A 57,671-nucleotide genomic window follows, 5' to 3' on the forward strand; every position below is an offset into this window, starting at 1 on the left:
TAATGGCTTTACGGTAGGTAATTACAAGCCGCTATTGTCGGAGCTTGCCACAGATTTTGATATCAGCGCGCTTGCTATGCGCGGCTATTGGTATGATAAACCTAAAGCAAAAGTGTTAACCCGTGAGCAAGATGCTGATTTATTGATCAAATTTTTGGAGCAGACTCAAGACGGTCCTGTCATCGGTATTGGTCATTCGCAAGGTGCTACCGCTACCGCTATGGCCGCCGCCAAACGCCCTGATTTGTTCTCTGAGCTGTACCTTATCGAGCCTGTCACTTTTACCAAATCACAAGCGCTGCTTTATAAGCTGATACCTCGCAGTATCAAACTAAAGCGCCAGCCCTTCAAAAGCGCATTAACCAAAAAGGCAACTTGGGTCAGTATCGATGAGTACTACGATAGTCTACGTGAAAAAAACGCTTATCGGCGTATCGCTGATAATGACCTGTATTTATTTGCCAAAGAAAGCTTAATTCAGCAAGCAGATAATCGTTATACTTTTATCTTTAGTCCTAAGCAAGAGATTGCCAACTATTTTGGTATTCCTTATATTGATGGTGCGCTGAAAAAACTGGCTAAAACAGCTGTCCCCTACCAGCTTATTATTGGTAAGCCGACTATTTTTATCAATGATAAAGTGCGCCGTAATTGGAAAAAGTTCGTTCCTGCCAATCAGCTGCATATCATGCCAGAGAACGGCCATCTATTGCCTGTAGAAGCTCCAAAGCAGTGCGCTGAGGTTATTGTGCAACAGTTTAATCGTGGAATTAATCGTTAAAATTTTAGCTTATGATGGATCTATTCACGCCACATCCCACTGATAATCTCTTGCCTTATGACGGTAAGGTTAATGATTTCGGTGTGGTAATCAAAGATAGCGACACCCTCTATCAGACCTTATTGCATGAGCTGCCTTGGCAGGCCGATATCGTCACTTTATTTGGTAAAACACATATCACCAAGCGGCAAATCGTTTCGATGGGAGATAAGGGCTTGAGCTATCAGTATTCGGGTCACACAAGGCAAGCTGTACCTTGGACAAAGTCTGTGTTTCACGTGAAACAGCTTGTTGAGCAGCAATTAGCTAGCATTGGTATCTTTGTGACTTTTAACTCCTGCTTGCTCAACTACTATCCGAGCGGTAGTGAAGGTATGGGCTACCATGCCGATGACGAAAAGGAGCTAGGGAGTCAGCCTATCATCGCGGCATTGTCACTAGGCGCTACCCGTAAGTTTGTTTTTAAACATAAAAAGAATAGGCATGAAAATAAGCCCGTCAAAGTCGAGCTTTATCTTAAGTCCGGGCAGTTGATTGTCATGCATGGCGAAACCCAAAGCCACTGGAAGCACACTATTACTAAGACTAAAACGGTCAGCGAAGGCCGAATTAGTCTGACATTTCGACGTATGATCCTTGATGATAAAAACTAACGGGCTAAAACAGCTACTACTGTTTAGTTAGAAACACGACTTCGATAGCGATAATTTTAGCTTTGCTGACGATCTAAAAAAGCTAGATAAAGGCTCTCTTTATCTAGCTTTGCTGTACTTATACTGATTATGGTTGCTTTAAACTTAGACCTCTAAGACGATCTTGCCAAAGGTATCGCCCTTTTGCAGCTCAGTATGAGCCGCTACCGTCTCTGATAAAGGATAGCTGTTTTGAATATGCAGCTTAAGAGTACCATCAGCAACTTGCTGCAAGACGCTTGCCATATCTTCGCCATTAGGCTTAACCGCATAACCTTCGATAGTGAGTGCCTCACTGCCAGCGGCTTTGAGTTTATCCACCCAGATAGTAGGCAATACATAAACTCGGCCATCAGATTTCAGGGTACTTAGTGCTTTTACCCCAGCATCATCACCGACTAAATCGAGTAATACATCGGCTTGTAGATCTGGAAAAGCCTTATCTTCGGTGTAGTCAATCCAGCCGGCAAGCTTGCTTTTATCAATCAAACGATCAAGCTTGTCATACTTCTCAGGCGAGCAAATCACGGTAAGCTTGATATTGTCTTGCGCCGCTTTTTTCATCAATAACTGCACGACTAGCTGCCCCACACCGCCTGCTGGCGCATTCATTACTACATGCTCGCCTGCCTTTATATCAGCAAACTGCACAAACTGTAGCGCCGTCTGTCCGGCACAAGGCGAAGCGCCTGCTTGCTCCAAGCTGACGTTGTCCGGAACTTTAGCCAGTAGTTTGCTATCAACGGCAACGTACTGGGCATAACAACTGCCATCAAAGCTTAGCGCAGCTACTTTATCACCTACCGCAAAATCAGCGCTATTACTTTTGACCACCTCTCCTGCTACATCAAAACCTAGGATAGCCGGCTGATTATGATCGAATTGATTTTTTTGAATGTTGTCAGCGCCCCAGCCTTTACCTTGACGAGTCTTATAATCAACCGGATTGATACCGGCATAAGCCACTTTAATTAATACTTGTTCTTTGTCAATCTGAGGAACATCGATACCCTCCTCATACTTCATAACTTCAGGCTCGCCGAATTCACGGATGACAACGGCATGTTGACTAGTAGGTAATGAGACAGTAGACATAATTATCTTCCTTGTGTTTTCGATTTATTTTAGGTGCTCGTTATTCTTAAATGATTGTCATTTTTCGATCAGTAGTAGCCTATACTGTTTCGTATCGGCTATATATACGCTCAAACCAGTGTAAACTCAGCGCTAATCGGTAGATGATCAGACAAGGTAGACCAAGGCTTGCCAGTGTGCACCCACGCGTCTTTGACTTTTAGGTTACGCACATATATCCGGTCCAGACTGAGTACTGGCAGCTTAGCAGGAAAGGTTGGAGACAGCTTGCCATGACAGTGTCTAAACGCTTCTACCATGCCTAGATCAGAAGCTAGTCTATCGCAAGACATCCGCTTCCAATCATTGAAGTCGCCGGCCAAAATAAGCGGCTGATCATCATCGATCTCGTTACGCATATATTGACTAATCGCTTCGTACTGCTTAATTCTATCGCGCTCAAAGAGGTTCAAATGCGCGCACAAGATAACTACTGGCTTCTCCCACCCTAAAGGCTGTACTTCGCAATGTAGTACCCCGCGCTGCTCCAGTTTATTCACCGTAATATTGACATTGTGTTTAGGATCTAATGGAAAGCGGCTTAATACTGCATTACCGTGATGACCGTTTTCGTACTCTGAGTTTTTGCCATAGCTGTTTTGTAGTTGCAGATATTCACCAAACCACTCATGCTGCGACTGATCGGGATACTCATTGTATTGCATATTGCGTTTGAGATTTTGCCCTTGCACTTCTTGCAAGCACAGTACATCAGAACCGATGGACTCTAATGCTTGGGCAATACCTTGCATTTTGACCTGCCGATTCAGTGGCGACATGCCTTTATGAATGTTGTAACTGGTTAAAATAAAAGATTGTGTAGTCATAGAGTTGGCATTCTTGAGCTAAGAAAAGGGGTGGGTCTCATAAATTGATAGTGAAACCACTACCTAACCATAGGGTTAAGATAAAAGAGCATTGATCCGTAGCGAACCAATGCTCTGTTTAGATCTATTTACGCTTTATAGCCATGACTTATTCATTAATCATGACTTCATGGACGCTGACTAGTAGCGAGTAACCAGAGCGATCGGCTGATCTTCACCCATAATCTCTTCAGGTAAGAAGATAACATCACCGCCGTTATGCATAACGTGCTCAATGATAACGCCAATCGCATCATCAGTAACCCCTTCTCCAGATGCATCATCTACAGGGGTTAAAGACTGCGCTTTTTCGTCAATCTTAGCTGGCTGGATGTACCAACGACGCACATATAGGGTCTCGCCGGCGCCTTGAAAGGCACTGCGATAGACTTCTTGTAGGTCAGTCTGTAGCATACTGGCACCGCGTGCTTTGTCAATCTCGCCCATCGCCTCAGTATGTAAGGAGCTGCGATACTCTTCAACCGACTCTTGCACACTATCGATGATATGCTGAGCACTACCATCATCTAGATTGGTCACATTGGATACTGTAGCGATGATATTATCAGGACGGTCACAGACTTCTTTATAGTAACCGATATTTTTTGCGTCACCGACGATAACTAGAGGTAGCTTATGCTCACCCCATAGCTCTTGTACGCTTTTATCGACTTGGTTAAAGAACTCTTTTAGATGGCTGCTTTCGTTATTTGATGAACGATCCGAACCACCATCGCTAGTCATGTATAAGCCGTTATTATCAATAGGGAAAGGTATGTTTTCCATATTGTTTTGCTTATCATCCTCAGGCTGAAACTCTGCTACTACGCGATCATTAGAGGCTTCAATCAAGCGCGCCATATCACGAGTAATGACCACCGCATAAAAGTGTACTGCGCTTGCCATATCACGGACTAAATCACGTGTTGCAAAGCTATCGGAGATGACTACCCGCTCAGTCGTATCTATAGGCATACGCACCACTTGTACATCATCTGTACTTGCAAAGATAGCTAGAGTATCGAGGTTATAATTATGATTTAATTCATCTATCTTGGCGTGAATACCTTCTAAAATCGTTGTTGCGGTCTGCTTATCATATTCTTTATTTAGACGGTCTTCGGCAACTTTTAGTTGGTTCTTTAGGGCAATAGGATCTTTTTCGTTTGCAGGATGCTCACGGTGGGTTTTGACAAAAATACTTACCGCAGGGTTTGCTTTGGTTTCGCGTAAACTCTTAAGCGTCGCTTTCATAAATCATGCTCCTTATTTTATTATCGTTTGTTTTCTAGTAGTTTTGTTTTTTAGTGCTAGTCTTTCAGTGCTTTTCTATTGGTGATTGTCTTTTAGTGTTTATCTTTAAGTGATTGTTGTCTTAACAATTATGATGCTAGCAATTTCACTCTATAAGCTATATGGTTGCTTTGCAAGCAAATGATAAGGCTTTGTAAGCAAATTAAAATAAATCCTAGATTCATCATACCGCTGGCTATCGCTCAATCCCATCAAAAACGCAGCAATAAGCGTTCGTGCCAATAGCAGGACGTCATTAACATATCGACTTATTGGGCATGAGCTATAGCATCAGAGCCATGACATAGTATGCGAAAAACACTCGCTATAATTCGCCATAGCCATAAAAGCTTGCGGCTTGCATTCTCCACCAAACATACCCATCTTTTATCTTATACCTATTTTTAACCCTTACTTTGGATATTTTTATGACTGCTTTAGCGACCCATTTGCACCTTGTTGATTTTCCTGCAGCAACGCCTAATCATTTACAACAACAAGTCACGAAAGCTATCGATGAAGCCAATGACTTTTTGGATCAGCTCAGTGCCTCTCAAGACCAAGACTCTACCCCGATACGCGCGGAACAAGCGCTTGATGATATCATGCAGTTCGATCATATTAATTTAGCACTAGATCGTAGTTGGGGCGTGTTGTCGCATCTTAATAGCGTGATGAGTAATGATGATATTCGCCACGTGCACCACGAGTTGCTACCGATGTTATCGGCTTATGGTACTCGTGTTGGGCAGCACAAGCCGCTTTTTGAGCGCTACCAAGCGATCGTTGAGGATACAGAGCTCTACTCTCAGCTTGAGCCTGCGCGCACACGGGCGATTGCTTTGGCGCTACAAAGGTTTGAGCTATCAGGGGTAGCGCTGCCAAAAGCGCAGCAAGAGCAGTTTGCCGCTATTCAAAGCAAGCTATCGACTCTGTCCGCCACTTTCTCCGATCACATCTTGGATGCAACCCAAGCTTATGCTTTGCCTCTACAAAATGAGCAATTGGCAGGGGTAACGGAGAGCGGTCTTGGTCTGCTAGCCGATGCAGGCGAGCAGTATAAGGCTCATCAGCTGGCCTGTGATAAGCTAACGCAAGCTGAAATCGATGCACTGCCGACGCCTTATTATGTGGCGACGCTCAATATTCCTGTTTATTTAGCCGTGATGACACACGCCGATGATCGTCAGCTCCGCGAAACTTTATACAAAGCTTATGTCACACGCGCCTCAGAGTTTGATACTCATACCAACGCCAAAGGCGAGTCGTTAAACAACGCCGATATCATGAGTGACATCCTACAGCTACGCGAACAAAAAGCGGCGCTGCTTGGCTTTGATAACTATGCCGAGGTGTCACTATCGACGAAGATGGCGGATAACGTCGCTGAGGTCGAGACGTTTTTACGCAGCTTAGCAGCCAAGGCAACGCCCGTTGCCCAGCAAGATCTAGCGCAGTTACAAGAGTGTGCCAAAGAGTATGGTATTACCGACTTACAGCCTTGGGATAACGCTTATATCGCCGAAAAAGTGAAGCAAAATAAGTTCAATCTATCCCAAGAAGCCATACGTCCTTATTTCCCTTTACCCAAAGTCATTGAGGGATTATTTGCCATTGTTGAGCGACTTTATGGCATCACCGTTATTGAGCAAGACTCAGCGGATAATGACGCGAATACGTCCGCTTCGCTTTGGCACAATGACGTGCGCTTTTATCAGCTATTCGATAGCGATGACAGCTTGATTGGTGGGTTTTATTTCGATTTGTTTGCGCGCAGTGGTAAGCGCGGCGGCGCTTGGATGAGTGGCTTCCAAGCGCGCTATCGCTATGATAATGAGGGTTATGAGCAGTTGCCTGTGTGCTTTATGGTCGGTAACTTTACACCAGCCCTCGCCGGTAAACCCAGCTTACTCACTCACGATGAAGTATTGACCCTATTTCATGAGTTCGGTCATGGTCTGCACCATTTGCTAACACAAGTGAGCGTCGGCGATGTGGCCGGCGTCAATGGTGTGGAATGGGACGCCGTCGAGCTGCCGAGCCAATTTATGGAGAACTGGGCATGGGACTCTGAAGGGATTGCGCTTATTAGCAGTCACGTCGAGACGGGCGAGCCGCTACCGCAAGACAAACTTGACGCCCTGCTTGCCGCCAAAAACTTCCAAAGCGGTATGCAAACGCTGCGCCAAGTCGAGTTTGCTTTGTTTGATTTACTCATTCACGCGCAAACGCCCGCGCCCGATTACGAAGGAGTTTTAGCGACACTAAATGCGGTACGCGCCGATATCGCTATCATGGATACGCCTGATTATAACCGCTTTGCCAATGGCTTTAGCCATATCTTCGCAGGCGGCTATGCGGCGGGTTACTATTCTTATAAATGGGCTGAGCTATTATCTGCTGATGCGTTTAGTAAGTTTGAAGAAGAAGGTATTTTTAATCCCAGTACTGGCAAAGCGTTTCGCGATACCATACTGTCAGTAGGAGGCAGCTTGCCTGCTAAAACCAATTTCGAGAACTTCCGTGGTCGCAGCGCGAGTATTGACGCTTTACTGCGCCATAGCGGTTTTGACATGATAGATAGCAAAGCTGCCAATACACAGATATCAAATGAGGCCGGCTAATGCGTTATCAATCTGAGCGCCCTAAACGCCGATTTTTGGCAGGGGTGCGCTGTCCTAAATGTCAGGCGCTAGATGCTATTGTGCAAGTCAATATATTCGTTCCGGAAGCGGATGAATATATCGAATGCACCCAGTGCGATCATAGCGAGCGTCGCCCTGATTCTGATGAGGTCAGCGCAAAAAACCATCTTGAGGATCAGCTAGCACGCGATGCTATGCCGACTGGCACTCGTGGTACAGTCAAGTTCAAACCTTGAACGCAGCAATAAGTATTTTATAATTCTGTCTTTATTCTTAAAGCCTATCAATCGATAGGCTTTTTACTTTTAGTTTGCTATAGTTTTGTTATAGTATAGCCACCTGACTTCTAGTAGCCACTGGCAAGCGTATGACTTCCAAAAAACCACGTTCTACCTTTAGCAAAGGCAAAAAACACCAGTCTGCAAAACCACGTCATAAAAAATGGCTAGTGGCGGTATTACTTTTGCCTATTCTTATCATTGGCTATCTGTTTTGGTCGCAGCCTTCTTCTGATACCACAGTCGCACCTATGGTCGCGCCGCCAACCATAACCCAGCAAAGTGATGCGGCGCGCTCTGCCGACCCTAGTACAGACCCTAGCGCAGAAGATGCTATTATCGAGTCGGATACCAAGAGTGATAATGATGCTATTAATGGCTCTAGCAATGACAGTATTGTTGATGAAAATTTGAGCGCTAGTAAAGATAATGCCACTGAGAATAAATCGAATGTAGCCATACCGAGCTCGAAGGCTATTATCGATGCACCTATACCAGAGACTGATACGCTCGCCAAAGAAGAGATCGACCGTTTAGCGGATGAGCATCAGCGCCTAAAAGAGCAAGAGTACATCGATGCTGAGCAAATTGAGATGACTAAGAGCTTGACGCAAATGAAAGCGCAGCAGATCGAATTACTCGAACAACAAATCACTGAATTAGAAGCAGAGCAAGCGGCTCAATGATAATCTAGTTAGTAAGCGCTGACTTATCAAAGCTATCAACAATAGGACTATCGTCATGGCTACTATCGAGCAAACCCATACGCCTATTTTGAACAGTAACGCGCAAGTCCTTATCTTACCCGTCAATAGCGCCGGCATCCTGTTAGACCCAGTATTAACGCGCTGCAAGACGCTTTATCCTGATAACTATCAGCGCTACCATCGCGCGTGCCGTGATGGCAGCCTAATGGTTGGCAGCTGCTTACTACACAAGCGTCAACGTGAGCTTGCCGGTCTTAGCGCCGCGCATAATGGTAACCAGCCAAACTACATTGCCAATTTAGTCATCTCTGACCACCCTTATCATTCTGCTCGCACCCGCTGGCTCACTGCAGCCTTGATAGATCTGCAACAGCAGCTGATGCCACTAATTCGCTATCAAGGCGTCCGCAAAGCCGCTTTATTAGCGCGTCCCCTCCTCGCCTCTAGCTCTGCTAATAGGACTGAACCTAACCGTACTGGTCTGACGACAGAGACAACACAGATTCCTTTGGATTGGCATTCAGTGGTTCTACCCTTGATTAATCAGCACTTGCAAGCCCTCCCTAAATTGCGTATTGCAGTGCATACTCCTAAGAGCCTTTCGCTATAAAGGAGGCTACTTTACAAAGTGGCTGTTGTATAACTTTGACTCATCACCCGTGTTCAAAGCGTGTTTTGTAAAATACCCTGTACAGTAAAATCAAAATATGCTAAAAAATAGTGTTTACTACTTAATGACTAAAGCGACGAGCGAGACTGTCGTTAAGCGGCGACGAATGCCGCGACTTAAAGCATTTTGATATAAAGCGTCGCGATCTACAGTATTATAATTTTCTGACAAAAGGACTGTCTATGAAAACCCTCAGAACTCCCGACTCGCATTTTGATAATCTACCTGACTTCGATTTTGCGCCAAATTATTTGATGGTTGCTGATGGCGACGGCGGCGAGCTGCGCGTACATTATCTAGATGAAGGTAATAAAGACGCTGACCCTATATTACTACTGCATGGTGAGCCGTCATGGTGCTACCTGTATCGCAAAATGATACCGATTCTGACCGCAGCGGGACACCGTGTTATCGCGCCGGACTTGCCAGGATTTGGGCGCTCGGACAAGCCGGCCTCACGTACCGACTACACTTATCAGCGCCATGTTGACTGGATGCAATCGCTAGTGGAGCAGCTAGATTTGCAAAATATCACTCTGTTTTGTCAAGATTGGGGCGGTCTGATTGGGCTACGACTTGTCGCGGATAACTCTGAGCGCTTTGCGAGAGTCGCGGCTGGCAACACCATGCTTCCCACCGGCGATCATGACCCTGGTGAGAGCTTTCGTCAGTGGCAGCAGTTCTCACAGGACACGCCAGAGTTTCATGTTGGCGGTATCATCAACGGCGGTACAACTACTGAATTATCACAGGCAACCATAGATGCATACAACGCGCCCTTCCCTAATGAGACCTACAAAGAAGGCGCAAGGCAGTTCCCTATACTAGTGCCAACGACGCCTGATGATCCCGCCTCAGAGGCTAACCGCGCCGCTTGGGGCAAGCTTGGTCAATGGACTAAGCCTTTTATCACTCTATTTGCGGACTCCGACCCTGTGACTGCAGGCGGAGATAAAATTATGCAAAAGCTGATACCAGGTACCAAAGGTCAAAAGCATACTACAATTGCTAACGCCGGTCATTTTTTGCAAGAAGATCAAGGTGAGCATATAGCTGAGTTATTAGCACAGTTCATCGCTGACAACCCATAGTAGGATATACTCTCGATAAACCTGCCGCAGAGCGCTCTTTATTTATGTTGTCATATACGAGTAAAGAGTTACTGTATATGCAGCAACTCCTTATCGTGTTTACTTCTGTAGCCGTTAAATAGTAGTTTGATATCAACACCTTGTTTAAGCTCAGATCATCCCTTAACATCCTTTTTAAGAGTATGAGATAAATCTTAACTCACTTTTATAAAGGATAAACAACAATGTCAAACAACAATAATAGCTCTAATCAAACTCAAGCAAATCAAGATCAGACGCAGTCTTATGATAATGATACAGTTACAGGCGTAGAAGTCGTCAAAGACGATACTGTGGTCTATGAAGATGGCGACTTTGAAGAGTATAACGAAGCGCATGATTTTGAAGAAGATAGTCAAGACAGCTCGGCTAAAGACAGTTCAACTAAAGACAGCATCGAAGATCTAAAACAGTCAGTCGACCAAACATCGAATAATGACAAAGATGACCAGTCGCAAAAAGCGAGCAAAGATAAAGACACTGATAAAGAGCAAACGTCTAATAAAGCAGACAATGCTAAAAACAAAGCTAGCAGTGATAAAGAGAAGTCTAAACCTAGCGAAGATGATAAAGACTCGCAAGACAGTAAAGCTGGCAAGAAAGATAGTGCTGATAAAGAGGACAAATCTAGCTCAGCTATGGCAGGTATTTATCAGTGGGCCTCAAAGCTCAAAGATGATTTGACCTCTGATACTGGCGGCATGACTCAAGACGTCTCTGAAAAAGCGACGGCTATGATGCTCGGTAAACTTGTCGATGCTGCTGACCTTGAACTGGCTGCGTTTGATAAAAGCTTAGAAGTTGCAAAAAACCTCATCGCGACGGCAGAAGAGAGACGCGAAAAGATTGTCGCTCGTAAGGACAAGTATCAAGGTATGATCGATCAGCTAGACCAAGAATAATCCCTTTAATTGATCAGCTTCGAAGTTTAAAGTGCTACGAATCCAATGTCGGATGTTTACTTTTAAGCATTCGGCATTGGATTTTTCGTTAACGTTTTAAAAGAACTTTATTCTATATATCGCCACTAGTGGCTTTTTATATCCAAAATCTTTGACATATTATTGCTACCAACAAGCCCTTAGAGCTTAATTATTTTGAAAAAACAGACCAGCCTGTCTGCTCTCCGAGTAGCTCTAAAGCTTTGGTCCCAAGTTTCGAGTTGCCGACTGAATTTAGGCCCGGTGACCATACTGCGACTGCGCCTTTACCTGGTGCTATGGTAAGAATACCGCCGCCGACGCCGCTTTTACCCGGTAGACCCACCTGATAAGCAAACTCTCCAGAGCCATCATAGTGACCACACATCATCATCAACGAATTGATCCGCTTAGATTGCTGCGGGCTGATTACCTTTGCCCCTGTGGGTTGATTGACGCCGTTAGAAACCAAAAACAGACCGGCACGGGCCAACTGCTCACAGCTCATCGCAATCGAGCATTGATAAAAATAAGTGTTGAGAATGTTATCGACATTGTGCTGTAGATGACCGAAGGATTTCATAAAATGCGCAAGCGCCGCGTTGCGATCTTCGTGGTCAATCTCAGACGTCGCTACTTTGTAGTCAAAGCAGATCGTCTCATCGTCTGCGATAAAGTGCACAAACTGCAATATTTCATCTAATATTTCTGTGGGCTCGCGTCCGAGCGTTATCGCATCGACCACAGCAATGGCGCCTGCATTGATAAAAGGGTTGCGCGGCCTGCCCGATTCATATTCTAGTATAGTGATCGAGTTAAAAGGATCGCCGGAAGGTTCGCGGCCGACATGCCGCCAAAGCGCGCTGCCGAGTTTGCTCAGCGCAAGGGTTAATGTAAATACTTTGGAAATACTTTGTATAGAGAACAGCGTTTTGGCGTCGCCTGCCGAGTACATTTGCCCATCCGGGGTCGCAACAGCAATGCCGAATTGATTGGGGTCGACATGGGCGAGCTGCGGAATGTAATCTGCCACTTTTCCGCGCTCTGTCTCTAGCGCCATTTGGGCGGTAATGTCATCTAAGATTTGTTGCATCATAAGGAGTAACCGTGTTTTATAAGTTTTCTTAAATAGCGGTGATTTTAACTTAATTTAGCAGGATGTTGCGTGCAGCTTACGACACTCAACATTGTAAAGTACAAATTACTTTCATCATATTATTCAGAAGCAAAACCCATACAAAAACCGCCCTAACTATGAAGCTAGAGCGGTTTTTGTATTTGTACTCAATTAGATTGAGCTAAAACTATTTATTCAGCAGCGGTATCTTGCTCAACGCCTTTCATAGTCAGCTTGATGCGACCACGGTTATCGACGTCTTGTACTAAGACTTTAACGGTTTGACCCTCAGATAGATAGTCAGAAACATTCTCGACACGCTCTTCAGCGATTTGTGAGATGTGTACCAGACCATCGGTGTTTGGTAAGACGTTCACGAATGCGCCAAAGTCTACGATACGCGCGACAGTACCTTCATAAGTTTTACCGACTTCAACCTCAGCAGTAAGCGCTTCGATTTTACCGATAGCGGCTTTGGTTGCGGCTTTGTTTTCGCCAAAGATACGGATGGTACCAGCATCATCGATATCGATGACAGCACCTGTCTCTTCAGTTAGCTGACGGATCATCGCGCCGCCTTTACCGATGACGTCACGAATCTTATCAGGGTTGATCTCAATCACTGCATAGTTCGGTGCATGCGCATTGATTTCAGTACGGCTCTCAGGCAGTACTTTATTCATTGCATCTAAGATATGGATACGACCCGCATGAGCTTGCTTAAGCGCTTGCTCCATGATGTCCGGCGTAATGCCTTCGATTTTAATATCCATTTGTAGGGCGGTGATACCGTCTTTAGAACCAGCAACCTTAAAATCCATGTCTCCAAGATGATCTTCGTCACCTAAGATGTCAGATAAGACAGCAAAGCGCTCGCCTTCTTTCACTAGACCCATAGCGATACCAGCGACTGGTGCTTTAAGTGGCACGCCTGCGTCCATCAAGGCAAGGCTAGCACCACAAACAGAAGCCATAGAAGAAGAACCGTTTGATTCTGTGATCTCTGATACCACGCGGATGACATACGGGAAGCGTTCGCTGTCTGGTAGCATCGCTTGCACACCGCGGCGCGCTAGGCGACCATGACCAATCTCGCGACGCTTTGGAATGCCTTCGCGGCCGGTCTCGCCCACTGAGAAATGCGGGAAGTTATAATGCAACATGAAATGGTCACGAATCGTACCCGCTAATGAGTCAATCATATTGACATCACGGCTGTTACCCAAAGTGGTGGTCACTAGCGCCTGAGTCTCACCGCGAGTAAATAGTGCTGAACCATGCGTATAAGGAAGCACGCCAACTTGTACGTCTAGCGCACGCACAGTATCCAAATCACGGCCGTCGATACGCGGCTTACCTGACAAGATGTTGTCACGTACCGTACGATACTTAAGGTCATTATAGATGTCTTTTAGCTCAGCGACTTTGCTACTGTAGTCCTCAGACTCGCTATCACCTGCTAGCGCTTCGATAGCGGCGTCTTTAATTTCATCAAGTTTCGTGTAGCGATCTTGCTTGTTTTTAATGCTATAAGCATCAGCCACTTGCGCGCCGAACTGCTCTTTCATAGCAGATTCTAGCTGCTCATCGGTCTTTGGTGCTTCATACTGCTGCTTAGCCGTACCGACTTCCTCAGCTAGCGAGATGATATTATCAATGACAATTTGCTGCTGCTCATGACCGTAGAGTACCGCACCAAGCATTTGATCTTCTGAGAGCTCAGCGGCTTCAGATTCAACCATCAGTACAGCAGACTTAGTACCAGCAACCACTAGATCAAGATCACTCTCTTCGAGCTGCTCAATTGTTGGGTTTAGGACGTATTCGCCATTCATAAAGCCAACACGCGCCGCTGCTACAGGGCCATTGAATGGCGCATCAGAGATAGCCAGTGCCGCTGAAGCACCAATGAGGGCTGCGATATCAGCAGACTGAGTCTTATCTGACGAGACAACCGTCGCTGTGATTTGGACTTCGTTGACATAACCTTCAGGGAATAACGGACGAATCGGACGGTCGATAAGACGTGAGGTTAAGGTTTCGTTTTCACTAGCACGGCCTTCGCGTTTGCCATAAGCGCCTGGGATTTTACCCGCAGCATACATTTTTTCTTGATAGTTAACGGTCAACGGGAAGAAGTTTTGACCTTCTTTAGCTTCAGACTTGACGACCGCTGCTACTAAAACCGTAACACCGCCCATATGTACCATAATAGAGTTTGCTTGACGGGCAACACGGCCAGTCTCGATAACGACTTGCTGGTCGCCATATTGAAACTCACGGGTAATGGTATTAAACATTGACTGGTTTGACATATAAATTTTTTCCTAATGTTGAATGACGAAAATGATAGTCGCCTGTATAAACAGCGCGCTTATCGCTCGTTAAAACTTTTAATAAATGCTTTGGCGCCTGACGACTATCGATAAGCTAAACAAACCAAGCTCCACCGCGCCTATAGTAACTTATGTGCTTATATTAACTAATGTGCAAGTACTGGCACTGAATAAAAATCCATATATTATATTTTACTTCTTTATAAACTTGATAACGCTACTAGTATCAATAATCTTGATAGCACTTTTATACCATCGCCTATTTTACAGAGATTTGTGGCCATTGACCAATTAATTGCAACCCTAAGCACTCTTTATGTTAGCGACTGGTTATTGTCATAACAGGCTTTACGACCCCTGCTATTTTACAGTCTGGTTTATCACTTCAAATAATGATAATGGGTCAACTATCCATACGGCATAAAAAAACGGTGTGAAACTATTCCACACCGTCTTATACTGCTCAAGTCTTGCTGTATTAATCTCATCTACCTTATCGGTAGAGGTTAAATTAACGACGCAGACCTAACTGGTTGATCAAAGTAGAATAACGACCAAGATCTTTACCTTTTAGGTAATCAAGTAGTTTACGGCGAGTGTTAACCATACGGATAAGACCACGGCGGCTATGATGATCGCCTTTGTGCTCTTTAAAATGGTTCTGTAGATCGTTGATACGAGCACTCAATAGAGCAACTTGTACTTCTGGTGAGCCAGTATCGTTTTCGCCGCGTTGGTATTGGGCGATGATTTGTTCGCGATCGGTATTCGTTAGCATAATAATCTCCAGCAATGCTAAGAGTTAAATAACTTATTCAATCAATTTGAACGGTTATCAAACTATAAAGTAAATAAAATAGCCAGCTTCTCATTCAGGGCAACCCTGCATAACTAGAGTTACCCTATTGACAAGCAAGCTTAGGTGGTTAGCTTCAATTTAAGATATAAGCAATACCAAGTCGGTGAAACCATGACGTTGATAAAATTATCGTAATGGTAAGTCTGTAGTCTAAAGACCACAAGCCTTCCCTATTAAAACTTGGCGCTAGTATAACAAAAAACGGCTCAACTAGCAGCAATTATTCGCAGTAGTTTGAACCGTTTACAATTTAAGCCGTGTCCACTCTAAGCTATTTGTAGTTTAAATTATATAAACTAGAGTAGACATGGCAAAAGTATCGATAGTTATCAGTTAGCTTACTTTTTATTCAGATCGTCTTCTTTAGCAGTTCCGCCTAAAGCATCATCATCTAAAGGGGCAGTTGTTGCCTCGGCTAAGCTATCAGGACTTTTATCTTCTTTCGGGTTGATGTCGTCAGCTAGCTTTTCGATCCGCTGCTCTTCTGTGTCCATGTTTTTCTCTGACTTATCCATATTATTTTCCTCTCTGATTGCGTTGACCTGTTGTTGTCTTGGCATTCAATGAATACATACTGAAAATTAAGCTATTACTTATCTTCCTTAGCTTCTTTTACATTATCAGCAATACGATCTGCTGCAGCTTCACTATCTGTCGTGTGGTTGTCTTCTGTCTGGCTCTTAAGAGACGCTTCTGCTGACTCTGAACGCTGCTGTTCAAGCTTAGTATCGTTTGGGTTAGGCTGTGTCATAATAATATCCTTTGTAAGTTAAGTTATCATTGTTAAATGATTGGTTATCAAAATTATCTAATCTTTAGAATGTATTAATATCTGTAAAAAACGGCTCATTTAGACAGTGCTTTATCGATAGCTTCAACGAAATTATCAATATCATCTGGGTTGCGTGAAGTGATTAAGTTACCATCGACCTGCACGGTTTCATCAACGAAAGTTGCTCCGGCATTCTCTAAATCTGTCTGTAATGAATGATAGGCCGTTAAGGTTCTACCTTTAGCAATACCAGTATTAATAAGTGTCCAAGGCGCATGACAGATAACAGCTAAAGTCTTATCGCTGTCATTAATAGCTTTTATGATGCTATGGGCTTGCTCGTTACCACGAATGGTATCAGCGTTAACGGTACCACCCGGCAATACTAAAGCATCGTACTCATCGGTATTCGCCTCTTTGGCAAAGATATCAGCAGTGAACGTATCACCCTTATTGACATCCTGATTCATCGCCTGAACTTCTTTGTCATCGTTGGTTGTTATGAGCAGTGTCTTATAACCTTTGTCTTTAAGCTTATTATTGACCTCTTCGTACTCAGCTTGTTCAAAGTTATTATGTAATAAAAATGCAATAGTCTTCATGGACCACCTCTTTTATTCGTGACGTTAATTTAGCTTGCTGGTATTATCATTATGATTGCTTAGATTCACTTTAATAGTGTGCTATTAAGTGCTATTGTTATTTTATGTCTCAAACTTTCCTTCACTGGAATTATAGTTATTATTTAATTTTTCATCCTTACTTCTTCTTGTTTTAATTTTTCTTGTTTTTCTATTTTTATGCCAAGCTTTCCTGAGCTGACTTAACTACTGTATAAAAAAAGCAGGTTTCGTTATACACAAAACCTGCAATGAAATGTATGAGTATGTGATTAATGTAATTCACTAGTAACTGATATTATCGTTATAGATGAATCATTTTCTTAGGTTGTAGGCGTCCATTGAGACTGATAGCGCCTAAGCCAATAAAATGGCCTTGCGCATCTAGCAGTCTGATATCGACAGGAAGCTCATACTCAGGGGTTTGTTCATTATTACGGTCAGCAGGCTCGTCTTCTAATTTTGCCTGAGTCTTATGAAATAAGCTTTGTAGCATATAATCTCTTAAAGGCTTGTCAATTTGCTCAATGACATTTAGGCGTTGACCTAAACGTAGACGTTGACATTGCTTATCATCTAATGACATTGCAGCGGCAATATCGATGCACGCATCTACTGGCAACAGCTGCTCAAAGCGGCTATCTAAAGACAAGGCTTCTAGGCTTGGAATATCAATAGCCTGCTCACTATCAAACTTACCGACCTGCATACGGCGTAGTGCCGTCAGGTGTCCTAAGGTGCCTAGTGCTTTGGCGATATCTTCTGCTAGCACCCGAATATAAGTACCTTTGCTACAAGTCACGACCAGGTCGATCTTATCTGCATCAATTTGAGTCAAAGTTAGCGCAGTTATGACGATATCGCGTGCAGGACGGTCAATCTCTATACCAGCACGGGCGTACTCGTACAACTTTTTGCCGTCTTTTTTGAGCGCTGAATACATCGGCGGTATTTGCTGCTGCGCGCCTATAAACTGCTGAGCCATATTTTGTAGCGTATCTGCATCTAGCTCTGGAATCTGTGCTCGCGCGATAACCTGACCATCAGCATCGCCAGTGTCCGTTTGACTACCAAGTAGTATCGTTGCCTGATAAGACTTATCGGCATCGAGCTGATAATGACTAAATTTTGTTGCCTCTCCAAGACAAATGGGGAGAAGACCGGTTGCCATCGGATCAAGGGTGCCGGTATGACCCGCCTTTTTACTATTGTGTGCAGGCGACTGAAATAAGTACTTCACTTTTGACACCACTTGCTGTGAGGTCATGCCTTGCGGCTTATCGATTAAGATAACGCCAGATACTTTTTGTCTTGGTACTGCGCTTTTATTGGTCATTTTCTTGGCTTTCAACTTCGTCTTCATTTTGCTCAGTTTTGCTTACTGCTTGATTGATCAAATCCATCATGTAGTTACCACGAGCAGTCACTTCATCGTAATGGAAACGCAGACGCGGCGTGGTACGCGTTTTGAGAGTATGACTCAGCTCAGTGCGCAAAAACCCAGCGGCTTTATTGAGCACTTTGACACTCTCTTCATGATTGGTCTTAGTCATCGTATCGTTGAGCTCAGGCTCCATGATAGTGACATAGACATCCGCGTAGCCAAGATCAGAGCTGACTTTGACGCTAGAGATGGTGACAAAGCCAGTCAAGCGAGGGTCGTTGACTTCATCACGGATAAGCACCGCAAGCTCGCGCTGAATTTGATCTGATAGACGCTGTAAACGTTGATTCATAGTATTGTCCTAGTTTTAGCTTTTGTGATTTATTCTATTATACTTTCTACCAACTACTGCTGTTTGGCGTATTTAAATAACTGTCTTTATAACGCTATGACTAATTGCGGTAAAAAAGGCCTAGCAGGATGAACCTGGTAGGCCTAGTAACTGCTTATTAGAGCTTAATTATTAGAGCTTAAGTTTAAACGTTAGCGATGATGCAGACGCTTAAGCCAGTTATAGTTAATAGTTAAGCTTAGATCGTGCGTTCGAACTCTTGAATCTCAAAAACTTCGATCTTATCGCCCGCTTCAACATCGTAGCCACGAACCGCTAGACCACATTCCATCCCAGTACGCACTTCATTGACGTCCTCTTTGTAGCGACGCAGTGACTGCAGCTGACCGGTGAAGATAACTTGATCATCACGTAGGACGCGAATTGGCTTATTACGATAGATCGTCCCTTCAACTACCATACAACCTGCCGCCGCACCGAACTTACTAGAGCGGAACACTTCGCGCACTTCAGCAACACCTAAGATCTTCTCGCGATGCTCAGGAGCTAATAGGCCACTCATAGCGGCTTTGACATCGTCGATTAGGCCATAGATAACGCTATAATAACGAATATCCATGTTAGCGGTATCCGCTTTACGGCGCGCCGTACTATCAGCACGAACGTTGAAGCCTAGTAATACCGCTTCGCTAGATTCAGCCAGCGTGACATCCGACTCTGAGATAGGGCCAACGCCTGAGCTAATGACTCGGACTTTGACTTCATCAGTCGATAGCTCATTTAGGGCTGCTAATAAAGCTTCAAGCGAGCCACGAACATCGGTCTTAAGGACGATATTTAAGAAAGATACATCGCCTTGTTGCATCTGCTCAAACATACTCTCAAGGCGCATTTTGTTCTGGCGCTCAAGCTGCTGCTCACGCTCACGGTTGCTTCTAAAATCAGCGACTTCGCGAGCCTTTTTCTCATCAGAAACGACTAAGAATTCACTACCCGCCGCTGGCGTATCTGGTAAGCCTAAGATCTCAACTGGTATAGAAGGACCGGCTGATTTGATACGTTGGCCGTTTTCATCAGTGATAGCACGGACTTTACCGTAGTACTCTCCGGCTAGCACTAGATCGCCTTGCTTGAGCGTACCTTTCTTGACTAGGACACTGACTACTGGGCCACGGCCTTTTTCTAGCTTCGACTCAATAACTACACCTTGAGCGGCACCGTCAGTTGGCGCTTCTAATTCCATAAGCTCGGCTTGTAAGCTAATAAACTCTAGTAGCTCGTCGATACCTTCACCTGTTTTGGCCGAGATACGCGCCATAGGTGTATCACCACCCCACTCTTCTGAAACCACTTCTTTGGTTGTCAGCTCGTTTAGCACGCGATCTGGATCAGCGCTTGGCTTATCCATTTTGTTGATAGCAACAATCAAAGGCGTACCTGCAGCGCGAGCATGATCAATCGCTTCTGCCGTTTGCGGCATCATACCGTCATCAGCGGCCACGACCAAGACAACGATATCAGTCGCTTGCGCGCCACGTGAGCGCATCGCGCTAAACGCAGCATGGCCTGGTGTATCTAAGAAGGTAATCACACCGCGATCAGTCTCTACGTGGTAGGCACCGATATGCTGAGTAATGCCGCCTGCTTCGCCGGTAGCGACTTTGGTTTCGCGGATCTTATCGAGTAGCGAGGTCTTACCATGGTCAACATGACCCATAATAGTGACGACCGGTGGACGCGTCTGCACGTTACTACTGCGCTCATCGACAGCTTCGTGTAGGTCGTCTTCAACTTTGGTATCGCTAACCGGAACGGGGTTATGACCCATCTCTTCAACGATAAGACTGGCGGTCGCCTGATCGATAGTATCAGATTCGCTTGCCATCTCACCCATTTTCATCAGCAATTTGGTCACTTCACGGGCTTTGACAGCCATGCGCTGAGCAAGGTCCGATACCGTGATTTGCTCGGCGATTTCGACGTCATAGACAATCTTTTCGACCGGTTTTTCAAACTTATGCTGACCTGATTGTGAAGAGCTTAAACCGTTTTTGCGGTTTTTGATTTCACGCTCTTCTTGGTTTTTGCGGCGACGACCGCGAGCACCGGTACTGTTAGCACCGCGTTTGATTTCGCGGCGCTCTTTTTCGAATGACTCCTCTAGTGCGTCACCCACTAAGCCTTTAGCCAATGGCTCGTCCTTACGAACTTCTGCTACTGGCTCACGGTCGGTATATTTACCGGCCATTTTACGCATCTGCTCAAGCGTACGCTTTTGCGCCTCTTCTGCTTGGGCTTGACGAGTTTCGGCTTCGATTTTGCGTAAGCGAGCTTCTTCTTTTTCGCGAGCTTCGCGAGCTTTACGCTCTGCTGCCGTTTCAACTTTTGGCTTAGTAGCCGCGACTTTTTTCTTCTCTTTTGCTTTGATCTCGCTTGCCGCTTTGCCGCCTTTTTTGACCACAACAGAGGCGGCGACATCATCGCTCTTATCTTCTGAATTTTTGCTAGAGCCTAAGCTTGCACGCATCGCAGCTAGAGTCGCTGCTTGACGCTCTTCGGCTTTTTTCTTAGCCGCGTTACGCTCTTCGGCTTCTTTTTCAGCGCGCTGTTTTGCTTCAGCCATCGCTTGCTCGCGCGCCGCTAATTCTTCAGCCATTTTTTCTGGATTAGGCTTGTCGAATACTTTCTTTCTACGAACCTCTACATTGACGCTCTTAGATTTACCTGAGGAGCCAGTCACGCGAGCGGTACTTGTCGTCTTAGATTTGAGACTAATGCGACGCTTTTCTTGTTGGCCATGACTTTGTTTTAAATGTGCCACCAACTTCTCTTGCTCAAGTTCGGTGACTGAGTCATCCTCCCCGCGAGCAGGTAGCCCAGCATCCTGCAACTGCTGCTGTACAGCACTAGCGGTTTTGCCTACCATGTCTGCCAGTTCTTTGACGGTCTTATCTGCCATTGATTATCACCTACTGTCTATTATTTGCTATATATTCAATTCAGTTGTTGGCTACAAATGATTGTGCTTAGACTGGTTTTGATTTTTATGTCGCAAGCCAGCCTTTAGTTATCGATAGCATACCACCAAAAGACAGCGGTATGCTTCTAATACCTATTCATTGAACCAAGATTCCCGAGCTTTCATGATAAGCTTACCTGCGGTCTCGGAGTCTAAGCCTTCGATATCTTCGATATCAAATACAGCCTGCTCTGCCAAATCATCAACGGTGATGATGTCTTTTTGCGCCATTTTATAGGCCCAGCTGACAGTCATCCCTTCTAGATCTTGCAGCTCTTGACTAGGCTCTTTCATGTTTTGTTGTTTGACCAGCTCTTCTGCGATGACGACTTCTTTAGCGCGCTCTTGAATCATGTCAATCGCTTCGTCATCTAACCCTTCGATATCATAAAAAGTCTCAACCGGCACATAAGCTACCTCTTCGATACTCGTAAAACCGATATCGACAAGGGCTTGCGCGAGGTCCTGATCAACCTCTAGACAATCATAGAAAAGATCGATAAAGGCTTTGGTCTCATCTTGTTGACGCTGCTGATACTCTTCTTCTAGCATCATGTTGAGCTTATAGCCGGTTAATTCAGAAGCCAAACGCACGTTTTGACCTTGTGAGCCAATAGCGCGGGCGAGCTGATCGTTTGTGCTAAAGATGATATCAGCGGTCTTGGTATCTTCATCAAGGATAATACTGCTCACATCGGCAGGCTCTAAGGCGCTGATGATAAATTGTGCTGGATCATCTGACCATACCACGACATCAATACGCTCGCCATCGAGCTCTTGCTGCACCGCTTGGATACGCGTACCGCGCATACCGATACAAGCGCCGACCGGATCGATACGGTTGTCATTGGTCTTCACCGCTATTTTAGCACGAGTACCAGGCAGACGAGCGACATTACGAATCTCGATAATCTCTTCTGCGATCTCCGGCACTTCTTTTTGCATCAAGGCTGAGAGCATCTCAGGATGAGTACGCGACAATAATAACTGCGCGCCGCGGTTATCACGGTTGACATGATAAAGAATAGCGTTGATACGCGATTTGACGCGTAGCTGCTCACGTGGCAACATCTGATCACGTGATAGATAACCTTCAGCGTTATCACCTAAATCAATAATGTAGCCATCACGAGTTTGTTTTTTGACTTCACCATACATCATCTCGCCAATACGCGGCTCAAAAGCGTCCGCTACTAGCGCCCGCTCCGCTTCACGGATCTTTTGAATGATAACTTGCTTTGCCTGCGTGGCCGCGATACGACCAAATTCAATTGATTCTATCTGCTCTTCTTTTACATCGCCGATAGACCATTCGTCTTGATCAAGATCAGTAATAGCGAGCTGACACGCTGGCATCTCATGGTCTTCATCCGCCACTACTGTCCAATAGCGATAGGTATCATAATCACCAGTATCACGGTCAATGGCGACGCGAACCGCCACTTCAGGCTGCTCGGTATAGACCTTCTTTTTTGTTGAGACTACTAAAGCATCTTCAATAGCTTCAAAGATATCTTCAGGATTTAAGCCCTTTTCATTACTGACGGTTTCTACTACCGTTAAAATTTCACGACTCATGCTATACCTGTCCTATCATCTTATAATTGGCTTAAATGTTGTTATCTGTTTGCTAATCTTAAGCATTAATCATCTTCATAAATTAAGTGAGCTTTGTCAATATTACTTAGTGCAATCTCAAAGCGCTCGCCATCGCTGGTGGTCAGCTGTAAAGAGGTATCGTCCATACTATCGAGCTTACCGGTGGCTTTACGGCGTTTTTTATCGCCTTGCCCGATCGCAGAGATCAAACGCAAACTTATCGTTTGGCCGATATATTCACGCATCTGCTCATCTGAGAAAAAAGCACGATCAAAACCAGGAGAAGACACTTCTAGTACAAACTCGCCAGCGATAGGATCATGTACTTCTAGTACACCGCTCACTTGATGATTGACCGCTGCGCAATCCTCAATAGTGACGTGTTTGTCCTGCGCTTGCTCTTCAGGTAACGCTTCAATGTAAATGCGCAATAAGGAGCGATTGCCTTGCGGCGTAAATTCAATACCCCATAGCGAGACATCACAAGCCGCTACAGCAGGCTCAATAATCGTAGTCAATTCTGCAACTTTGGTCGAAAGCTTCATAATCTATTTATATTTTCCTGTTCACTTATCGGTGGTTTTAGTCACGACGCACTGATCACCATAGAGGCTGGTTGTCATACTCAATGCCGCTAGTACCTAGTGAATCATATTAGGGATTAAATTGTTATCTTCAAGGACAACATAGTAAAGAATAGAGCAGAAGATAGTATTGCTTACGAGTATCGTAACATAGCAATCAGCAAGGACAGGTAGCAAATGATGACAAGTATTTTGTGCTGTCATTTAGGATTAGAGTATCGAATTAACCCTATTCTTCTTAGCTAAAACGTATAGTAGATACTGACATTATACTGATAGTACTGCACTAGGGCGTGTCCCTAATTCAAGCGTTTATGACTAAATGGGCTAAAAATGGCTAAATCTTTGGCAAACGGTGTCAAATAGCTGGTCAATATCTTGATATTACCTTCGCTATTTTCCTTGTTTGCCTGCGATTTATCTCATTTTCATCACCATTTTTGAAATAGGGACACGCCCTAATAATGCTGAGCCGCAGATACAAAAAAACCCACAAACATAATGGTGGGCTAATCGACACTGATATCTCAATACAACAGAATATTAGTGTACAAACATCAGTATTAAAAAGTGGTAGCGGGGGCTGGATTTGAACCAACGACCTTCGGGTTATGAGCCCGACGAGCTACCAGACTGCTCCACCCCGCAACAATTTAGAATGCATATTATAGGGAAGGTTTATCACCTTGTCAATCTTTATCTGAAATAAACTTCAAATCAAAGATTGCTATAACGACATTGCTTTAACACAACTAAAGTACAAACTACTTACTTAATTGGTGCGATTGGGGGGACTTGAACCCCCACGGCTTGCGCCACCACCCCCTCAAGATGGCGTGTCTACCAATTCCACCACAATCGCTTATCGCTAACCGTCTACTGGTATAAATAACGGTTATTGTTTACTGCTATCACCTTCTATCTTATTTGCTTATTAATAATAAGCGTCATGCTTGAGGTTGGCATCACTAAGATAAAACATCATAAAAACAGGCAAGCATTGTAAAACTAACCCTTACAAATAGCAAGGCCTGCGTATAAAAATAACTACTGCTGAGGATTTTGCGTCAATGGACGCGGGGTTTGCGGCGCTGAAACGGGCGCATCTAAACGAAACTGATCTTCCGCTTGTTCGCGCGCATGCACGGCTAGTACCATACTAGTAATAAAAAATATCACCGTCAGCACCGCTGTCGCACGAGTCAAAAAGTTAGCGCTTCCCGCCGCGCCAAAAACCGTACCAGAAGAGCCGGCACCGAAAGAAGCTCCAGCATCAGCCCCTTTGCCATGCTGTATCAAGATCAAGCCAATCATGGCAATGGCCACGATAATATGCAAGGCTAATATAAAAGTAAACATGGGGTCCTCTTCTGCCGCATAGTGACGACTGATAAAAATAGTGACGACTGATAAATTACGAAGGCTATAAAACAAAGACTGTAAATAAGGCGCATTGTACACGATTACAAGGGCGGTGTTAAACCCACTTTCATCGACTGACAAGGCGTTTTGATACCAGTCAATATGCGCCTGCCAATATATCGTCGTTCTCAAGCGCTATTTTTGCTATGCTCTTAACTTTTAGCTTGCAGTGCTCAGCCTTTGGCGCGACTAAAAGCGTCGGCTATCGCTAAAAAGCTATCGGCTTTTAATGAAGCGCCGCCTACTAACGCGCCGTCTATCATAGCGCTTGCAGCAAAGCTATCCGCATTATCAGCATTGACGCTACCGCCGTATAATACAGTGACCTCTGGTGACTTTGGCGCAAAACTGGCGATTTGTTGTTTGATATGCTGATGAGTTGCGCTGACCTCGTTCACCGTAGGTACTTTACCAGTGCCAATGGCCCAAACCGGCTCATAAGCGATAATCAAACGCTCAGCTAATGCTTGCGTCTGTACAGCGCCGGTTTGTAGCAAGCTTTCGACAACTGCTAGCTGCTCATCAAGTACACTGATGGTTTGCTTGGCATCATACTCCTCTTGAGTCTCACCGATGCACAGCACTACCCCAAGGCCTTGAGCAAAAGCGCAGTTTAGTTTGGTTAGTAAGCTATCATTAGACTCGTGATGATATTGCCGGCGCTCCGAATGACCCAAAAGCGTCCAACTCGCTCCAGCATCCGCGACTTGCTGCGCTGAACAATCCCCTGTATAAGCGCCGACTGTAGCGCTATGCGCACTGATATTCTGCGCGCTCACTTGGATAGATGCGTCTTGCAGGCGCGCGCTGACAGCAGCGAGATGCACACAGCTTGGCGCCACCATAAGCTGACAATACGGGTTGTCGGCACCTCTGTCCTCAGACGCCACCAACAAATTATCTAGTAATGTATTGACGTCTTTGCTCGTTGCCGGATTCTGTTTCCAATTGCCAATTACCCAAGCCTGCATAACTCATCTACCTTGTGTCATCTGTCATTGCCAATATGGCTAGTCTGCGCGCCAGTATAACAAATATTTGGCGAGTGCTATAGTAATCGCTTACGATGTATAAAGCGCTAGCACTAGCTACCGTAGCCCTCTTTTTTGATTACCTCATGAGTATAAGGGGTTGTCCCTATAAAAAGTTCAGATATGCTTATATCAGTATGAAGTCATTATGAAATAAACTCTATATTCTCTAGCGTCTGAAACAGTTCTGTTTTTTACGGTATTTTTGCCTATAATTAGGACGAGGTAATCGTTGACCCTAAATTCAAAACTTTATTCAAAACTTTTTGTATGGCTTATAAAAATGGCTAATAAGTTTCGAAAGTTCGTGCTATTAGCTAAATCAGTTTTATTAGATACGTTAAAGCTATAAAATGAATCCATGGCGTCAAATATTTAATACCCAAAATAATTTATATTGGTTGTCACTTTTGGCAGCTGCCGCATCAAGGAGGGTTTATGTCTACCGCTGTCAGCAATTTTGGTAGTCTGGCGCAACAACTAATCAGTGCAGGTGTGGTTAGCGAAACGAACATGCAAACCGCGCAAACCGAGGCGCAGCAGCAGCAAATAGGGCTTGTGCCTTATTTAGTAGAGAATAAAATGGCTGATGCTTACGAGTTGGCTAATCTGTTGTCAAAGTCGTTTGGTGACCCTTTATTTGATCTTAATGCCCTAGCAGAAGACATCGTGCCAAAAGATTTGGTCGATGAGAATATCGTACGTAAGTTTAACGCCTTACCTATCTTCAAACGTGGGCAGCAGCTGTTTGTCGCATTAAGCGACCCGACACGCATCGACGCTATTGACGCTATAGCGTTTAACTCTCGCCTGTCAGTCGCCACGGTAATTGTGGAAGAGGACAAACTCAAACAGCGCATTGAGACCATATATGCTGACACGATGCAGAGCTTTAGCGGCTTTGCAGATAGCGATCTTAATGTCGATTTTGAAGAGAGTAGTGAGGACGAGGATGGCGAGACTCAGCTCAATACTAGCGTCGATGAAGCGCCAGTGGTCAAATTCATCAATAAAATGCTAGTCGATGCCATCCGTATGGGCGCCTCCGACTTGCATTTTGAGCCTTATGAAAAAAGCTATAGAGTGCGCTTTCGGGTCGATGGAGTGATGCAAAAAATGGCCAATCCGCCGGTACAACTTGCCAGCAAGATTGCGGCACGCTTAAAGGTTATGTCACAAATGGACATCTCTGAGCGCCGTGTGCCACAAGATGGCCGTATCAAGCTAAAAATCTCTAAAAGCCGAGCCATTGATTTTCGGGTAAGCTCCTTACCAACGCTGTTTGGTGAAAAGCTTGTTTTACGTATTTTGGATCCTTCATCAGCGATGATGGGTATCGAGGCGCTAGGTTATGAGCCAGATCAAAAGGAGATGTTCTTAGAGGCGCTTAATAAGCCGCAAGGCATGATACTGATCACCGGTCCGACAGGGTCAGGTAAAACGGTATCGCTCTATACCGGTATCAATATCCTAAATACCGGCGAGACCAACATCTCAACCGCTGAAGATCCAGTCGAGATCAACCTTGAAGGTATCAATCAGGTCAACGTCAATCAAAAGGTCGGCCTCACTTTTGCCACTGCGTTAAAGTCATTCTTGCGTCAAGATCCAGACATCGTTATGGTTGGTGAAATTCGAGACTTAGAGACCGCTGAGATTGCTATCAAAGCAGCGCAAACCGGTCACTTGGTACTCTCCACCTTGCATACCAACTCCGCCCCTGAGACCTTAACGCGCCTAAAAAATATGGGTGTGGCGTCCTTCAATATTGCCACTTCAGTCAACTTAGTCATAGCCCAGCGACTCGCGCGGCGCTTATGTGGAAGCTGCAAAAAGCCTATCGATGTTCCACGTCAAAGCCTGCTGGAGATTGGCTTTACCAATAATGATTTGGACAACCCCAATCATATTATTTATGAGCCGGTCGGCTGTAATGAATGCCGTGAAGGCTATAAAGGTCGCGTCGGTATCTATGAAGTCATGAAAGTAAATCCGGAGATCTCACGCATCATTATGGAGGATGGCAACGCTATCGATATTAAGGATGCCGCGCTTAGAACCGGCTTTCGTGACTTGCGGCGTTCCGGTATTATGAAAGTGCTACAGGGCACAACCACTATTCAAGAAATGCTGCGTGTTACTTCTGAATAAAAACGTAGTAGTGAGTAAAAAAGTGGCGAGTCAAAGACTGAGCGCATTTTGTAGGCCGATAGCGAAATAAAATGAGCACTCACTACAAGGGTCATTTTATTATAAAATAGGCTTTGGTCTTGCTCACTTATGTCCTGCTAAGTTCTTGTCTTGTTAGACGATAGCGATAGCTTACAAAGACTGATAGCGGTAAACTGACTCATTGCAAGACTTGCTGATTTTAAGGCTCAATAGCGACCACGCCTGAGTCGCTATTTAAGCACAAAGAACGTTGATGGCTAACTTTTATGGCTTATTACATGGCTTAGACTGTTAGACTGCCCCAGTCAGATAGATTTTTAGGAGAGACACATGGCTAAAGCGAAAACGGATATGCTGCTAGATTTCGTCTATGACGGGGTCAATCGCCGTGGACAAAAAGTCAAAGGCGAGACGACCAGTCGAAGCTTAGAGCTGGCCAAAGCAACTTTGCGTAAGCAAGGTATCGTAGTCAAAGGCATCAAGAAAAAGCCAAAAGCTTTATTTACTTTCAAAAAAGCCATCAAGCCTATCGATATCGCTATCTTTTCGCGGCAGCTAGCAACCATGATTAAGGCCGGTATTCCTTTAACACAGTCGTTTGAGATTGTCGCGGACTCGCTAGATAACCCGAGTATGAAAGACTTGGTATTATCGATTAAAGCCGATATCGAAGCCGGTGGCACCTTTGCTGCTGCCCTACGTAAACATCCCCGCTACTTCGATGACCTGTTTTGCTCGCTCGTAGAATCTGGTGAGCAATCAGGGGCGCTTGAGACGATGCTTGAGCGCGTCGCTACCTATAAAGAAAAAAGCGAAATACTTAAATCAAAAATCAAAAAAGCCATGAAATATCCGATCGCGGTTATTGTGGTCGCGGTCATTGTGACGATGATTTTGCTGATCAAAGTGGTGCCGGTCTTCTCAGATTTGTTTAGCTCTTTTGGCGCAGAACTTCCTGCCTTCACCCAAATGGTCGTTGGCATGTCTGAATGGATGCAGTCTTGGTGGTTTGTATTAATTGTCATCATTGGTGCCGCTATTATTGGATTTTCTGAAGCGAAAAAAAGATCAAAAAAATTCCGCGATTCCTTAGATCGTTTGACGCTAAGACTGCCTATCTTTGGTAACATCGCTTATCAAGCGATTATTGCTCGCTTCTCTCGTACCTTATCGACGACTTTCGCCGCCGGTGTACCGCTAATCGATGCTCTAGACTCAACCGCTGGCGCGACGAATAACGTGGTGTACTACAATGCTACTCAGCAAATCAAAAACGACGTGGCAACCGGTCAGCAGCTGCAGTTTTCGATGCGCTCAACCAACCTCTTTCCTAGTATGGCGATTCAGATGGTCGGTATTGGTGAGGAGTCAGGAAGTTTGGAGGAGATGCTCGATAAAGTAGCTAGCCACTATGAAAGTGAAGTTGATAATGCAGTCGATGGTCTTACCAGTCTTATGGAGCCACTGATTATGGCGGTGCTTGGCGTATTAGTAGGTGGCCTTGTCATTGCTATGTATTTACCGATTTTCCAGATGGGTTCTGTGGTAGGTTAAAACCGTCACCCAAAGCAACCCTTTAAAGGCCAGTGTTGATGCAATTGCTAGAATTATTACAAAATAATATGAGCGCGGCGCTCATAGTGTTTGGGTTATTAGGCCTGTGTGTAGGCAGTTTTTTGAATGTTGTGATTCATCGTATGCCGCTGATGATGTTTTATTCTTGGCGACAAGAGTGCAGTGAATTTATGTCGCAGCAGCCGGATATCACGCCTGAGCAGTCGACGGTTTTGGCGCAAGCAGTGGCAAACGATACGCCTATTACTCTCAGTCGTCCAGCGTCGCGTTGTCCGCACTGCGCTCATAAGATTAAGTGGTATGAGAACATACCGCTAGTCAGCTGGCTGGCGCTGCGCGGCCGCTGCTCTGAGTGTCAAGCGAGTATTGGCGTGCGCTACCCTGTTGTGGAGCTAGTAACTGCCCTGCTCTCTGCACTCGTTATTTATCATTTTGGCGTGTCGGCTACTGGCCTATCCGCACTGATACTGGTCTGGACGCTAATTGCGCTAACGGGGATAGACTTCGATACCCAGTTGCTGCCTGATAGGCTGACTTTCCCCTTAGCAGGACTGGGACTTGCGGTGAACTCGCAAGGCTGGTTTGTGAGTCCTACGCAATCGATTTGGGGCTTATTACTTGGGTTTTTATCATTATGGATAGTGGTGAAAGTCTTTTATCTCATCACCAAAAAGCATGGCATGGGTCAAGGCGACTTTAAGCTGCTAGCAGTACTTGGCGCTTGGCTTGGGCCCATGATGCTGCCTTTAATTATTCTCTTATCTTCTTTATTGGGTTCCATCGTTGGTATTATCTTGATGAAAAAGCAAGGTGAAAGTAAGCCTTTCGCTTTTGGACCTTATATTGCTGTTGCCGGCATTATCGCTTTATTATATGGAGCGGACATCATCAACTGGTATTTGGGCATGTACGCCTGATGGCGTACGCTAGGCTTACAAGACAGTAAAGCAATGTCTACATCCTTACTCGTTATAACCGTTAAGATTATAATCTCATCATGCACTTGCTTGGATATTATCTTCAATGATATTCGCGCTTTTTTATTCTATTGGCTAAATTAAGTTACCTTTATGACTATCAATGACCGCTCCTTCTCGCAACCCGCTCACGGCTCTGCTGCTCGCCCGCAGACTATAAATAAGCGTAAAAACAATAAACTAGTCATCGGTTTGACCGGTGGTATAGGCAGTGGGAAATCCGCGACTAGCGATTGGTTTGCAGCGAAAGGGATAGATATCATCGACGCAGATGTCATCGCGCATGAGGTAGTCGCTAAAGGTAGCGCTACTCTACGTAAGATTCAAAAAAAATTCGGCGATTGGGTTATTAATGGAAAAGGAGAGATGGATCGCGCAGCCGTGCGAACGCATGTCTTTACTCATCCTGAAGCGCTCATTGAGCTTGAATCGATTACCCATCCGGCGATAAGAGAGGCGGCAAAAGAGCAGCTGGCCGCTAGTACTTCTGAGTATATCATCCTATCAGCGCCGCTACTGATAGAAGCCGCTGAAGCGGGTCTGGCTAATCTATGTCAGCGCATTTTAGTCGTTGATGCAAGCGAGGGCACGCAACTTGAACGCGCAAGCTTAAGAGACGCGCAAAGTGTGCCGAAGATTAAGGCCATTATGGCCAATCAGCTCAGCCGTGAAGCGCGCAATAGTCATGCTGATGATGTCGTCGTTAATGATGGTGATATCGCTGCGCTACATTTGCAGCTTGAGCCTCTGCATCAGACCTATCTTGCCCTAGCCCAGCAGCTTAAGTAGTGCGCTGCCGGTTGATCTCGTATAACGCCATACCAGTCGCTACGCTGACATTCAGGCTTTGCAAATTACCATGCGCGTTGCCTGACATCGGGATATAGACCAGCTCATCACAGCTCTCTAGCGTCAGCCTGCGCATACCTTCCCCTTCAGAGCCCATAATCAGTGCCGTCTTACCGGTCATATCCGCTTCATGTATCGGTTTTGCGGTCTCATCTAAGGCTGTGCCAAAGACAAAAACACCAGCACTTTTAATCTGAGCAAGCATACGCGCCAAATTGGTCACGCTGATAATCGGCATCATCTCAGCGGCGCCAACAGAGACCTTAGCTACCGTTGGGGTTAGGCTTGCGGCATGATGCTTAGGACAAACCACCGCATCCACACCCATCGCTACTGCAGTACGCAAACAAGCGCCAAAGTTATGAGCGTCGGTGATCTGATCGAGCACTAGTAATAAGCAGCTTTCCTGCGCTATTACAGTATCTAACACCGCTTCATCAGCAAAAGCCAACGGTCTTGCATGCAAGACGACACCTTGATGCTGCGGGCTACCACACAATTGTGTGAGCTTATCTTTTTGTGTGGGCTGAATGCTGACGCCATTATCTTGCGCGCTTGCCATAATAGCGGCAACATGGCTATCGCTTTCGCGGCCTTGCTGCACGAATAGACTTAAGGCATCTAGCGGACGATGCTCTAAGAGGGCATCGATAGCATGAATACCATAAAAGTAGTTGGGCTTTGCCATAATTGAACCTATTGAATAATATCACTAATAAATGAGTCTGGCTCTCAAGCGCTTAGTAACGCTTTGTTTGCCAATAGCCAAAATAAAAAAAGACAGATAAAACCTTGCTGATTTTATATGCCTTTTCTTATGCACAAGTTTTTATGTACTGATTTTTTCTACTAAAAGTAAGTCATTGAACTAATTTATTAGACTAAGTCACTGTGAAGGTAAGTCACTGAACCAAGTGAATTGAGCCTTGTTCTAAACCCTGCCACTTTTTCAATGACTTCACGCTTATGAGAACCCCTACCCTTCTAAATGACAGACGTACTGTACAATCTCTTCGGTACGCAAATTAAAGCTGCTATTGCCTTCTACTACAAAAGACTGGCCAGCACGGTAGTAGCTAAAGTCTTCGTCACCATTGATTTTGACTTCGCACTCACCGCTGATGATTTCGATACGCTCAGAGGTATTAGTGCTGAAGTGGTACTGCTCAACGCTACTGTCGCAGGGAAGGATAACCCCTAAGGTCTTATGTTGACCACTCTCAAACATGATAGTGTGACTAGAACACCGTCCATCATAGGATATGGTGGCCTGAGCATTGACGGTTACATTGGTAAACTTTGCCGCTGACATAGGGGCTTCCTTATCAAATAATTATTGCTAAACTAAAAAATAAGTGCTTCATCAAAATATTAATAGACTGACGATGACTAGTGCCTGCTTTACCAAATCGCAAAGGCCATGAACACAGCCTAGCAACAGGACAACACTGCTAGACGACCACTCTAAATGGCAATGATAAACGACGATGCACTTTAGTGCTCAGTGTTACCATTTTTATAGTTTGATAGTTGTGATTCGGTATGACTATTAATAAACTATTATTAAAGTGTACGTTTGTATTTTGATGAGATAATGCTACCACATTATTTCTATAAAGTTTGTTAAAGCGGCAATGAAATCTCGTTAATTTATTCAAACCCTTGCTCTTTGTAGAGTCTAAGCTTGCGACTGCACAGGCACTACTTTAATATCATCTTTAAGAATAAAAAAGTCGCTAGTCAGCGCTAGAGTATTGTAAAATAAGCAAAAATTATTATAGTCGCTAAAGGCCCAAGACGGTATCCTGACAATAGGCAAACGCCTTCATAAAATTGTATCTATTTGCTGATATCGGCTTATATTCCCCTATAATAATGCTCTTTGTCATCGAACTAACGACTGCGTTAGTATGCTAACGAAGAGGTATTATTCGCGAGCTACGCTCTTTATTATTGTCTGCCATGAGAGGCTTTGATGCTATTATCATTAACCTTGTACCAGTTTGCGCTAATCGCTGAGCATGAGCTAAGCGTTGCCGAAGGCTTCAATGTTATCACTGGTGAAACGGGTGCGGGTAAATCTCTACTGCTCGACGCGCTATCTTTGTGTATAGGCGAGCGAGCGGATAGCTCGATGGTGCGCCATGGCGCGCCGCACGCGGATATCTATGCGCAGTTCGATGTGACTCATAATAGCCTCGTTAGCGACTGGTTTGCGGCAGGCGGGCGCGAATTGGCTGAGCCTGAGGTACTCATTCGCCGCCAGCTGAGTAACAATGGCCGCTCAAAAGCTTGGCTCAATGGCGCGCCTGTAAGCTTAGCGGAGCTCAAAAGCTTAGGCGTATTATTAGTAAATATCCATAGCCAGCATGCCCAGCAAGCGCTATTAAAACCTCAGTTTGTGGTGCAGTGGCTAGATGCAATGGCACAAACCACCTCACTGGCTGAGCAGACTGCGACTAGCTATCAGTATTATCAGCAGCTCAAGCGCCGCGCTGATGAGATCGCTAGCCGCGCCGCCCAGCGTCAAGACCGCATTCAGTTGCTGCAAAGTCAACTGGCCGATATCGCGCCCCTACTCGCCGTTGATTATAGTGAAATCGAAGCCGAGCACGAAGAGCTGTCAAACATCGAAGCGCTGATGTCAGAGGCCAGTCACGGTCTACATCTACTCGATAATGATAGTGATGAACCTGATGTGATGACCTTGCTTGGTCAAGCGATTAAGCTGTGTGACAATCAGCTCGGTGTCAGTCAGACTTTTGAGCAAGCCTCCGAGCAGCTGCATCTAGCGCAGCAGCAAATCACGGAAGTCACCGCGATGCTGACGGACTACGCTGAGCAGCAACTGCCCGATCCTGAGCGCCTGCAGACTTTAGATAATCTAATCAGCCTCGGTCATCGTCTATCTCGTAAACACAGTCTGCCTGCTAGTGATTTAATCAATGAAGCTCATGAGTGGCAACAGCAACTAGAGCAATTAGAAAACGAGCCGACAAGCGATGCGTTAGCCGCGCAAATTTCAGAGGCTTGGCAAGAGTACCTCACTAATGCTAAAGCCCTACATAAAGCACGGACCCAAGCTGCGCCTACTATCTGCGCGCAGCTAGTGACGCAGCTGCAGCCGTTAGCACTGCCTAATGCCCGCTGCGAGTTTATGTTTACTAAAAAACCAACTGAATCCGCTTACAATGCGCAAGGCTGCTACGATATCGAGCTCCTGTTTAGCGCTAACGTCGGTATGCCGATGCAGCCCTTACATAAGATTGCCTCAGGTGGTGAGCTGTCGCGGATGGCGCTGGTGATGCAAGTGCTGCAAGCGACCAGTAGCGATAATAATGCCGCCAAACCTATGCTGGTCTTTGATGAAGTCGATGTCGGTATCAGCGGCGGTACCGCGCAAGTGGTCGGTGAGTTACTACGTAGCCTCGGGCAGACTCAGCAACTACTCGCCATTACCCACCAAGCGCAAGTGGCGGCGCAAGCGCATCAGCATATCTTAGTACAAAAGCATCATCACGAGCAGACCCAAAGCGAGCTTGTCATCTTGACCGGTAGCGCGCAAGTCGATGAGCTGGCGAGAATGTCAGGTGGGGTCACGATCACTGAAGTCACCCGCGATCACGCGCGCAGCTTACTAACTGACGTCAAATAGTGGCTTTGAGACCGCTAGCGTTTGCCTAAAAACCCTTATTGATTTTCGCGTTAACATCGCCATATAGTAGTGTCTACCCTTTTATGTTGTCCTTGTATTTATGTCTACTACAAATTTGACTCATCACTTTTTGATTGCGGCCCCTGAGCTGCCAGACCCAAGGTTTGAGCAGGCGCTGATCTATATCTGTCGCCATGATAAGCATGGGGCGCTCGGATTGATGGTCAATCGTCCCCTAAAAAAAGCCAACGTAGGCAAGCTTCTAGAGGACTTAAACATCGAAGTTACCGACCCACAAGTGATGGAAGACTTAGCACTTGAGGGCGGCCCTATGTACCCTGAGGTTGGCTTTGTGCTGCATACCGGCCAGCCGCAGTGGGCGTCCTCTTTTGCCATATCAGAGAATGTCTGTATTACCACCAGCCAAGATGTGCTTAAACGTATCGCTGTCGGTCAAGGCGTCGGTCATTATCAGCTGTGTTTGGGTCACGCCAGCTGGGGCAAAAAACAATTGGAAGATGAGCTCAATAATGGCGACTGGCTCGTCTGCCCCGCCGATCTTAATATTTTGTTTGATGCACCTTTTGATGCGCGTTGGCAGCTAGCGGCTGATAAGCTTGGGGTAAACTTTGATTATCTAAGTAGTGATATTGGTCATGCGTGATCAGTTAAAAACGCTTTTATTAGGGTAGATTGCTTATTAGGGTAGATAGTATGACAATTAATGAACATAAACCTCTGGCTGTAGAGAATGCAAACGCTGACAGCAGCAACTCGCTGGCAGCCTTAGACGTGCAACCAAAAGAGCATCTCATTTTAAGCTTAGATTACGGCGTAAAAAAGATGGGCATGGCACTGGGTAATAGTATCACCCAAACCGCGCGCGCCTTCGATATCTTAGCCATGAATAACGGTCAGCCGGATTGGGATAATTTGATAGGCATCATCAAGACTTGGGGTGTCACTCAAGTGATCATCGGTCTACCGCTGAATATGGATGGCAGTCGCTCGATGCTCTCACGCCGCGCGCATAAGTTCGCTCGCCGCTTGGCACATAGACTGATGGAGCAGCACATGTCGGTCGTGGTGAGTCTGTGCGATGAGCGCTTAACGTCAGTAGAAGCACGCACTATAGCGTGGGAGAACGGCTGGATCGACCACGAGCGCGACGCTATCGATGACATCTCAGCTTGTATATTGCTCTCGACTTATTTTGCCGATCCTAGCAGCGCAATAGCTATCGATAGTATCAAACCCGATTAATACACGCCTTTTTTACCCTAATAGATAAGCAACTGATCTTATGAGCATTGAGCCCAAGCAAGCCAACACTTATGGCATACCGCCGCTAGCTATCGCCCGTATCAAAGGCGCACAGCAAGCCAATACAATCGCTATTTATATGATTTACGCGGCGCTGGTCGCTTTTGTGGTGTTTGGCACTATTGCTAGTATTAAAGTCTTTCATGATAATCAGTTGCTGTATCGCTTGTTTTACAATTTGCCGTTTATATTAGTAGCTTTGACCATTCCTATCACCCTGTATGATGCGTTTATTATTTACCGCTATCGCCTCAGTCAATCGTCAATGGTGATTATGACTATTGGGGTTTCGACGATTATCTTACTCGGCGGGCTATTATTCGCCGATACCGCTTGGTTAGGATTGGCTTCTTGGCTTGGAGTGGCGTTTTTATTCAAAGTCAGCTTTAAGCGTTTCTTTGACTTTTTGCAAGCTGAAGAAGAAACCGAAACGCTTGAGCAAAGCTAATTTTGACTTCAAAAATGTCGCAATACTTTTTATAAATTAGATAGCTTAAACCCTCTTTAACCTTTTTATGACTAAAAAACCACTATGACGACTCCTATTACGCCTACGCCCATTAATCATCATCTCGACACTCAAGGACTGATATGTCCTGAGCCGGTCATGATGCTGCACCGCACCATACGCAAAGCCGATAGCGGTGATGTCATCGAAATACTCGCAACCGACCCGGCAACAACGCGCGATATTCCTAATTTCTGTCGGCACTTGGGTCATGAGTTTTTGAGTCAAGAAACCTTAGCCGAAGACATAAACTTAGAAGTGGATCCTGATGAAATCACTATCGATAGCGATAATGATGCGCCAACCAGCGCCACCCTATATCGCTACTTGGTCAAGAAAAAAAGCGCTTAGTTAAGATCAGCGGGAGTCATAAGTATTATTAAAAGCCCCATCATAAGTACTATCAAACGCGCAAAACTGAGGTCGTTTAACTAAAGCCGCCTAAAAACATCATTCATTAGTAAAAGGTACATCATGTGTTACTAACCGAAAAAAAATATGTAGAGTGGCACGAGAACGACACCTCACACCTGGCTCGTTGGCTGTCGGCTAGCGATCATCCTGCGCCTAGGCGAATAGTCATCGTCGATGACCAAACCACTGCCGATGAGGCTTATCGATTAGCCTGCGCTGGTACGTCTATGCTCTATCGCGGCGACTTTTATAATGCGCGGCAACTATTGCAGGCCATCACTCGGCGCATTGAGCGTACTGAAAATAATTCTGCCAAACGCAAGTCAAGAAAAGCTGCTAATAAAGCCAAAAACTCAACTGAATCAGACTCCAAAACCCTACCAAATCTCTTTCACCAGCAGCGTCAAATGACCGCCCAGCGCTCGCGTATCTTAAGTCGCTTACTATTAGAGCTAGATGAAGATTATGTCAGCTCGTTACGCCGTGCGCCTGATATGAGTAATGCTTGCTTAGCCGCTTTTGGCCCACTGGATAAAGAGGATCAGTCATGTGTGCTGTCATTTCGCGACTTGCAAGGCGCATTAGGAGCAGCTGGCTGGCGCGAAAAAGGCGTAGCGATCAAAGCGCTCGGCTTATCTATATATCCACACTACGGGGTCTTTGCGCCGACTCGTCATGAGTACGTGCCACTATTGCTCGATGCGCCTTTGCCCAAAGCTTGCGATGTCGCTTATGATATAGGTACTGGCACCGGCTTGCTGGCTATTATTTTAGCAAAGCGCGGTATCAAACAGATCATAGCGACGGATGTAAACCCACGTGCGCTAACCTGTGCCCAAGATAACTTCGAGCGCCAAGGGCTAGCTCATGTACACTTGCAACAAGTCGATCTATTCCCAACCGACGCGCCACTCGCCAATCTAATTGTCTGCAATCCGCCTTGGCTACCAGCTAAACCGACCTCACCACTAGAGTATTCGGTCTACGATGCTAACAGCGCAATGTTAAAAGGGTTTTTGCAGGGCGCAAAATCGCACTTAGCTCAGCATGGCGAGATTTGGCTCATTCTGTCTGATTTAGCGGAGCACTTACAGCTACGTAGTCGTGATGAGTTATTGGGGTGGATTGCAGATGCAGGACTGACGGTAAAATATCGCCTCGATACTCAGCCCAAGCACGGTCGTAGTCAGGATAAGTCTGACCCTTTATACACAGCGCGTAGTAGTGAAATTACTTCGCTATGGTGTTTGCAAAGTGTTTAGTATTTTATTATCGAGTACCCTTCTATGAGCCGTGATCGCGCTGTACAACAACGTCAGCCCAAAGCCCTTGCCGTCGATGACGAGCCAGCTTACCTGACGGAGTTTCGTCAAGCGATGCTCGCACGCGGCTTAGCGACTCGTACGCGTAACGCTTATGTCCGCGACTTGCGAAGCTGTGAGCTGACGCATCACAAAGCACTGACCCAGTGGCAAAGCGATGAGGTGCTGCACTGCTTATCACAGCTCGCAGCCGAGGGTAAAACGCCGCGTACGCAAGCGCGAATGCTCTCAAGTCTGCGCCAATTCTACTTGTGGATGATCGCCAGTAACCTACGCGAAGACAACCCTTGCGAGCGAATCAAAAGCCCTAAGCTGGGACGACCGCTGCCCAAAGATTTAGCGGAAGCGGATGTCGATAACCTGCTTGCCGCGCCTGATACTAGCACCGCACTCGGTCTACGCGACAAAGCCATGCTAGAGGTGCTCTATGCGTGTGGTCTGCGCGTCAGTGAGCTGATCAATCTTGCGCTTGAGCAAGTCAATCTCAACGCCGGCTGGCTACAAATCACCGGTAAAGGTAACAAAACGCGGCTGGTACCGCTAGGCGAATATGCAGCGGACGCGCTGGAAGATTATTTGAGTCATGGTCGCGGCGAGCTGGTCGCTCATCTAAAATCAGGTAACTGCCAAGCGGTGTTTTTGACGGCGCAAGGCGGCTATATGACGAGGCAGAACTTTTGGTACTTGCTCAAGAAGTACGCCAAAGTCGCTAGCATTGATAAAGAGCTCTCCCCGCATACGCTACGCCACGCCTTCGCTACTCATTTACTCAATCATGGCGCGGACCTTCGTAGCGTACAATTGTTATTAGGCCATAGTGATTTATCGACGACGCAGATTTATACTCATGTGGCGACAGCAAGATTGCAAAAACTGCATGCGCAGCACCATCCACGCGGCTAGAGTATTTAAGAACGAGTATAAGCTTGATGCAGAGTGGGTTAGACTTAACAAATTCTCGAAGAGAATGCGGTTAAGACGTAACCCACCTTTCTTATAACTGTATTCTAAACTTGGTGGGTTACGCTGTTGCCCACCCTACTCGCTAATTTACTTTTATATAGAAAAATAATTTTAGTGTATTAGATTAACTCACGTATTCGCTGGGCTAAAAGCCCAGCCTACAAAGACTTATCCGTTATTCGAATACACCCTACCTGAGATAAAACAAACCCATTCTTCATTATCCTAACTGGAACAAATAATGTCATACGCGCAATCCTCTACCCTGCCTGTGCTAACAAAGTCGCAAAACTCTATACTCAAGAACCTAACTATTTTAGGTTACTTAGAAGGCACGTCTTTTTTGTTATTACTAGGCATCGCCATGCCGCTAAAATATATGCTTGGCATTCCTGAGGCAGTGAAATATATTGGCATGGCGCATGGCGTATTATTTATCGCTTATATCTTGATGCTGCTGTTTGCGGCGAGCAAAATTAAAATGCCGCTTTGGGCACTACCTGCTGGGGTTCTCGGCTCGTTTTTACCTTTTGGGCCTTTTGTGTTTGATCATGTTTTAAAGAAAAGGTTGGGATGGTCTCGAGGTAACAGGAACAGCGCTAGACACAATAGTCCGCACGCCAGTGGCAAGGCAGATACAAGCGGATAGCAGGATAAGCTCCTCATGCTTATGCCATACATACCTCTCTCGTTTAACGCTTCCTAACTGAAAACAGACACCGTTATCGCTACACTCTTTATAATAAATTTAGAGATTATAATAAATTTAGAGAATGTAGCATTTAAGGACAGGGAGTGAGTTATGTTTGGCTTCGATATTGATATGGATTTGATGAAGTAACATTTCTTTCAATTAGGGATTGCTTTTATCTTATCCTTACCGATTGCGCTGAATCGGGAGATGAAAGACAGCGGCGCAGGCCTGCGCACCTTTCCCTTAGTCACTGTCGCCTCTTGTGCCTTTATGCTTGTCGGCCGCGACATCTATTCAGAAGGCGATGCCGAGGCGCGTATCATGTATGGCATTATTACAGGTATGGGTTTTATCGGTGGTGGCGCTATTTTTAAGAGTAGCGGCAGTGTCAAAGGGACAGCGACGGCAGCAGGACTATGGAACACAGGCGCTATCGGTATCTCGGTGGCGTATATAGTCGAACCACTATTAAAGTGTTACAGCGTTAGACTCGTTTAGCCTACTACTGTAGTACTTGCACTCGTCTGCCTTGTACCACTTTTAATATTGATTGACTATAGTCGCTATGAGATTGCGATTATTTTGTCAGTGGTGAGCTTTTTGATATTGCAGTTCTCTGAGCCGTTCAAGTCCAGTAATCATCAAAAATAATGCACGCGCTGCGCAATCGGCGCTGAAATTTATCGCGGTTGCCGTTACAATACTCGTCATACCGTGCGTACTTTATCGTGAGTAAGATACTGATATCGCACTACCCTTTTTATAATCCTATACGAGAATGTTATGAGTCATCAGCCCCCTGCAGAGTTATTAGAAAAAGCCAAACACTGGCGCGAAGATATACATTTTACGGATGACGTACTAGGTAAGCCTTTTGATTTTGTGACGACTTGGGGTATATTTTCGCCGCAAAAGCTCGATGATGGTAGCTTGATGCTACTCGATCACGTCGATTTTCAGGCTGATGATGACTCGATAGATCTAGGCTGTGGCTACGGCGTGCTTGGCATGACTGCGGCGCGCGAGTGCCCGAATGGTCAGCATACGCTGATTGATAAGGATTTTATGGCGGTGGAGTATGCGCGGCGTAACTGCGAAAAAAACGCTATTAGCAATGTCGATGTGCATTTATCAAACGGCTTTAACCAAGTGGCGGCGGACAAAGACTTTAGCCTCGTGATGTCAAACTTACCGGCCAAGGTCGGTAAAGAGCAGCATTATCTGTACTTCCTCGATGCTTATGCGCGGATGCGTCAGGGCGGGCGTTTTTATGTGGTGACGATCAATGGCCTACGTCAGTTTATGAAGCGCTCATTTACCGAGGTGTTCGGTAATAGCGATAAGGTCAAGCAAGGCAAGACTTATACCATTACTATGGCGGTGAAAGAATAGTTTTTACGATTAATAGAAATAAACCGCACTCAGCAACATCCCGCTAAAACGAGACAGTATTAGCGGGATGTTGCTTTAAATGGCCCACCTAGTCAGCTACATTTGCCGCTTTAGTAAATAGCCTCCAAACACCGCACTAGCAATAACTGGCAGTAGCACCATCAAAAATGGCGAAAACCCTGTGGCTAACGATACAAACCCAACTAAGTCTTGAATATAGCTAAACAGTAGCCCGAACAGCAAGGCAACAACGATACGCAGGCCTAAACTGTGCGTGCGTAGCGAGCCAAAAACAAAAGAGCACGCAACGATCACCAGCGATAATATCGACAGCGGAGATAGCAGTTTTTGCCAAAACGCCAGCTCGTGAGTCAATGACCGCTTACCCTGCTGCTGCATAAACTGACGATGTGCGTATAGCTGGGTCAAGGACAAATCTTCGGCATCGCGGGTCAGCAGATACACCGATTCAGGCGCAAAAGGTAGACTCAAGGTATCTGTAGTAGCGAGCTGTTGACTGCTTTGAAAGCCTTGATTGATGGTCAGCCTCGTGATGTTATTGAGCTGCCAGTCATAGCGGTACTGCTCGTCTTTATTATCGCTTGTGCGCCCGACTAGTTGACGCCCTGTATACTGGCCGCCCTCAGCACGGATAGCAGTTTGTAGGTTGCCATTCTTATCCAAATGCCAACGCTTGACCTCACCGATATTGCCTTCGACATCAGCATAATCGATGTAGAGAATGTCACTGCCATTCGCTTGCAGTGTTGTCTCATCGTCTGCGCTGTTTACGTTTACACTACTAAAACTTGGCTGCATGGCCCAGTAGCCGCGCACTGAGGTAATCAGCGCGCTGCTGTCGTCATCATTAATCTCATCGGCCAGGTGGTTGCTCGTAGGTAATATAAACTGGTTAATAGACAACGCTAAGATGACGAATAATAAAGCCGGCTGGAGTACCCAGCCCACGATACGATAGACGCTGACGCCTGAGGCGCGCATGACCACAAGCTCGCTCTTATTAGCCAATAGTCCAAGACCCACCACAGCGCCAAGCAGCGCGCCCGTCGGAATGAACTGCTCTAAAAAGTAAGGCGAGCGATAAAAGATATATTTGAGCGCCTCGCCCATCGTATAGCTATCGCTGAGCGAATCAAGCTCAGACAAGTAAGAAAATAAAACCTGTAAGCCCCATAGCCCAAGTACCGCGGCGATAGTCGCTAGCAAAGCATTAAGCTTGACGTAACGACCGAGCACTTTTAGTCGACTGGGTGGCTTTGCCAATGACAAGCCTTTATTTTTTGCGGCAAACAGTGAGGAGCGCATTATGAGGCTCCTGTATTTGAGTCATTTATAGAACCTAAATCGTCGTGCTTATCTTCGCTCAACCGAAAGCGCAGTCGATGCTGGATACGGCTGCCCCAATTCATATAAAGTGCTAACACCATAAACCCTACTATCAACCAAGCATAAGACCAAACGCTCACATTGCCTTTAGCGACAGCGTTTTTTAAAGAGATGATACCGAGCGCACAACTCACAAAGAGTAAGATGGCCGGAAATAATCGTAGCCAGCGTCCTTGACGCGGACGTACTTGCGCGAGCGGTACCGCAAGCATAGGCGCGATAATCATCAGCCAAGGCAGTGCTAAGCGGTAGCCAAGCTCGCCTTGGGCGGCGAGCCTAGCCTCGCTAGTACTGACCGCCATACTGCCTGTTGCCGCTTGCCATAAGGGACCGATCGCCTGTGTTTCGATATTGTCTTCGCTGACGACCTCTTCTTCGGACTCTGTCAAAGTAATACGGTAGCGATCAAAGCCGATCTGATTGTATTTTAGGCTACCAGCGCCGACTTCATAACGCCGTCCCTGAAACAGATCCAATTGAGTAACGCCGCCGGCAATGCTCTCTACTTGTTCTGCGCGGCGAGCCAAGGTAATCGTGTCTTTACTCGCAGCCCGATTGGCGCTATCAATCAGCTCTTTTGGTAAATCCTCAACAGGCAAGCGCTCAACCAATTCGGACTCTTGGGCTGTCTGAGCTGACACACTTTGAGCGCCATTATTGGCAGGTTTTGCCGATTGTGTTTTGGGCTGTGTTTGAATCAGCACCACATCTTGCAGCTGGGTTTTATCGTCGCTCAGACTGCCCACATACAGATGATAATTACCGCTACTGATAAACTCTTTCGGGCGGATTAAATCAAAAGCACTAGTCAAAGCTTGCTGCTGCCAAATCGTCTCTGAGGAGCGCACTCCCCAAGGCTTGCCGACTATAGACAAAGCCGCCTCACCCACAAACAACGCCAAAATCAGTGGTGTTATCAGCCGAGCTAACTTCCCGCGTGAGACGCCGCTGGCATTAATCACCGCCATTTCTTGATCCACATAAAGCCTACCAAAAACGAGCATCAAACCGATAAAAAACGCCAAAGGTAAAATAAGCTCTAAAAAGTAAGGCAGATTATAGCCAATAATGGTGAATAATAAGCTGATATCTAAGTTGCCTTCAGCGGCAATTCCAAAATAACGTATCAGACGGCCACCGAGCATCATCACTACCAAAAACCCCAATACCAAAGCGGTCGTTGAGGCAACTTGACGGGTCATGTAGCGGCGTAATATCACAATTAGGACTCTTAAATAAGGGTTGGCGTTTGCAAGGATAAGTGGTTATACATCCGTATCGTGCAAGCTCATAAGCGATCTTTTGGCTTTTTTATAGTTTTTGGTAAATATGGCAAAGCGAGTATAAGCGTCAAACGTAACTGCTAATGCTAGCATGTTTTTATAAAAAATGACGGTGAAAAGTGTGTAAAAGTACGATACGCTTTCTATCTAAACAGTCACAAATAACATTATCTAACCCTTACAGAACAGTCGCGCTGTCATCAATATGTTAGACTGTCATATAAGCTGTAGTAGGTTCACGACCTTCTTTGCTCAGCATTCTTGTTTTTCATAACTCTAATAAGGACAAAACTATATGAATATTAAGCTAACCGCACAACTGCCAAAAACGCATACCCAAAAAATACTAAAAAAAGAAGCCAAAGACAAAGACTCGAGCTGTTTAGTGGTCTTAGTCGATAATAACAAAAACATCTTGGCAAGCGACTCATTGACAGAGTATCAAGAGCGTATTGAGCAGTTGATGGCAGTCTCACATTTCAGTGGCAAAGCCTGCGAAACGGTCGCTGACTATGCCTTAGCTGGTGATAAAAAAACCACTAAAGCCAATCCGCTACAATTATTAATCGTTGGCGTAGGCGCCATAGATAAGCTCAACCACAGCGCACTACAAAAAATCGCTAAGACCATTTATCAATCAACGCAAAAACGCGTCGCCTCCTTAACTATCGCGCTCGGCGATGCTCTACAAGAAAACGAGTTTAGCCAATTTGCTCTGAACCTGCTAGCAGCGACTTATCGCTTTGATAAATACAAATCAGAGCAAACCACGCCGGTATTAACTGATATCTACTTGCTCGCTGATAATAGCTTGCAGTCCGCTTTAGACTTCGCGCAGTCAGTGTTTGTCGGTCAAAGCTTGACTCGCGATGTCGCTAATGAGCCAGGTAACATCTGCTTCCCAGCTTATATGGCAGAGCAAGCGCAGGAGCTGGGCAAAAAATACTCTGATATCCTAAAAGTCACTGTATTAGGTGAAGAAGAGATGTCAGCGCTCGGTATGGAGTGCTTCTTAGCGGTCTCTAGAGGCTCAGTCCGCGAGGGCAAGTTGGTGATTATGGAATATCAAGGTAAGTCGAAATTTACCGCTAACCATTCAGCCAGTTATCGCGATAACGCTAGCAGCGCTGCCAAAGCTGGTCTAAAAGCGATTGCAGATAAGCTGCCTTTAAAAGCCAATACGAAAAAAGGCAGCAACAGTGACGCCCCTATTGTATTAGTCGGTAAGGGCGTCACCTTTGACTCTGGCGGTATCTCTATCAAGCCAGGCGCGGCGATGGATGAGATGAAATTTGATATGGGCGGCTCAGCGTCAGTCTTGGGTACTATCCAAGCGCTATGTGAAGCGCGTCTGCCTATTAACGTCGTCGGCGCGCTCGCTTGTGCTGAAAATATGCCGTCAGGGGAAGCCACGCGTCCTGGTGATATCGTCAAAGCCATGAATGGCAAGTCAGTTGAGATCTTAAATACTGATGCTGAAGGCCGCTTGGTGCTAGCCGATACTCTATGCTATATCCAGCGCTATAATCCAAAAGCGATCATCGATGTGGCCACTTTGACTGGCGCTTGCGTCGTCGCTTTAGGTCACGTGCGCTCAGCGGTGTTTAGTAATGATGAAGACGTACTGTTCGAGCTTGAGAATGCTAGCGCTCAATCAGGCGATCTTATCTGGCACATGCCGTTAGATGATGAGTATCAGTCATTGCTTGACTCGCCTATCGCCGATATGCAAAATATCGGTGGTAAAGGTGCTGGCGCCGTCACTGCTGCTTGTTTCTTATCGCGCTTCGTAGAAGAAGACCAAGCCTGGGCACATTTGGACATTGCTGGTACCGCATGGAACTCTGGTAAAGAAAAAGCCGCTACCGGTCGCCCAGTCCCTCTATTTATGCAATATCTCAAAAACAGCGTCGATATGGCATAAACAGTGCTGTATGATCAGACACTTCATAAGGCTTAAGTACCAAATATGTCAAAACTAACCGTTAGTTTTTATGTCTTAAGCGCGAGTAAAGCCCAAGATTTCTTGGGCTTTATTTGTCAGCTCACTCAAACTGCCTTAAATAAGAGCACACAGTCGCTGGTTATTCTGGCGGATAATGAACAACTGCTGAGCGAGCTTGATGAAGCGTTATGGGCCAATGATGCGGCAAGCTTTATTCCGCATCAGCGCTTAAGCGCTAGCAATAGTGAGGCGACGGCGAGTACTGATAACAATTCTGCAGCGCCTGTGCTCTTAGCATCACAGCTGCCGTCAGACTTTAGCGGTATCGTCATCAATACCACTCCCCGCCCCATCAATGATTATATCTCGTCAACGAGCAACGCGCTGCCTAGCCGTCTGCTAGAGATTATCCTACCCGATGATGCTAGCGTCGCCCAAGGCCGTTATAAATATAAACACTACCAACAGCTTGGTTATGAGCTCACTCATTTTAAAGTATAAAAGCTTTAACAGCCGCTAATCTTCACAAATAAAACCTTCTGTGTCATTAGTCGCTCTACTTCGAGCGCATCTAAAACATCTATATAGTTGATTATCATCTTAGCTATTGCGCTCTCGATATCGCAGAGCATTAGGTGAATATCACAAAAAATGCTACTATCTTTCGATTATTATAGGCTTTATATTTTTTGATTATCGTTTATTAGAAGGATAAAGATGCGTTCATTGATAGCAATGTATCAACGGATAGGGTTAGTGCCGCTTATTATCGTCGGTCTGGTGCTGGGTGTGCTGATTGGCTGGCTGGCCCCTAGCGCTGGTATAGCTTTAGGAATATTAGGAACTTTATTTGTCGGCGCGCTCAAAGCCGTAGCACCTATACTCGTGTTTGTATTAGTGTTAGCCGCTATCAGTAAGCAGCGCAGTGGTGATGAGGTCTACGTCAAACCTGTCCTTATCATGTATATGTTTGGCACTTTTTTGGCCGCATTGACTGCCGTTGGTGCCAGCTTCTTGTTCCCGATTGAGATGGTCCTAGTCAATGCCAATATCGAGCAAGTACCGCCTGCCAATCTAAAAGAAGTCCTGACCAATCTATTAATGAGTTTAGTGGCTAATCCTGTCAATGCTGTAGCAAATGCCAACTATATCGGTATCTTAGCATGGGCGATTATTATCGGTTTTGCGCTGCGTCAAGCTGGTGATACTACGCGCGGTGTCGTAAGCGACTTTGCTGATGCGATATCACAAGTGGTCAAATGGGTCATTGCCCTCGCACCTTTTGGTATCTTAGGGTTGGTCGCCAATACTGTCGCTGAAACAGGCTTTGAGGCGCTAAAAGGCTATGCCAATATTTTGATGGTATTGGTTGGCTGTATGCTGTTTATCGCTCTAGTTGCTAACCCTTTAATTGTATTAGTCAAAACCGGCAAAAACCCTTATCCGCTAGTACTGACTTGCCTGCGTGAGTCTGGTATTACCGCCTTTTTTACCCGCTCATCAGCAGCTAATATTCCTGTGAATATGAACCTTGCTCACAAACTAGGTCTGCACGAAGATACTTATTCAGTCACCATTCCGCTCGGTGCTACTATTAACATGGCCGGTGCGGCGATTACCATTAATGTGCTCACCTTAGCTGCGGCGCACACTTTGGGTATTGAGGTCAGCTTTGCCTCCGCTTTACTGCTAAGCTTAGTGGCGACAGTCAGTGCTGGCGGCGCGTCGGGCGTACCTGGCGGCTCATTACTGCTCATTCCATTGGCCGCAAGTCTATTTAGCATTCCTAACGATATTGCGATGCAAGTGGTGGCCGTTGGTTTTATTATTGGCGTCATTCAAGACTCTGCGGAGACAGCACTTAACTCGTCAACCGATATACTATTCACCGCTGCTGCTGATCCCAAATACGCCCGTTAGCGTATTAAGCTTTGACGACGTTTTAATCAAAACTCAAGGACAAGAAAAGGGCACTCAGGTGCCCTTTTTATACTTTAAAACTTGTATGCAAGTCAGGTTTAAGCTTTCAATAGCTTACTTTAAGTGATCTACTTCGACCTCAATCACAGGCGTCTGCATCTCCAGCTGGCGTTTAAACTGACGCAGCTGCTCCACTTCATCTAACAGCTCAAGTATCAAGCCAATAGCCGGTACGCTCGCTTCAAAATCACGACTAAGACGTGAGGCACGGCGCACGGTGGTCAGCTGATAGCCAGTAAACTGCTGACTCTCAGGCACATCATACTCAATGATATTTTCTTCTATTAAGGCGATAACCCACTGCGGCTCTTGACCACAAGCAGACACTAATTCATCAAAACTCATAACTATGTCGGTTAATTCAGGTGAGTGTTTCATCATTATTATCCTCGTTTATGCTATATCTCTCATCATCTGTCTAACTTTAGCTCTCTTATGACCATTTTGCTCACTAGCGACTGATGCTAGTATGAGCAAAGGCTTGTTTTAGCTGCTCATAAGCTTGCTTAGCTTCGTCCGTGGTGACTTCTGGATTGACGATATTTAGGGTCAAGTATAAGTCTCCCGCTTGTTTTGCAGGGATACCCTTGCCCTTCAAACGCAGATTACTTCCTGATTTGCTATTGCTCGGAATAGTGACGCCGAGCTTACCTGCAGGAGTCGTGACATTGATTTTTTCGCCCAACGCCGCCTCCCACGGAGTGATATTCACCGTTTGGTAAACATTAGCGCCTTCCAAGCGAATATTATCGGCAGCAGTGATGGTGACTTTAAGGAATAGATCTCCGTTTTTTCCACCTCCGATACCGGCAGCGCCTTGCCCTGCTAGGCGGATTTGCTTGCCATCAGTGATGCCTTTAGGAATTTTAATCTTCAGGGTTTTATTCTCATAACCCACACTACCATTAGGCTGACGGACAGGGACATTCAACTTAATACTATAGTCGTCGCCGCTATAGACCGAAGCGAGATCGACACTGATCTCAGCATGCTGATCTTGGCCTTTGCTATCTTGGCCAAAACCACCACCGAACTGATCAAAACCACTTGGTCCACCAGCCGACTGGCCCGCAGAGCCGCGAGCACCGCGCCCAAAAGCTGAGAAGATATCATCGAAACGAAAACCGCCACCGCCAAAGGCTTCACCGTCACCGAACTGATCTTTGATATCTTCCCAGCGAAAGCCGCCTTGCGCGCCTGTCGACTGGCCGCCAAATCCGCCAAAGCCACCAGCACCAGCTTGGCCCGCAAAAGGATTGTCTAGCATAGCGTCATACTCGCTACGCTTATCTTTATCCCTAAGTGTCTCGTAAGCGTTATTAATCTCAGCGATTTTATTATCTGCATCTGGATCGTCACTGACATCAGGGTGATATTGACGGACTAGCTTGCGATACTTTTTCTTAATATCGGCGTCTGAGGCGTCTTTTTTTACCCCTAAAATGTCATAGTAGTTTTTTTCTGCCATTATTTTTCCTTATCATTTTATTGAGAAAATTTTTATTAAACGCTATAAAGTTAGAATCATCTGTTTCTATAATAAGACTTTTTTCTACAATATCAATTTTACTCAATGGCTACGACCTTTTTAGGGCTTTATAATCAACAGCCTCGACACAGATTTTCAGGGTAGATTTAAGTTTGCCAGTTACATTGTATAGAAATCTTTAAGATATTAACTTTGGTTATGAATCAATAGCTTATAAGGTAACTGAAATTTGACTTGTCTTATTTTTTACACATCTGTAAGGATATAGCAAGCTTTATCCTGTAAAATACTGCAATGTTTACACTCATAGGGAGTGAAAATAATATAGGCAAGAGAATCTGTCTATTTTATAAATTACGTATAGGTGTTAAATGTCTTATTTAATCAAGTCTTTAGTTATCATGTTGTCATTAGCGCTGAGTACCACCGTTTTTGCTGGTAATACTAGCTATTATGGTAGTAAATTCCACGGTAAGCGTACCGCTAGTGGTAGTATTTTCAATATGAATGCCATGACCGCCGCACATAAAACCTTACCGTTCGGCACTAAAGTTAAGGTAACTAACCAAAAGACGAAGCAGAGTGTGATAGTTAAAATCACGGATAGAGGTCCTTTTACACCCGGCCGTATCTTAGATTTATCTAAAGGCGCTGCTAGTAAGATAAACTGCCAACTTTGTACGACGACTATGAAAGTACTCTCTTACGGTGATGGCAAATATCGTAGACAGTAACCAACCTGTCGCGCGAATGTTTTAAGTCTTAAGACTCAATCATATAAAAACCCCAATCGTATAAAAAAAGGAGAGCATTAGCTCTCCTTTTTTGTGTTCGCTCAAAGTTTTGAGCAGGCATTTTAATTAAACTTAGCTTCCATCTCTTCTAAACTTGTCATCGCTACTAATAAGCTCTCCTCTTTATCGTTATGTTGCTGCTGTAGCGAAGCTTGCTTGTCAAGCAGCGCTATCAAGTCGGCTTTGCGGTGCGCTTCATAAAGCTCAGTATCGGCAAGCTCAGTCTCCAAGCTTGCTAGCTGCTCATCTAGCTTCACCAATGCCTTTTCGGTATTTTCGATTTCTCGGCGTATAGGCGCGGTCAGTTTGCGCTGCTCAGCCGCCAACTTACGCTGCTCTTCTTTACTCAAAGTACTAGCAGGGTTTTTGGACGTCTGACTCTCAGCTTTAGTTGTCGCTGTAGCCTGTGCTGACTCACTATGCTTAGCCTCTTTATTTTTGGCTCTATTATCCGTTTCACGTGAAACCAACGTCATTTGCGCCTTTTTGTCTTTGGCTTGTTTATTGCTATTTTTATCCTGCGCGTTCTCTTGTTTGCGCTTCTCCGCTAGCCACTTGCCGTAATCACTAATATCGCCTGCGAACTCGTCGATCCGGCCGTCATGGACGAGATAGAGCTCATCACAGACGTTAGCAATCAGTTCGCGATCATGCGAGACGAGCACGACCGCGCCTTGAAACCCTTGTAGCGCTAAAGTCAAAGCTTGACGCATTTGCAAGTCCAAGTGGTTAGTCGGCTCATCGAGCACGAGCACGTTAGGACGCTGCCAAACGATTAATGCCAAGGTCAGGCGTGCGCGCTCACCACCTGAGAACAGCTCGCTTGGGGTATCGATACGCTCGCCGCGAAAATCAAAACTGCCCAAAAACGAGCGCAATGTTGCATCAGAGGTCTTGCCCGCGAGGCGACGTAGCATCTGCATCGGTGTGGCGGCGGCGTCTAAAGCGTCCATTTGATGCTGATTAAAGTAGCCAAGCTTGAGAGTATCAGAGACTTGGTATGTGCCTGAGAGTACCTTTAACTCACCAACCAACGCTTTAATCAAAGTCGACTTACCCGCGCCATTCATACCGAGTAAGCTGAGGCGCGTATCCGGGGTGACTTGTACGTTAGCATTATGTAGCAGCGGGATATCACTATAACCGATGTCAGCTTTGGTCATCTCAATCAGCGGCGTGCTCATGTGCGCCGGCTCATAGAACTTAAATGAAAAGGGGTTATCCGCCATCATCGGTGACAGCTCCGCCATGCGCTCAAGCTGCTTGATACGGCTTTGGGCTTGCTTAGCCTTGCTGGCTTTGGCACGGAAACGGCGGATAAAGTCATCTAAGTGCGCACGGGTTGCTTGCTGCTTCTCATAAGCTTGCTGCTGCTGCGCCATACGCTCGTGACGGGTGCGCACAAACTGCTGATAATTACCGGTGTAGAGAGTGATTTTTTGCTGTTCGACATGCAGAATATGATCGACAGTGGCATCCAAAAAAGTCTGATCATGCGAGATGACGATGACTAAACTTGTGAACTGATTAATCCAAGTCTCAAGCCATAAAATAGCATCTAAGTCTAAGTGGTTGGTCGGCTCATCGAGCAGCATCAGATCGGCACGGCTCATCAAGGTTTTGGCGAGGTTTAGACGCATGCGCCAGCCCCCTGAAAAGCCCTTTACCGGCTGCTCATGTTGGCTGGCTTTAAAACCAAGACCCGCCATAATTTGCGCCGCTTTGGTGGGCGTACGATAGCCATCTATCTCGTCGAACTGCTGATGTAAGATACCAATCTGCTCATCGCTAACATTGCTCAAATCACTCAACGCCTCATTGAGCTGATACCACTGCTCATCACCGCTTAGGACATAATCAATGGCCGTTTGACTACTTGCCCCCACTTCCTGCGCCATGTGTGCGACCTGCCAGCTCTCAGGAATGCTCACCTCGCCTTTATCGAGCGTCACTTCAGTATCGCCTACGCCCATTTGTGTCAACAGTAAGGCAAATAGCGTTGATTTACCGGTGCCGTTGTTACCCGTCAGCCCTATTTTGTGATTGGGGTGCAACTGGAAACTGGCGTCCGAGAAAAGCACTCGACCATCACGGCGAACACTAACGTCTTTAAATTCGATCATAAGGGGTTTTATCTCACAGGAGTTATAGCGACCACGGCACTTATTCGCTCAATTATTCGATCAGTAGCTGATTAAGTCGGTCGCTAGCAGGTCAATAGTTATAAGAGGCAATGATGAAAATTTACAGAAAAACAGGCCAAAGTCAGCCATAATTGGTGGCTATTATTTCAAACGACTGGCGGATAGGCAAACGATTAAACCATTATTTATAAATAACTGTTTCATTTTTAAGTCATTTATTGAGGGGTGTCAGACTTATTTCAATATCGTCTATCTGTTTTATCAAACACGCTTATCACTCTTGATAAGTTAAGCCTAGCCCCAATTATGGTATACTGCCAAAACACTACTGACATCAAGCAGTTAAGCATTCGCTAATGAGGTGATTATGACCCAAACTACTACTCAATATGATCCAAGCGCCAGTCAGCCGGTCGATCCTACTATGCTAAGCCTGACCGATAGCGCGGCCCAAAAAGTGCGCCGTCTACGCGAAGAAGAAGGCGATAAGGAGCTTATGCTGCGCGTTTATGTGACAGGCGGCGGCTGTTCTGGTTTTTCTTACGGCTTTAGATTCGACAGTGATATGAATGAAGACGATGCCAATTTTGATAATGGTGATGTCACTTTGGTGATCGATTCGCTCAGTTATCAGTACTTACAAGGCTCTACCGTTGACTATACTGAAGGGCTAGAGGGCGCGCGCTTTATCGTAGATAACCCCAATGCAACCACGTCTTGTGGCTGCGGCTCTTCGTTTTCTATCTAACAGTGCTTTTTTCACTGCACGCTTATCAAACGTTTTTATTAAAGCATCTATTTTTTATAGGTGCTTTTTTGGCTAAGCCAACTGATTTTTTCACCGCTGAAGGTTACTGAAATTGTAATTGTGCGTGGTTTTTGCATTATCTTTGGGCTAAACTGACTTTGAACTAAACGGAGCGCTCTTTTGAACTAAACGGAGCGCTCTTTTGATATAATTGATAGCGACGACGGTTTATAGCAACGACAGTGCCAAATTGGCTGCAGTTTTGCGCCGGTTTTATTTGAGCAAACCCTATTTGAACCAATCTTAGTAAAGGGTTGCTCCACCATAATGAATAACAATAGATGACTATTATGAGTAATTTTGCAAGTAGCTTTGTGGATTTTGAAATACCAAGTTGGTTTGATAGCCAATTATTGATGGGCATGCTGCGCGGTATCGAAAAAGAAGGTCTGCGCGTTAGATCAGATGGGTTTTTGGCACAAACGCCGCACCCTTCAAAGCTTGGTTCAAAATTGACCCACCCGTTCATCACTACGGACTACTCTGAGAGTCTACTTGAGCTTATCACTGACCCAAGAGCGACGCCAAAAGATACTTTGGCTATGCTGCGTCAGCTGCATGTCTTAGTCTATCAGGCTTTGCCAGAGGGTGAGCTGATGTGGCCGTTGTCTATGCCTTGTATGCTCTCAGCAGATGATGCCGATATTCCACTGGCTGATTATGGTAGCTCCAATACCGGTAAGCTCAAAACGCTTTATCGTAGTGGACTTGGTATTCGTTATGGTCGCCGTATGCAGACGATTGCGGGGCTGCATTATAACCTATCTTTTGGCGATGGTTTATTTATACAGTGGCAAAAGCAGCTTGCAGACGCGCAGACGCAGACGCTGACCGAGTTCAAAAACGAGAAGTATTTAGGCCTCATCCGTAACTTTAAGCGCTTAACAAGCTTAGTTCTATATCTGCTAGGCGCTAGCCCTAGCGTCTGTCCTTGCTTCATCTCAGGCCGCGAGCATGACTTGGAGCTGATGAACGAGTCAACCTATTATAGACCAGCTGCCACAAGCCTACGTATGGGGAAGCTTGGCTATACCAATAGCGTTCAAGAGCATTTGGATATCCGCTATAACGATCTCACTGAGTATGTCGCAGGCCTACGCCGCGCGATTCAAACGCCGCATGAGAGCTTTAAGGCACTTGGACTAAATGATGAAGCGGGTGACCCTATCCAGATCAATGATCATATATTGCAAATAGAGAACGAATACTACAGTCCTATTCGCCCCAAACAAATTGCCGCGCGTGGTGAGACGCCGACAGAAGCGCTAGAGCGTCGCGGTATCGCTTATGTGGAATTTCGTGCCATCGACTTAGATCCTTATAGCGATGTAGGTATTCGCCTCTCAAGCGCTTGCTTCTTAGAGGTTATGGCGCTGTACTGCTTACTCAATGAGTCGCCAGATTTGTTGCCGGCAGAAGAAGAGGAGCTGGCGATTAATCTAGAGCGCGTAGTTAACGAAGGCCGCTCGGATAATCTACATATTCTAAATAATGGAAAAGAGCAGTCGCTACAAAGCTGGATGCTGGCGCATTTATCAAGTATGCAGCCGCTAGCCGCATTACTTGACGCCCATCATGGCGGTAATGATTACCGCGTAGCAGTAGCTTTGATGCAAGGTAAAGCGAGTAATTCAGAGTCGACCATCTCAGCACAAGTTAATGCCGATAGTATGCGCTTAGGCAGTATGTGGAAGTTAGGCTTTACCTTAGCGCAGCAGCATCGCGATGCTATCCTTCAGCATACTTTAAGCCCTAATATGCAGGCAAAATATGAAGTATTGGCTGAAAAGTCGCTGTTGCAACAAAGCGAGATCGAAGCCAATGACACCGAAGACTTTATGGACTTCATTAAGCAGTACCGTTAAGCCTAGATGGCCTTAGCGGATGAGTCATTTAACTGAAATCAGCCATAATTAGCTACTAATCATAGCTCCAGCCCCTATTTTAAGAGTACTTATTTGATGCAAAGCCTACCCTCTTATCGCAGTATGCAAGTGTTTTTGGTAATTATGAGCGCTATCGGCATGGGCTATGCCTTGTTTTTTTTGCAGCAGTCTATGGGGCTTTCTCCCTGTCCTTTATGTATCTTTCAGCGTATCGGTTTGATGGTGATGGGCGGCTTTGCGCTCGTAGCGGCTATTTTTAATCCAAAATCGAAACTTATCAGGTTTGGTCTGTGGTTAGGTAGCTTAGTCGGTATTGGCTGGGCGACGGGCGTTGCTGCTCGTCATGTCTGGCTCCAGCATCTGCCAGCTGATCAAGTGCCTGCTTGTGGCCCTGGCCTAGACTATTGGCTTGATACGCTACCGATGCAGCAAGTACTAAAACAAGTGTTCGCAGGTTCTGGAGAGTGCGCTACTATTGACTGGACATTTTTGGGTTTAAGTATCCCAGAGCAATCTTTGATATTTTTTAGCTTTCTTATTATCGTTCACTTGCTCATACTGATGAATATATTGCGTTCAAAAACTTAAAGGCTGTCAGTGCTATCAGTGCTGATAGTGCCCACTCGGGCTAATCGGCACTAACTTATGCCTAAACTAACTTATTCCTAAATAGCAACCTCGCTTAGTGTCTTCTACTTCTGCAGTTAGTACTCCCGCAGTCTCGCTGCAGCATCACCGCTCAACTCTATCTTTTATGTATTAATGTCCTCTGTATCAGTAACTTTTTTATCAAAAGTCTGTCACTGAGAGGCAAATCCTAAAATACAAATCTCCTCCTTTTATAACAAAAACCACACATTTTGGTCATTCCAGTTTGTTATCTTACGATAATATTTTTCCGTTGATGGTGAATAAATAATCGTTTATCTTCAAAAGATATATAAAATGTGGCAATAAGGCTCTGCACACCAGTCCTGTGAGTACATCAGAAGCAGGTATGGTTACTTTGCCACTCTTGTCATCTTAAATGACATTAATACTAGCTTTTGTAAGTAGAGCTGACCTTAGTTGTCAGCTTGCACTTAATCCTCATCTGTTTGCTGTTGGTAAGATCATGATATATTCTTTTTCTAAATTTGCCACAACGCCTGCTCATTGTGGCTCTCGCTCGACTTTGAAACTCTTATTACCTTTGTCTTTTTGTGCTTTACTTGCGGGCTGTGATAGCCACTCCTCGACACCTAGCACTAATGAAAAAATGATGATTGCAAGTAAGCAGAGCGATGCTATTGCTGCAGAGCAGGAGACCATAGACCCTACCTCAGATAGCGATGGGACTAGTAGCGAAGAGGATGAGTCGCTCATTAGTACGGCCAAATCGGATAGAAAATCCTCCGTAGATCGCTCATCTTCGGATGCTACTACAACAAACGACAGTCAAATGCAGGCTACTTTAATCGGTGATTATAAGGGAGTAATGCCCTGCTCTTTTTGTAGCAGCACAGAGGTGTTGCTAAACTTATTTGCTGATGGCTCTGTGGTAAAAACCAGTATTTATGATAATCCAAAAGAGCCGACCGACTCGTTAATTGAAAACGGTATTTATCGTCAAGATGATGACAAGATCACGATCGTTTACGATGATCAGCGTATAGAGAGCTATATTATTCAAAACAACCATTTAGTATTACTAGATGATAACAACATTGCTGACGATGACTACACGTTATCGCGCCAGTAATATAAGTCTTTGTATATGTTTTTTGGTTCATAATAGGGCGTGTTGAACATTCACAAATGCGCACTGCTGATCGCTACTAGTTTATCAAAGCTGTGTTCTAGTCGTCGTTAAAATTGCAGATAATGCTTATTGCATTGGC

Annotated in this window: 53 protein-coding genes and 2 tRNA genes (1 of these 55 cut by a window edge); 30 read left to right on the forward strand and 25 right to left on the reverse strand. The window is 45.5% G+C overall.

The window, feature by feature from the left end; all coding sequences use genetic code 11:
• Both JMY03_RS11305 and JMY03_RS11310 read left to right on the forward strand, forming a co-directional pair.
• Nucleotides 1-781, forward strand: the 3' portion of a protein-coding gene (locus JMY03_RS11305; RefSeq protein ID WP_201603782.1) for an alpha/beta fold hydrolase. It extends 152 nt beyond the left edge of the window; the window shows 781 of its 933 coding nt (coding positions 153-933); the start codon falls outside the window, past its left edge; the stop codon is at nucleotides 779-781.
• 11 nt (nucleotides 782-792) lie between these two features.
• Nucleotides 793-1,434 (forward strand): alpha-ketoglutarate-dependent dioxygenase AlkB family protein, encoded by a 642-nt coding sequence (locus JMY03_RS11310; RefSeq protein WP_201603784.1) that lies wholly within the window; start codon nucleotides 793-795, stop codon nucleotides 1,432-1,434.
• A 144-nt stretch (nucleotides 1,435-1,578) separates the two neighbouring features.
• Here the strand turns inward: JMY03_RS11310 and JMY03_RS11315 are convergent, their stop codons facing one another.
• The 3 genes from JMY03_RS11315 to JMY03_RS11325 all read right to left on the reverse strand — a co-directional run bounded on the left by JMY03_RS11315 (nucleotide 1,579) and on the right by JMY03_RS11325 (nucleotide 4,727).
• Nucleotides 1,579-2,568: an NADP-dependent oxidoreductase gene (locus JMY03_RS11315; RefSeq protein WP_201603786.1), complete on the reverse strand. Its 990-nt coding sequence runs from the start codon at nucleotides 2,566-2,568 to the stop codon at nucleotides 1,579-1,581.
• Between the two features lie 110 nt (nucleotides 2,569-2,678).
• Nucleotides 2,679-3,434, reverse strand: a complete 756-nt coding sequence (locus JMY03_RS11320; protein ID WP_201603788.1) for an endonuclease/exonuclease/phosphatase family protein — start codon at nucleotides 3,432-3,434, stop codon at nucleotides 2,679-2,681.
• Nucleotides 3,435-3,614: 180 nt separating this feature from the next.
• Entirely contained in the window at nucleotides 3,615-4,727 is a 1,113-nt protein-coding gene (locus JMY03_RS11325; protein ID WP_201603790.1) for an AOC03_06830 family ribosome hibernation factor, read from the reverse strand.
• Nucleotides 4,728-5,194: 467 nt separating this feature from the next.
• On the opposite strand from JMY03_RS11325, the gene JMY03_RS11330 reads away from it, so the two are divergent.
• From JMY03_RS11330 to JMY03_RS11355, 6 genes are all read left to right on the forward strand, one after another.
• On the forward strand, nucleotides 5,195-7,390 hold the full coding sequence (locus JMY03_RS11330) for a M3 family metallopeptidase (protein ID WP_201603792.1): 2,196 nt from the start codon (nucleotides 5,195-5,197) through the stop codon (nucleotides 7,388-7,390).
• Complete coding sequence (locus JMY03_RS11335) at nucleotides 7,390-7,647, forward strand: YheV family putative metal-binding protein (protein ID WP_201557462.1); 258 nt, start codon at nucleotides 7,390-7,392, stop codon at nucleotides 7,645-7,647. Before JMY03_RS11330 ends, JMY03_RS11335 begins: the two co-directional genes overlap by 1 nt.
• Before the next feature lie 131 nt (nucleotides 7,648-7,778).
• Nucleotides 7,779-8,375, forward strand: coding sequence for a hypothetical protein (locus tag JMY03_RS11340; RefSeq protein ID WP_201603794.1), 597 nt, complete (start codon nucleotides 7,779-7,781; stop codon nucleotides 8,373-8,375).
• 55 nt (nucleotides 8,376-8,430) lie between these two features.
• On the forward strand, nucleotides 8,431-9,006 hold the full coding sequence (locus JMY03_RS11345; protein WP_201603796.1) for a hypothetical protein: 576 nt from the start codon (nucleotides 8,431-8,433) through the stop codon (nucleotides 9,004-9,006).
• 242 nt (nucleotides 9,007-9,248) lie between these two features.
• Nucleotides 9,249-10,157: a haloalkane dehalogenase gene (locus JMY03_RS11350; RefSeq protein WP_025646206.1), complete on the forward strand. Its 909-nt coding sequence runs from the start codon at nucleotides 9,249-9,251 to the stop codon at nucleotides 10,155-10,157.
• Nucleotides 10,158-10,381: 224 nt separating this feature from the next.
• Nucleotides 10,382-11,098 carry a hypothetical protein gene (locus JMY03_RS11355; protein WP_025646208.1) on the forward strand — a complete coding sequence of 239 codons (717 nt, stop codon included), beginning with the start codon at nucleotides 10,382-10,384 and terminating at the stop codon, nucleotides 11,096-11,098.
• Nucleotides 11,099-11,288: 190 nt separating this feature from the next.
• Here JMY03_RS11355 and JMY03_RS11360 read toward each other — a convergent pair whose 3' ends face one another.
• From JMY03_RS11360 to tpiA, 15 genes are all read right to left on the reverse strand, one after another.
• Nucleotides 11,289-12,212, reverse strand: a complete 924-nt coding sequence (locus JMY03_RS11360; protein ID WP_265089644.1) for a glutaminase — start codon at nucleotides 12,210-12,212, stop codon at nucleotides 11,289-11,291.
• A gap of 212 nt (nucleotides 12,213-12,424) precedes the next feature.
• Nucleotides 12,425-14,533, reverse strand: coding sequence for a polyribonucleotide nucleotidyltransferase (pnp, locus tag JMY03_RS11365; RefSeq protein WP_201604001.1), 2,109 nt, complete (start codon nucleotides 14,531-14,533; stop codon nucleotides 12,425-12,427).
• A gap of 547 nt (nucleotides 14,534-15,080) precedes the next feature.
• Nucleotides 15,081-15,350, reverse strand: a complete 270-nt coding sequence (rpsO, locus tag JMY03_RS11370) for a 30S ribosomal protein S15 (protein ID WP_025646214.1) — start codon at nucleotides 15,348-15,350, stop codon at nucleotides 15,081-15,083.
• 416 nt (nucleotides 15,351-15,766) lie between these two features.
• Nucleotides 15,767-15,943 (reverse strand): hypothetical protein, encoded by a 177-nt coding sequence (locus JMY03_RS11375; RefSeq protein WP_201603798.1) that lies wholly within the window; start codon nucleotides 15,941-15,943, stop codon nucleotides 15,767-15,769.
• A gap of 74 nt (nucleotides 15,944-16,017) precedes the next feature.
• Nucleotides 16,018-16,179, reverse strand: a complete 162-nt coding sequence (locus JMY03_RS11380) for a hypothetical protein (protein WP_201603800.1) — start codon at nucleotides 16,177-16,179, stop codon at nucleotides 16,018-16,020.
• 95 nt (nucleotides 16,180-16,274) lie between these two features.
• Entirely contained in the window at nucleotides 16,275-16,802 is a 528-nt protein-coding gene (locus JMY03_RS11385) for a type 1 glutamine amidotransferase domain-containing protein (RefSeq protein ID WP_025646216.1), read from the reverse strand.
• A gap of 322 nt (nucleotides 16,803-17,124) precedes the next feature.
• The gene (truB, locus tag JMY03_RS11390) at nucleotides 17,125-18,156 is read right to left on the reverse strand and encodes a tRNA pseudouridine(55) synthase TruB (RefSeq protein ID WP_227675618.1); all 1,032 of its coding nucleotides are present in this window, start codon (nucleotides 18,154-18,156) and stop codon (nucleotides 17,125-17,127) included.
• On the reverse strand, nucleotides 18,146-18,556 hold the full coding sequence (locus JMY03_RS11395) for a ribosome-binding factor A (protein WP_025645462.1): 411 nt from the start codon (nucleotides 18,554-18,556) through the stop codon (nucleotides 18,146-18,148). The genes truB and JMY03_RS11395 overlap by 11 nt, the downstream gene beginning before the upstream one ends.
• A gap of 238 nt (nucleotides 18,557-18,794) precedes the next feature.
• Entirely contained in the window at nucleotides 18,795-21,515 is a 2,721-nt protein-coding gene (gene infB, locus JMY03_RS11400; protein ID WP_025645460.1) for a translation initiation factor IF-2, read from the reverse strand.
• A gap of 153 nt (nucleotides 21,516-21,668) precedes the next feature.
• The gene (nusA, locus tag JMY03_RS11405; protein WP_201603804.1) at nucleotides 21,669-23,153 is read right to left on the reverse strand and encodes a transcription termination factor NusA; all 1,485 of its coding nucleotides are present in this window, start codon (nucleotides 23,151-23,153) and stop codon (nucleotides 21,669-21,671) included.
• Between the two features lie 65 nt (nucleotides 23,154-23,218).
• On the reverse strand, nucleotides 23,219-23,719 hold the full coding sequence (gene rimP, locus JMY03_RS11410) for a ribosome maturation factor RimP (protein WP_025645456.1): 501 nt from the start codon (nucleotides 23,717-23,719) through the stop codon (nucleotides 23,219-23,221).
• 610 nt (nucleotides 23,720-24,329) lie between these two features.
• Nucleotides 24,330-24,406 (reverse strand) — tRNA-Met (locus JMY03_RS11415).
• A gap of 129 nt (nucleotides 24,407-24,535) precedes the next feature.
• Nucleotides 24,536-24,620 (reverse strand) — tRNA-Leu (locus JMY03_RS11420).
• A 185-nt stretch (nucleotides 24,621-24,805) separates the two neighbouring features.
• The gene (gene secG / locus JMY03_RS11425; protein ID WP_201557472.1) at nucleotides 24,806-25,117 is read right to left on the reverse strand and encodes a preprotein translocase subunit SecG; all 312 of its coding nucleotides are present in this window, start codon (nucleotides 25,115-25,117) and stop codon (nucleotides 24,806-24,808) included.
• Between the two features lie 236 nt (nucleotides 25,118-25,353).
• Nucleotides 25,354-26,151: a triose-phosphate isomerase gene (tpiA, locus tag JMY03_RS11430; RefSeq protein WP_201603806.1), complete on the reverse strand. Its 798-nt coding sequence runs from the start codon at nucleotides 26,149-26,151 to the stop codon at nucleotides 25,354-25,356.
• A 498-nt stretch (nucleotides 26,152-26,649) separates the two neighbouring features.
• Here tpiA and pilB point away from each other — a divergent pair, with 498 nt between their 5' ends.
• The 4 genes from pilB to coaE all read left to right on the forward strand — a co-directional run bounded on the left by pilB (nucleotide 26,650) and on the right by coaE (nucleotide 31,724).
• Complete coding sequence (gene pilB, locus JMY03_RS11435) at nucleotides 26,650-28,362, forward strand: type IV-A pilus assembly ATPase PilB (protein WP_201603808.1); 1,713 nt, start codon at nucleotides 26,650-26,652, stop codon at nucleotides 28,360-28,362.
• Between the two features lie 351 nt (nucleotides 28,363-28,713).
• On the forward strand, nucleotides 28,714-29,937 hold the full coding sequence (locus JMY03_RS11440; protein ID WP_201603810.1) for a type II secretion system F family protein: 1,224 nt from the start codon (nucleotides 28,714-28,716) through the stop codon (nucleotides 29,935-29,937).
• 38 nt (nucleotides 29,938-29,975) lie between these two features.
• Nucleotides 29,976-30,875 carry a prepilin peptidase gene (locus JMY03_RS11445; protein WP_201603812.1) on the forward strand — a complete coding sequence of 300 codons (900 nt, stop codon included), beginning with the start codon at nucleotides 29,976-29,978 and terminating at the stop codon, nucleotides 30,873-30,875.
• 153 nt (nucleotides 30,876-31,028) lie between these two features.
• Nucleotides 31,029-31,724, forward strand: a complete 696-nt coding sequence (gene coaE, locus JMY03_RS11450) for a dephospho-CoA kinase (RefSeq protein WP_201557480.1) — start codon at nucleotides 31,029-31,031, stop codon at nucleotides 31,722-31,724.
• Here the strand turns inward: coaE and rlmB are convergent.
• Nucleotides 31,717-32,472, reverse strand: a complete 756-nt coding sequence (gene rlmB / locus JMY03_RS11455; RefSeq protein ID WP_025645441.1) for a 23S rRNA (guanosine(2251)-2'-O)-methyltransferase RlmB — start codon at nucleotides 32,470-32,472, stop codon at nucleotides 31,717-31,719. The two genes, coaE and rlmB, sit on opposite strands and share 8 nt — an antisense overlap.
• A gap of 288 nt (nucleotides 32,473-32,760) precedes the next feature.
• Entirely contained in the window at nucleotides 32,761-33,096 is a 336-nt protein-coding gene (ppnP, locus tag JMY03_RS11460) for a pyrimidine/purine nucleoside phosphorylase (RefSeq protein WP_025645440.1), read from the reverse strand.
• Between the two features lie 663 nt (nucleotides 33,097-33,759).
• Between ppnP and recN the strand changes: the two genes are divergently transcribed.
• The 10 genes from recN (at nucleotide 33,760) to JMY03_RS11510 (ending at nucleotide 42,055) form a co-directional block, all read left to right on the forward strand.
• Nucleotides 33,760-35,439 carry a DNA repair protein RecN gene (gene recN, locus JMY03_RS11465; RefSeq protein ID WP_201603814.1) on the forward strand — a complete coding sequence of 560 codons (1,680 nt, stop codon included), beginning with the start codon at nucleotides 33,760-33,762 and terminating at the stop codon, nucleotides 35,437-35,439.
• A gap of 100 nt (nucleotides 35,440-35,539) precedes the next feature.
• Nucleotides 35,540-36,103, forward strand: coding sequence for a YqgE/AlgH family protein (locus JMY03_RS11470; protein ID WP_201603816.1), 564 nt, complete (start codon nucleotides 35,540-35,542; stop codon nucleotides 36,101-36,103).
• A gap of 50 nt (nucleotides 36,104-36,153) precedes the next feature.
• The gene (gene ruvX / locus JMY03_RS11475; RefSeq protein WP_201603818.1) at nucleotides 36,154-36,702 is read left to right on the forward strand and encodes a Holliday junction resolvase RuvX; all 549 of its coding nucleotides are present in this window, start codon (nucleotides 36,154-36,156) and stop codon (nucleotides 36,700-36,702) included.
• Between the two features lie 40 nt (nucleotides 36,703-36,742).
• Nucleotides 36,743-37,210, forward strand: coding sequence for a hypothetical protein (locus tag JMY03_RS11480; RefSeq protein ID WP_201603820.1), 468 nt, complete (start codon nucleotides 36,743-36,745; stop codon nucleotides 37,208-37,210).
• Nucleotides 37,211-37,294: 84 nt separating this feature from the next.
• Entirely contained in the window at nucleotides 37,295-37,621 is a 327-nt protein-coding gene (tusA, locus tag JMY03_RS11485; RefSeq protein ID WP_201603822.1) for a sulfurtransferase TusA, read from the forward strand.
• A gap of 125 nt (nucleotides 37,622-37,746) precedes the next feature.
• A complete protein-coding gene (locus tag JMY03_RS11490) occupies nucleotides 37,747-38,946 on the forward strand; it encodes a methyltransferase (protein WP_201603824.1) in 1,200 nt (399 codons plus the stop codon).
• A 24-nt stretch (nucleotides 38,947-38,970) separates the two neighbouring features.
• On the forward strand, nucleotides 38,971-39,909 hold the full coding sequence (xerD, locus tag JMY03_RS11495; protein ID WP_201603825.1) for a site-specific tyrosine recombinase XerD: 939 nt from the start codon (nucleotides 38,971-38,973) through the stop codon (nucleotides 39,907-39,909).
• A gap of 301 nt (nucleotides 39,910-40,210) precedes the next feature.
• Entirely contained in the window at nucleotides 40,211-40,618 is a 408-nt protein-coding gene (locus JMY03_RS11500) for a DUF3817 domain-containing protein (RefSeq protein ID WP_201603827.1), read from the forward strand.
• A 210-nt stretch (nucleotides 40,619-40,828) separates the two neighbouring features.
• Entirely contained in the window at nucleotides 40,829-41,161 is a 333-nt protein-coding gene (locus JMY03_RS11505; protein WP_201604003.1) for an MgtC/SapB family protein, read from the forward strand.
• A 285-nt stretch (nucleotides 41,162-41,446) separates the two neighbouring features.
• A complete protein-coding gene (locus tag JMY03_RS11510; protein ID WP_201603829.1) occupies nucleotides 41,447-42,055 on the forward strand; it encodes a class I SAM-dependent methyltransferase in 609 nt (202 codons plus the stop codon).
• 96 nt (nucleotides 42,056-42,151) lie between these two features.
• Here JMY03_RS11510 and lptG read toward each other — a convergent pair whose 3' ends face one another.
• Complete coding sequence (gene lptG, locus JMY03_RS11515; protein ID WP_201603831.1) at nucleotides 42,152-43,381, reverse strand: LPS export ABC transporter permease LptG; 1,230 nt, start codon at nucleotides 43,379-43,381, stop codon at nucleotides 42,152-42,154.
• A complete protein-coding gene (locus JMY03_RS11520; RefSeq protein ID WP_201603833.1) occupies nucleotides 43,381-44,664 on the reverse strand; it encodes an LPS export ABC transporter permease LptF in 1,284 nt (427 codons plus the stop codon). The genes lptG and JMY03_RS11520 overlap by 1 nt, the downstream gene beginning before the upstream one ends.
• A gap of 376 nt (nucleotides 44,665-45,040) precedes the next feature.
• On the opposite strand from JMY03_RS11520, the gene JMY03_RS11525 reads away from it, so the two are divergent.
• The 3 genes from JMY03_RS11525 (at nucleotide 45,041) to sstT (ending at nucleotide 48,610) form a co-directional block, all read left to right on the forward strand.
• On the forward strand, nucleotides 45,041-46,669 hold the full coding sequence (locus JMY03_RS11525; protein WP_201603834.1) for a leucyl aminopeptidase: 1,629 nt from the start codon (nucleotides 45,041-45,043) through the stop codon (nucleotides 46,667-46,669).
• A gap of 45 nt (nucleotides 46,670-46,714) precedes the next feature.
• Nucleotides 46,715-47,191, forward strand: a complete 477-nt coding sequence (locus JMY03_RS11530) for a DNA polymerase III subunit chi (protein WP_201603836.1) — start codon at nucleotides 46,715-46,717, stop codon at nucleotides 47,189-47,191.
• Nucleotides 47,192-47,407: 216 nt separating this feature from the next.
• A complete protein-coding gene (gene sstT, locus JMY03_RS11535) occupies nucleotides 47,408-48,610 on the forward strand; it encodes a serine/threonine transporter SstT (protein ID WP_025645409.1) in 1,203 nt (400 codons plus the stop codon).
• Nucleotides 48,611-48,724: 114 nt separating this feature from the next.
• On the opposite strand, the gene JMY03_RS11540 is transcribed toward sstT, so the two are convergent.
• Nucleotides 48,725-49,048: a chaperone modulator CbpM gene (locus tag JMY03_RS11540; protein WP_025645407.1), complete on the reverse strand. Its 324-nt coding sequence runs from the start codon at nucleotides 49,046-49,048 to the stop codon at nucleotides 48,725-48,727.
• A 73-nt stretch (nucleotides 49,049-49,121) separates the two neighbouring features.
• Nucleotides 49,122-50,138, reverse strand: a complete 1,017-nt coding sequence (locus JMY03_RS11545; protein WP_201557506.1) for a DnaJ C-terminal domain-containing protein — start codon at nucleotides 50,136-50,138, stop codon at nucleotides 49,122-49,124.
• A gap of 392 nt (nucleotides 50,139-50,530) precedes the next feature.
• Here JMY03_RS11545 and JMY03_RS11550 point away from each other — a divergent pair, with 392 nt between their 5' ends.
• Nucleotides 50,531-50,893: a septal ring lytic transglycosylase RlpA family protein gene (locus JMY03_RS11550; protein ID WP_201557508.1), complete on the forward strand. Its 363-nt coding sequence runs from the start codon at nucleotides 50,531-50,533 to the stop codon at nucleotides 50,891-50,893.
• A gap of 122 nt (nucleotides 50,894-51,015) precedes the next feature.
• Here JMY03_RS11550 and JMY03_RS11555 read toward each other — a convergent pair whose 3' ends face one another.
• Nucleotides 51,016-53,076: an ATP-binding cassette domain-containing protein gene (locus tag JMY03_RS11555; protein ID WP_201603838.1), complete on the reverse strand. Its 2,061-nt coding sequence runs from the start codon at nucleotides 53,074-53,076 to the stop codon at nucleotides 51,016-51,018.
• A gap of 445 nt (nucleotides 53,077-53,521) precedes the next feature.
• Between JMY03_RS11555 and erpA the strand changes: the two genes are divergently transcribed.
• From erpA to JMY03_RS11575, 4 genes are all read left to right on the forward strand, one after another.
• Entirely contained in the window at nucleotides 53,522-53,845 is a 324-nt protein-coding gene (erpA, locus tag JMY03_RS11560; protein WP_037059055.1) for an iron-sulfur cluster insertion protein ErpA, read from the forward strand.
• 350 nt (nucleotides 53,846-54,195) lie between these two features.
• Complete coding sequence (gene gshA, locus JMY03_RS11565; RefSeq protein WP_227675619.1) at nucleotides 54,196-55,770, forward strand: glutamate--cysteine ligase; 1,575 nt, start codon at nucleotides 54,196-54,198, stop codon at nucleotides 55,768-55,770.
• A 96-nt stretch (nucleotides 55,771-55,866) separates the two neighbouring features.
• Nucleotides 55,867-56,379, forward strand: coding sequence for a disulfide bond formation protein B (locus JMY03_RS11570; protein WP_025645394.1), 513 nt, complete (start codon nucleotides 55,867-55,869; stop codon nucleotides 56,377-56,379).
• Between the two features lie 526 nt (nucleotides 56,380-56,905).
• Complete coding sequence (locus JMY03_RS11575) at nucleotides 56,906-57,532, forward strand: copper resistance protein NlpE N-terminal domain-containing protein (protein WP_201603842.1); 627 nt, start codon at nucleotides 56,906-56,908, stop codon at nucleotides 57,530-57,532.
• The last annotated feature ends 139 nt before the right edge of the window (nucleotides 57,533-57,671 follow it).

The sequence above is a fragment of the Psychrobacter submarinus genome (assembly GCF_904846685.1).
Lineage (GTDB): Bacteria > Pseudomonadota > Gammaproteobacteria > Pseudomonadales > Moraxellaceae > Psychrobacter > Psychrobacter submarinus.

Coding starts and splice junctions, on each gene's coding strand:
- recN (WP_201603814.1), top strand. CDS start 33,760: ATGCTATTATCATTAACCTTGTACCAGTTTGCGCTAATCGCTGAGCAT.
- JMY03_RS11340 (WP_201603794.1), top strand. CDS start 7,779: ATGACTTCCAAAAAACCACGTTCTACCTTTAGCAAAGGCAAAAAACAC.
- JMY03_RS11325 (WP_201603790.1), bottom strand. CDS start 4,727: ATGAAAGCGACGCTTAAGAGTTTACGCGAAACCAAAGCAAACCCTGCG.
- erpA (WP_037059055.1), top strand. CDS start 53,522: ATGCTAAGCCTGACCGATAGCGCGGCCCAAAAAGTGCGCCGTCTACGC.
- JMY03_RS11470 (WP_201603816.1), top strand. CDS start 35,540: ATGTCTACTACAAATTTGACTCATCACTTTTTGATTGCGGCCCCTGAG.
- JMY03_RS11330 (WP_201603792.1), top strand. CDS start 5,195: ATGACTGCTTTAGCGACCCATTTGCACCTTGTTGATTTTCCTGCAGCA.
- JMY03_RS11480 (WP_201603820.1), top strand. CDS start 36,743: ATGAGCATTGAGCCCAAGCAAGCCAACACTTATGGCATACCGCCGCTA.
- rimP (WP_025645456.1), bottom strand. CDS start 23,719: ATGAAGCTTTCGACCAAAGTTGCAGAATTGACTACGATTATTGAGCCT.
- JMY03_RS11540 (WP_025645407.1), bottom strand. CDS start 49,048: ATGAAACACTCACCTGAATTAACCGACATAGTTATGAGTTTTGATGAA.
- JMY03_RS11395 (WP_025645462.1), bottom strand. CDS start 18,556: ATGAATCAACGTTTACAGCGTCTATCAGATCAAATTCAGCGCGAGCTT.
- JMY03_RS11375 (WP_201603798.1), bottom strand. CDS start 15,943: ATGGATAAGTCAGAGAAAAACATGGACACAGAAGAGCAGCGGATCGAA.
- pilB (WP_201603808.1), top strand. CDS start 26,650: ATGTCTACCGCTGTCAGCAATTTTGGTAGTCTGGCGCAACAACTAATC.
- tusA (WP_201603822.1), top strand. CDS start 37,295: ATGACGACTCCTATTACGCCTACGCCCATTAATCATCATCTCGACACT.
- JMY03_RS11530 (WP_201603836.1), top strand. CDS start 46,715: ATGTCAAAACTAACCGTTAGTTTTTATGTCTTAAGCGCGAGTAAAGCC.
- JMY03_RS11525 (WP_201603834.1), top strand. CDS start 45,041: ATGAATATTAAGCTAACCGCACAACTGCCAAAAACGCATACCCAAAAA.
- JMY03_RS11320 (WP_201603788.1), bottom strand. CDS start 3,434: ATGACTACACAATCTTTTATTTTAACCAGTTACAACATTCATAAAGGC.
- JMY03_RS11350 (WP_025646206.1), top strand. CDS start 9,249: ATGAAAACCCTCAGAACTCCCGACTCGCATTTTGATAATCTACCTGAC.
- ppnP (WP_025645440.1), bottom strand. CDS start 33,096: ATGTCAGCGGCAAAGTTTACCAATGTAACCGTCAATGCTCAGGCCACC.
- JMY03_RS11500 (WP_201603827.1), top strand. CDS start 40,211: ATGTCATACGCGCAATCCTCTACCCTGCCTGTGCTAACAAAGTCGCAA.
- JMY03_RS11545 (WP_201557506.1), bottom strand. CDS start 50,138: ATGGCAGAAAAAAACTACTATGACATTTTAGGGGTAAAAAAAGACGCC.
- JMY03_RS11385 (WP_025646216.1), bottom strand. CDS start 16,802: ATGAAGACTATTGCATTTTTATTACATAATAACTTTGAACAAGCTGAG.
- JMY03_RS11550 (WP_201557508.1), top strand. CDS start 50,531: ATGTCTTATTTAATCAAGTCTTTAGTTATCATGTTGTCATTAGCGCTG.
- gshA (WP_227675619.1), top strand. CDS start 54,196: ATGAGTAATTTTGCAAGTAGCTTTGTGGATTTTGAAATACCAAGTTGG.
- coaE (WP_201557480.1), top strand. CDS start 31,029: ATGACTATCAATGACCGCTCCTTCTCGCAACCCGCTCACGGCTCTGCT.
- infB (WP_025645460.1), bottom strand. CDS start 21,515: ATGGCAGATAAGACCGTCAAAGAACTGGCAGACATGGTAGGCAAAACC.
- secG (WP_201557472.1), bottom strand. CDS start 25,117: ATGTTTACTTTTATATTAGCCTTGCATATTATCGTGGCCATTGCCATG.
- JMY03_RS11310 (WP_201603784.1), top strand. CDS start 793: ATGATGGATCTATTCACGCCACATCCCACTGATAATCTCTTGCCTTAT.
- sstT (WP_025645409.1), top strand. CDS start 47,408: ATGCGTTCATTGATAGCAATGTATCAACGGATAGGGTTAGTGCCGCTT.
- nusA (WP_201603804.1), bottom strand. CDS start 23,153: ATGAGTCGTGAAATTTTAACGGTAGTAGAAACCGTCAGTAATGAAAAG.
- truB (WP_227675618.1), bottom strand. CDS start 18,156: ATGACCAATAAAAGCGCAGTACCAAGACAAAAAGTATCTGGCGTTATC.
- rlmB (WP_025645441.1), bottom strand. CDS start 32,472: ATGGCAAAGCCCAACTACTTTTATGGTATTCATGCTATCGATGCCCTC.
- JMY03_RS11380 (WP_201603800.1), bottom strand. CDS start 16,179: ATGACACAGCCTAACCCAAACGATACTAAGCTTGAACAGCAGCGTTCA.
- JMY03_RS11335 (WP_201557462.1), top strand. CDS start 7,390: ATGCGTTATCAATCTGAGCGCCCTAAACGCCGATTTTTGGCAGGGGTG.
- lptG (WP_201603831.1), bottom strand. CDS start 43,381: ATGCGCTCCTCACTGTTTGCCGCAAAAAATAAAGGCTTGTCATTGGCA.
- xerD (WP_201603825.1), top strand. CDS start 38,971: ATGAGCCGTGATCGCGCTGTACAACAACGTCAGCCCAAAGCCCTTGCC.
- JMY03_RS11440 (WP_201603810.1), top strand. CDS start 28,714: ATGGCTAAAGCGAAAACGGATATGCTGCTAGATTTCGTCTATGACGGG.
- tpiA (WP_201603806.1), bottom strand. CDS start 26,151: ATGCAGGCTTGGGTAATTGGCAATTGGAAACAGAATCCGGCAACGAGC.
- JMY03_RS11555 (WP_201603838.1), bottom strand. CDS start 53,076: ATGATCGAATTTAAAGACGTTAGTGTTCGCCGTGATGGTCGAGTGCTT.
- JMY03_RS11315 (WP_201603786.1), bottom strand. CDS start 2,568: ATGTCTACTGTCTCATTACCTACTAGTCAACATGCCGTTGTCATCCGT.
- JMY03_RS11520 (WP_201603833.1), bottom strand. CDS start 44,664: ATGACCCGTCAAGTTGCCTCAACGACCGCTTTGGTATTGGGGTTTTTG.
- JMY03_RS11445 (WP_201603812.1), top strand. CDS start 29,976: ATGCAATTGCTAGAATTATTACAAAATAATATGAGCGCGGCGCTCATA.
- JMY03_RS11510 (WP_201603829.1), top strand. CDS start 41,447: ATGAGTCATCAGCCCCCTGCAGAGTTATTAGAAAAAGCCAAACACTGG.
- JMY03_RS11570 (WP_025645394.1), top strand. CDS start 55,867: ATGCAAAGCCTACCCTCTTATCGCAGTATGCAAGTGTTTTTGGTAATT.
- JMY03_RS11355 (WP_025646208.1), top strand. CDS start 10,382: ATGTCAAACAACAATAATAGCTCTAATCAAACTCAAGCAAATCAAGAT.
- JMY03_RS11345 (WP_201603796.1), top strand. CDS start 8,431: ATGGCTACTATCGAGCAAACCCATACGCCTATTTTGAACAGTAACGCG.
- JMY03_RS11575 (WP_201603842.1), top strand. CDS start 56,906: ATGATATATTCTTTTTCTAAATTTGCCACAACGCCTGCTCATTGTGGC.
- JMY03_RS11360 (WP_265089644.1), bottom strand. CDS start 12,212: ATGATGCAACAAATCTTAGATGACATTACCGCCCAAATGGCGCTAGAG.
- pnp (WP_201604001.1), bottom strand. CDS start 14,533: ATGTTTAATACCATTACCCGTGAGTTTCAATATGGCGACCAGCAAGTC.
- ruvX (WP_201603818.1), top strand. CDS start 36,154: ATGACAATTAATGAACATAAACCTCTGGCTGTAGAGAATGCAAACGCT.